Source organism: uncultured Roseibium sp., assembly GCF_947496995.1.
In the GTDB taxonomy this organism is placed as follows: Bacteria; Pseudomonadota; Alphaproteobacteria; order Rhizobiales; family Stappiaceae; genus Roseibium.
This window is the reverse complement of sequence record NZ_CANMFD010000003.1, coordinates 572,353-629,049: the sequence shown is the minus strand read 5'-3', so window position 1 is coordinate 629,049 and position 56,697 is coordinate 572,353. Positions and strand designations below refer to the sequence as shown.

Here is a 56,697-nt window from a genome sequence, read left to right as displayed (position 1 = left end):
GATTCCCTTTTCCATTGCTTCCTACTCCCGTTGAAAATGACTTTTTCGTTCTTGGGCCGAACGTTTCAGCCGGGAACAGCTGCTTCGGTGGGAAGCAACGCTGCACGCAGGAAGAGTATCAGGTGCGCCTGAAATCGAGTTGATCGGGATCAACCCTTGTCAATTTTTCCGAGTTTTGTCTGTGCCGCCTGTCTCCCGTTCCGGGGCCGGGCTTTCGCTCTGCAGCCGGTTTTCCGGTCACGCAGATATGGCAGTTTCCGGGTGGTCTTCCGAGGCGAGCTTGGCGCGTCGGAGAGCATCTCCAGAGAGACTCAGGAACAGGCTGGTGTTAGGATTGATTGCCGGGTATCGGCAGCTGCGCAAGGGACACGCTGCCGTCCGACTGACGGGCGATCGTCACCGTTCGGTCAGCTTCAATTCGATCCGGCGGTTCTTTGCCAGCACGTCGGGTGTTTCACCCTCTTCCAGCGGCTGGAATTCGCCGAAGCCGGCGGCAACGAGGCGTTTCGGGTCGACACCTTTTTCGATCAGGTAGCGGACCACGGAAATCGCGCGGGCTGCCGACAGCTCCCAGTTGTTGCGCAGGCGGCCGGTGCCCGACAGCGGGCGGGCGTCGGTATGACCGTCGACACGCAGCACCCAGTTGATCTCGTCCGGGATCTGCAGGCTGAGTTCCTGGATTGCGTCGGCGAGTTTGTCGAGTTCCTGCTCGCCTGCCGGATTGATATCTTCCTTGCCGCTGTCGAACAGCACTTCGGACTGGAACACGAAGCGGTCGCCGACGACGGAAATGTCGGAACGCTGGGACAGGATTTCGCGCAGGCGGCCGAAGAAGTCGGAGCGGTAGCGGGACAGTTCCTGGACGCGCTGGACGAGGGCGGCATTCAGACGACGGCCGAGGCTGGCAATCTTGGCCTGGCTTTCCGATTCCTTGGCTTCGGAGGCCTCGAGCGCGGCGTTGGCGGCGGCGATCTGGCGTCTCAGCGCCGCGATCTGCTGGTTGAGAAGTTCGACCTGTGCGAGCGCCTCCTGGCTGACCTGGCGTTCGTCGTCGAGAAGGTTTTCCAGTCTTGCCGCCCGCCCGCCGGCGGTGTCTGCCGCGCCGGAGCTGCTGTCGAGCAGGCCCAACAGGCGGGTCTGTTCGGCTTCGGCGTCGGAGAGGCTTGCCTGGAGGCCGAGGATCGTGTCTTCCAGTTCGCCGGAGTTGGCCCGTTCCAGCGCCAGCAGCTCGGTCAGTTCGCTGATCTGGATGTTGAGGCGGTTGAGCACCGTGTCGCGGCCGGAGAGCTGCTGCGACAGGAAGAACTGGGCGATCATGAAGATCGACAGCAGGAAGATGATGACGAGCAGAAGCGTCGCCATGGCATCGACGAAGCCGGGCCAGTAATCGGTCGACTGGGCCCGGCGGCGCGAGCGGAGACTTCCTGCCATCTGCCTACTCCTTCGCGCGCTCGAAGGCGGCGGAGATGGAAGAGAGCAACCCTTCGATGCGTTTTTGCTGCTCGCCCTGGGCCTCGGCCCAGTCGCGCATCATCTGCTGTTCGGAGCGCACATGCTTGACGAGGCCCTGGATGCCCTCCGCCAGATTGGCCATCGCCTGGTTGGCGTTCTTGCCACCGCCTTCCTCGACGCTTTTCTGCAGTGCGGAGATCGACGCCTGGATGTGTTCCACGCCCGGTGAATCCGGTGCGCTGAAGAGGCTGTCTTCCGGATCGATATCGGTGACCGTGGAAAGCCAGTCTTCCAGCTCGTTGTAGAAGCGGTTCTGCGCCTGCCCGGCCTGCAGGTCGAGAAAGCCGAGAACGAGAGAGCCGGTGAGGCCGAAGAGCGAGGAGGAAAACGCCGTTCCCATGCCGGACAGCGGGGCTTCGAGGCCGGCTTTCAGGTCCTCGAAGATGACGTTCGCATCGCCGGAGCCGACATCGAGCGACTGGATGGTCGCACCGACCGAACTGACGGTCTGCAGCAGGCCCCAGAAGGTGCCGAGCAGGCCGAGGAAAACCAGAAGGCCGGTAAGATAGCGCGAGATTTCGCGCGATTCCTCAAGGCGCATGCCGATGCTGTCGAGGATCGACCGGGCGGTCGTCGGGGTCAGCGCCATGTCACCGCCCTTGTTGCCCAGAAGGGCTGCCATCGGGGCCAGCAGGACCGGCGAACGTGTGTCGAGCGCCGGATCGCCGATGCGGAAGCTGTTGACCCAGGTGATTTCCGGAAACAGCCGGATCACCCGCCCGAACAGCAGCATCACGCCGAAGAGCCCGACCAGAACAATCAGGCCGTTGAGGCCCGGGTTGCTCACGAAGGCGGTTGAAATCTGCGGAAACAGGATGAAGGCGATAAAGGCCACGATCACCAGAAAGATGATCATGAAGGTCAGATACGCCCGCGGGCTGGACAGGCTGTAGGGGTCGAATTCTCGGGCCATATTGCGCTATCTGTCACCTGTTGAGGAGCTAACAGATTGATAGCGTGATTTTTAACAGGTTGGAAACCTCTTATCGGAAGGAAAGCGGGAATAAGGGTGGGAAAGGGCGTGTGAAGGCGGAGATTGCGGGGCGGGCAGAATGCTTGGAAATAGCGCGGCTTGCGCATTTCAGGTGGCGAAAGCGGGCATTTGCCCTGACTGAACGCACCTTGGATTCGGGCCCGTTGCTGGCGGAGGGAACGGCCGCCGGGCTTGCCGGGGTAGGCGGGGGCGGCTGGATTGGTCCGCACCTGTATTCAGGGCTCGGATGAGCGGAAATGGCGATTGAGGGACTGAAGGCCTATTGGTTGGGCTTCCACTCGCTCGCCATCTTTTGCGCTGTGGCAATCTCTTCAGCCGTCATGTTGCTGGCAACAATCTTGAGGTTTTCACGGCTGTTGTCATTGCCTTGCGCCACGGCCAAACTGAACCACATGTGGGCAAGCAAGTAGCTCTGATCCACGCCTTCACCAGTGGCATAGGCAGTGCCAAGGTTGGTCTGCGCGCTGGCAAGTCCCTGTTCGGCTGCGCTGAGATACCATTTTGCGGCTTCGGCGGAATCCTGTGGCACTCCGTCACCGCTGTCATAGGCCATGCCCAGATTGTATTGCGCGAGGGCAATGCCCTGCTCAGCTGCCCGGTGATACCATTTTGCCGCCTCAACCGAATCCTGCGGCACCCCTAACCCGTTGTCATAGGCAATCGCCAGATTGTATTGCGCTCTGGCGTCATTTTGCTCAGCTGCACTGCGAAACCATTTTGCGGCCTCGACATGATCCTGCGGCACCCCTTCTCCATTGTCATAGGCCATGCCCAGGTTGTATTGCGCTCGGGCATCATTGTGCTCAGCTGCCTTTCGATACCATTTTGCGGCCTCGACATGATCCTGCGGCACCCCTTCACCGTTGTCATAGGCAATGCCCAGATTGTATTGCGCTCTGACATGTCCCTGTTCGGCCGCCTTTCGATACCATTTTGCGGCCTCGACATGATCCTGCGGCACCCCTTCACCATTGTCATAGGCAATGCCCAGGTTGTATTGCGCTCTCACATCCCCCTGCTCCGCAGCCAGCCGAAAATGTTTCAGCGCCACCGGGTAGTCGCCTCTTTCATAAGCGGCCCAGCCATCCTCAAATAGTCCTGTCATAGCTAGGCCTTGTGAATTGTTGTTGTTGTTGCGGTGTTGGTTTGGTCAGAATGAACCTTGGCCGCCTGCCAATATCAAGAGCCACAAAGCCAGCATAATCTGCTTCATCAGAAACCTTCATGCCGACCGAACCAAGTACATCAATATCAGGGGTAGTCTTGCTGTCAAAATCCAGTTTATCGCGGCGGGCCGAGTGGGCAGGGTTTGCTGGGTAATGGTTTGTGGGGAACGCCGTAAGTCCGTCGTCAACACGGCTGGCGGGCCATGCCAGACATTCTGGTCGCCCCCAATCTCGAAAGCGGCAACATGATGGCCAAGCAACTCATCTACCTCGCCGGCGCGTCGTCAGCGAGGATCGCGCTCGGCTCCCGCGTCCCGATCATGCTGTCCAACCGCTCCGAGACCGTGGAAGCCCACATCGTCTCGGCGGCGCTGGCCAAGGTGTTTTATCATTGGCGCCGCGAGCGGCCGCCGGGGGGGCCGGGGTGGGGGGGAGAATGGTTGTTGGCTGCATCCTGAAAGGAGGTCAGCTCTGCGGGAAGAAGTTGCCGTTGCCTATTTGACAAATGACGGGCCCAAGTCACTTTCATTCCAGATATTGTTGAGTTCTTTCAGTTCTTTATGGGGAAATCCGCTTCTGCCATTTTGATACGAAGTGTGCTTTAGACACACATGCGTTTTCCAGAGTTCGGCCAAGAGCATCCCAGCAAGCCTTTGTCTTCTTATCCGAAGGGACAGCACAAGATTGCCTTCTTCAGTTTCGTCAAAACCAGCAATTTCTCCATTGATTTCATATATCGACAATATCGATGTATGCGGTTGTTTTTTATCAGGTTCTACTGCGATCACTGCTCCGCCCGGCTCGTCACATAGTGCTGCTCGGATAGGGGAGTTTTCAATAATGGCCCGCGCAATCTTAAGGACTTCTGAGGGGAAGTCTGTGATAACTTGGCTCACCCTAAAGATCAGCAAGTCTCCCTTATGGGCGACGATCAGATCGCTCCAACCGTGTTGACCCACGTCACAGAAAAACTGCGTCACATCGTCAAGTTGAAGCTCGAGGGTATTCATCACAGTCGAATACCACGTCTGCGTTGGTCGCACCATTTTGGTAAATATGGACTCATTGCAGGCGTTCACTGCAGATGACGCGAAGGTCGGCTCAGGGCCGGCAGCGGAACCGCAGTATCGAAAGTTGAATGTCTGCTTCCCCGCTTCGCTCCCACAAGCTGCCAGTCTGTTCCCGGCCCCATTTCGGTCATTCGTTTTCGATGCAGCGAAAGACTGCTTTCCGCCACCCTTCCGGGGCATTCGATCAAAGCGCAACGAACGCCTGCTTCCCGGAAATGTCTCTTTTCAAGCAAATGACAGACTTCGTCGGGCGAACCGTTCATCCCTTGAGAAGGCGCTTTATGACGGCTTGTGGTCGAGGCTGGCGCAATTATCTCTTCGGGCCGTACCAGCAGCCTCTCGAAAGACAACGGCAATCCCGGGGGGCAATCCCGTGCCTGCGCAAACGATCCTTCGAGACAGCGCTGCGCGCTTCCTCAGCATGCGAACATGGCGATTGCATTTGGCGATTACGGGGTGACAGGAAGGGGGGGCAGCCATTTCATACGCAGCAACCCGGCGCAGCGGGAACGCCTGTGCCGAATTCGCTTCCTCAGGATGAGGGAGACCATGGTCTTGAACTTTGAAAAGCCGTGATGTCCAGGCCCGGCGTCCGTGTCGGGCCTTCTCAGCCGGTCTTACTCCTGCGCGGGAGCCTCGGCCTTTTTCAGCAGGCGCAGAAGGTGCTTGTGAGCGTCTTCGTTGCCGACGATGACATCGCCGCTTTCCAGCATCTTGTTCTTGCCGTCGAAGTCGCTGACGAAGCCGCCGGCTTCGCGCACCAGAAGGATCCCGGCTGCAATGTCCCAGGAGTTCAGGTTGCGCTCCCAGAAGCCGTCCAGGCGTCCGGAGGCTGTCCAGGCAAGGTCGAGCGCGGCGGCGCCCATGCGGCGGACACCGGCGACTTCCGGCATGACGTAGCGCAGTTCGCGCAAGGAACGGCCGTGATCGCCCATGCCGATGAAGGGCAGGCCGGTGCCGAAGACCATGTCCGGCAGGTCTGTCCGGCCGGCGACACGCAGGCGGCGATCGTTCAGGAAGGCGCCCCGGCCGCGTTCGGCGGTGTAAAGCTCGTCCATTACCGGGTTGAAGACAACGGCGGCGACGATTTCGCCGGCCCGTTCCAGAGCGATGGAGATCGCGAAGATCGGAATGCCGTGCAGGAAGTTGGTGGTGCCGTCCAGAGGGTCGATGTGCCAGCGGTGCTGACCGTCGGTTCCTTCGATCTCGCCGCCTTCTTCCATGACCAGACCATAGGTCGGGCGGGCGCGCGTCAGCTCGCTGCGCATGATTTCCTCGGCGCGGCGGTCTGCGGCCGAGACGAAATCGCCCGGTCCCTTGCGGGAGACCTGGAGGTTTTCAACTTCGCCGAAGTCGCGGATCAGGGAACGGCCGGCCTTGAAGGCGGTTTGAACCATCACGTTGAGGAGAGCTGTGCGGGCCATGGATTTTCACTTGTTGTTGGGTGTTGCCCGGGCGGATCCGGGCAAACCTGTTTGAATGCGTGTCTGCCTTGGGCCGGGCGCGCGCCGCACCGGCATTGCAAAGGCCTGTCCGGGGGGCTGTCCGGGCGGATCAGTCCGCGCGGCGGACGTACTCCAGAGAGCCGGTGTCGACGATGATCTTCTCGCCGGCCGTGATGAACGGCGGCACCATCACGCGCACGCCGTTTTCCATCAGCGCGGGCTTGTAGGAGGAAGACTGCGTCTGTCCCTTGACGACGGCGTCGGCTTCCCGGATTTCCAGGGTGACGAACTGCGGCAGGGTGATGCCGATCGGGCGTTCTTCGTGCAGTTCGACCGTGACCATCATGCCGTCCTGGAGGAAGGCGGCGCGGTCGCCGACGAATTCGCTCTGAAGTTCCAGCTGTTCGTAGGTCTCGGTGTCCATGAAGATGAGCATGTCTTCCTGGGTGTAAAGGTACTGGAAGTCCTTCTGCTCCAGGCGGACGCGCTCGACCTTGTCTTCGGAGCGGAAACGCTCGTTGAGCTTGCGGCCATCGATCAGGTTCTTCATTTCGACCTGGGCAAAGGCGCCGCCTTTACCCGGCTTGACGTGCTGGACCTTTACAACGGCCCAAAGCGTATCCTGATGCTGAAGCACGTTACCGGGCTTGATTTCGTTTCCGTTGATTTTCATGGAACGACCGACTTTTTGATTTGTATGGATCTGGAGCGGGCAACGGCAAGTTATGGCTGACGCGCTTGAATTTTGCTCGCGCCTGTCCACCACAAAAGCGGGCCGGATTCAAGGAAAAAAGGCAAATCGCGTCTTGAAAGCGGCGGCGAGCGGCAAGATTACGGAGATTCGCGCGCAGGATCTTCGCTTGGCGCCATCAGGGTCGCCGAATACTGCTCGGCGAGTTTGCGCGCCTCCGCCAACGTCTCTTCATCGAGGCTCTCGACAATGCGGTCCAGCGACAGATCGGAGACACCGAGGGTGCGGGCGATCAGGTGCCAGCCGGCTGCCGCGGCAAAATCCTGCTCCCGGCCGCGGCCATTGGCATAAATTCTTGCAAGACGGTTCATGGCGACCGGATTGCCGGATGTGGCGGCCCGTTCGAACCAGTCGGCGGCTTCCTCCTCGTTGGGGTCGACGCCTTTTCCCTGGAACCGCAGGATGCCGTAATAGACCTGCGCGGAGGTGTGGCCGCGCCTTGCCGCCCTGCCGAGCCAGAAGGCGCCCTGACCCGGATCGTTCAGGCCGCTCTGGGCTTCCAGGTAGGACAGGCCGAGCGCATACTGGGCTTCCGGATCGTTGAGCTGGGCCGCTTCTTCCAGAAGCTCGCGCGCTTTCTGTTCGTTGAACGGCCGGCCTTCGCCTTCCTGGTAAAGCAGCGCGAGATTGTAGAGAGCGGAGGGGTTGCCCGCTTCGGCGGCCTGCTCGAAATAGTCGGCGGCTTTTGTCTTGTCGGTTTCAACGCCGGTGCCGAGCAGATAGAGCTGGGCCAGCTGCATGGCCGAGCCGGCATCGCCCTGTGCGGCGGCGAGGGCGTACCAGTCGGCGGCCTTGCCCTTGTCCTGCTGAATGCCAAGGCCTGCTTCATGCAGGACGCCGAGCAGCGCCTGGGCCGCCTTGTCGCCGAGTTCGGCAAGCGGGGTGGCAAGGCCGAGGGCGGTCAGAAACCAGCCGCGCTGGAAAGCCGAATAGGCGGTTTCAGCGGTGGCAGCCTCGCCTTCCTGCAAATGCGGCGGCCCTGCATCGACAATGCTCAGAAGGGTCTTTTCCGACGTGGTGACGTCGATCAGCACAGGCCGTGGTTCGCCGGATGCAGCGGGATCGACTTCAGCGGCGGCGCCGCTTTCCCCGCTGTCCTGCGCGAGCGCAGGCGCAGTGCTGAGCAGACCGATGACGAACAGGCCTGAAACGAGCAAACTGGCGGCAAGGAAAAGCGCGGCCCGGTTCAGCAAACCGGAAGGCTCCTTGCGGCGCTTGTCTCCAGCATGGTCTTCCCCTGCAACTGAGGATACCGGAAAGGTCTGCTCAAATCCGTCCAAAGGCTGGCTCCTCAGTCGTCCTTGGGAAATGGATGGGCGTCCAGGATCCCGTTGGCTTCGGTAACGAGCGATGTAATGTCGCCTCCCGAATTCCAGAGGGCGTCCTTGAGTGCGACAAAGTCGGCTGTGGTCGCAGCCACTTCCGCGAGGGTCTCGATCGTGTTTCCGGCCAGCGCTACGCAAGGCGTCGAGAAGAGCTCGGCCCACCAGGCCGCGCTGGAAAGCGTCTTTGCGTGGGCGTTCTCTTTCTCGGGAAGGTCGAGCTTGCCGAAGAAAATATAGTCTACTCCGGTTTCCGCCAATTCCATGGCCTCGTGCCGCAGTTTTGTTCCGCCGGTGCCGACGATCCGATCGGGGTGGAAGCTTTCGACGGCCAGCTTCACGTCTTCCAGCGACGTGTCGACATGAACCCCGTCGGCGCCGCTTCTGCCGGCAGCCTGGGTGTCGCGGTAGATGATTGCCGCTGCGCCCCCCTGCTGGATGACCGGGACGAGCACCTCCGCCGCGGTCTGGATCTCCTTCGTGCCGGCGCCCGGCATGTAGATCATCACGCAGGCGATGTCGCCGCCGGCAAAGGCCTGTTCGAGCTTTGCGGCCATTTCGCCGGTGTCGAACTCCGGTGGCGTAATGAGAAAGAGGCGGGGACGGTTCACTGGGGGCGGTCCTGGTCAAGCTGGTTCAAAGGCAACTGTCGGGTTCTTGTCCCTAAAGACGGCGAAAGAGGGACGCAAGGCCCCTCTCCCAGGAAAGTAAAAATATCTGCCGGGCCGATTGGTCCGTTTTCTAACCGATCTTGGGGTCCAGGCTGCCATTCTGATAGCGCGCGGCCATGTCGGCAAGCGTGATGATCTTCTTGATCCTGGAGGCCTGACCTGCGGTGTTGAAGGCTTCCAGACGCTCGACACAGAGCTTCTGCATCGCGTCGCGGGCCGGCTTCAGATATTTGCGCGGATCGAATTCGGCCGGGTTTTCGGTCAGGATCTTGCGGATCTGGCCGGTCATGGCCATGCGGTTGTCGGTGTCGATGTTCACCTTGCGCACGCCGTTCTTGATGCCGCGCTGGATTTCCTCGACCGGAACGCCCCATGTCTGTGGCATTTCCCCGCCATAGCGGTTGATGATATCCTGAAGGTCCTGGGGCACCGAAGACGAGCCATGCATCACCAGATGGGTATCGGGCAGGCGGCGGTGAATTTCCTCGATCACATGCATGGCAAGCACCTTGCCGTCCGGCTTGCGGGTGAACTTGTACGCGCCGTGGCTGGTTCCCATGGCGATCGCCAGGGCATCGACTTTGGTTTCCTTGACGAATTTGACCGCCTCTTCGGGATCGGTCAGCAGCTGATCCTGGCTGAGCTTGCCTTCCGCCCCGTGGCCGTCTTCCTTGTCGCCCATGCCGGTTTCAAGCGAGCCGAGCACGCCGAGTTCTCCCTCTACGGAAATGCCGCCGAGATGCGCCATTTCGGTGACGGTTTTGGTGACGCCGACATTGTAGTCCCAGTTCGCGGGGGTCTTGCCGTCCGCTTCCAGCGACCCGTCCATCATCACCGAGGTGAAACCGGCCTGAATGGCGGTCATGCAGGTCTGCGGCGCATTGCCGTGATCAAGGTGCACACACACCGGGATATGCGGATAGATCTCGACGACCGCATCCATCATGTGCTTGAGCATCACGTCATGGGCATAGGACCGGGCGCCTCGGGAGGCCTGGATGATGACCGGAGCATCCGTCTGATCGGCTGCGGCCATGATCGCCAGAGCCTGCTCCATGTTGTTGATGTTGAATGCCGGAACCCCGTAGTCGTGCTCAGCAGCGTGATCAAGAAGCTGACGAAGGGTAATACGTGCCATCAATTATCTCCCAGGGATCCGGTGCGTCTTGGTCACTATAAAGATAACCCGGACGCGTGTAACCGGTGTTGCGGTGCGTCAATGACTGCTGGTTCTAGCAAGATTTTCCGTCGTTGAAAGAGGGAAGCGAGGGCTTAAATCAATTAAAATCAAAGACATGCTTCGAAAGCGGATCAAATTAATTAATTCTGTTCGCGAATTAAATCCCGCCGAAAAAAAGCATCATCCGGGACCCTGGAGGCGATCAACGCCACGAGGACCAGTTCCGGCATCGTTATGTGCCCTGCGAAGAACTGGTTTTGCCGCGTGCCTGACAACCGTCAGAGCGGCCGGGGCGGAGGTGGTCCCGCCCCGGATGCGCATTCAGCTGTCCAGCGCCGTGACGCCGGGCAGGTCCTTGCCTTCCAGCCACTCCAGGAACGCCCCGCCGGCGGTGGACACATAGGAGAAATCATCCGCCGCACCGGCGTGGTTCAGCGCGGCGACGGTATCGCCACCGCCGGCGACGGAATTCAGCTTGCCTGCCCTGGTGTTGGCAGCGGCATGCTGTGCCGCTGCAACGGTAGCCTTGTCGAAGGGTTCGATTTCGAAGGCGCCGAGCGGGCCGTTCCAGACCAGCGTCTTGGCCGCGTCGATCCTGGTTGCGATGGTCGCGATGGAGGCGGCGCCCACATCCAGGATCATGGCGTCCGCCGGAATGGCGTCCAGCGCGACGGTCTCGTTGGCCGCGCCGGCCTTGAATTCCCTGGCGACGACGGCATCAACCGGCAGGATGATTTCACATCCGGCGGCTTCGGCGGCCGTCATGATTTTCCTGGCCGTGTCGGCGAGATCGTGCTCGCACAGAGACTTGCCGACATCGATGCCCTTGGCGGCGAGGAAGGTGTTGGCCATGCCGCCGCCGATCACCAGCATGTCGACGCGCGTGACAAGGTTTTCCAGGAGATCGATTTTCGAGGACACCTTCGCGCCGCCGACAACCGCAAGAACCGGACGGACCGGCGCGCCGAGCGCGGAGCCGAGGGCTTCCAGTTCGGCCTGCATGGTGCGGCCCGCATAGGCCGGCAGGAGCTTCGCGATGCCTTCGGTAGATCCATGTGCCCGGTGGGCGGCGGAAAAGGCATCGTTGACATAGATGTCGCCGTTGGCCGCAAGCGCCCTGGAAAAGTCCGGATTGTTCTTTTCCTCGCCCTTGTGGAAGCGGGTGTTCTCCAGCAGCAGTACATCGCCGTTGCCCATGGCCGCGATGGCCTGGGTGGCCGGTTCGCCGATGCAGTCATCGGCGAAGGCAACGGGTTTGCCGAAGAGAGCGGAAACGCTTGGCGCGACCGGAGCAAGCGACATGTCGGCGACGCGTTCGCCCTTCGGGCGGCCGAAATGGGCGAGCAGGATGACCTTGGCCCCCTTGCCGGACAGTTCCCGGATCGTCGGCAGAACGCGTTCGATGCGCGTTGTGTCCGTCACTTTGCCACCGTCCATCGGAACGTTCAGATCCACACGCACCAGAACACGTTTGCCGGTGATGTCGGTCAGGTCATCGAGAGTTTTGAAAGCCATGGGAACACCTGTTGTCAGGAACGGGACGAGTTGGTTGTGACAGCGATGCCGATGCCGAACAAGGTCAGCAGGACACCGAAGGAGCGCTCAATCCGGAGCTTGGCGCGCATGAACCGCAGCCGGACGGCGGGCAGCGTGAAGAACAGGGTGACCAGCACGAACCAGAGGAACACGCCGCCGGCCATGATCACGCCATAGCCGATCTGCGTCCAGAGGGGGGTGCCCGGGGCGGTGACCTGCAGGAATACGCTCAGCGCGAAGAGGGTGGCCTTTGGGTTGGTCACATTGGTGAGAACCCCCCAGCGTAGCGCCTTCAGCGGCGCCATGCCGGCAAGGGTGCCGTCGGCGGGCATTTCCGTGGAGGCGCTCCGGTACATGGTTACGCCCAGAAAGATCAGATAGGCGGCGCCGATGAGTTTCAGCGCGTTGAACAGGAAGATCGACTGGGAGACGATCAGGCCGATGCCGGCCAGCGCGTAGGTGACGTGAACGCCGAGGGCCAGGGCAATACCGAGCGCGGTCATGATGCCGGCGAGACGTCCGCCGATCAGGGCGTTGCGCAGGACCACGGCAAAATCCGGTCCCGGCACGACTGCAACGACGACGGTCAGGGAAATGACTGCGAGAAGTTCGAGCAAATCTGTCTCCTGAAATGGAGAAAAGAAAGGCGGATGCAGTCATACCGCATCCGCCCGGACTTTCAGGTGGGATGTCTTGTCATCCCGCCCATCGATTCAGATCAGCTTTGCCAGCGCAACGGCCGTGTCGGCCATGCGGTTGGAGAAGCCCCATTCGTTGTCGTACCAGGACAGGATGCGGACGAAAGTGCCGTCCATGACCTTGGTCTGGTCGCAATGGAAAATCGAGGAGTGGCTGTCATGGTTGAAGTCCACGGAGACCAGCTTGTCGTCCGTGTAGCCCAGAATGCCCTTCAGCTTGCCGTTGGCAGCGTCCCGGATGGCCGCATTGATCTCGTCGACGGAGGTCTCGCGCTTGGCGATGAAGTTGAGGTCGACGACCGAGACGTTCGGCGTCGGAACGCGGATGGCAACGCCGTCCAGCTTGCCGTTCAGCTCCGGCAGGACCAGGCCGACGGCCTTGGCGGCGCCGGTCGAGGTCGGGATCATGGACATGGCAGCAGCGCGGCCGCGGTAGAGATCCTTGTGCATGGTGTCCAGGGTCGGCTGGTCACCGGTATAGGAATGGATCGTGGTCATGAAGCCTTTTTCGATGCCGACGGTCTCATTGAGAACATAGGCAACGGGAGCCAGGCAGTTGGTGGTGCAGGAAGCGTTGGAGACCACAAGGTCGCCCGCCGTCAACGCATCGTGGTTGACGCCGTAGACGATGGTCTTGTCGGCGCCGGCCGCCGGGGCGGATACCAGCACGCGCTTGGCGCCGGCTTCCAGCAGCAGTGACGCCTTTTCCTTTACGGTAAAGATGCCGGTGCACTCCAGCGCAACGTCGACGTCGAGTTCGCCCAGGGGCAGGTCCTTCGGATCGCGGATCGCCGTGACCTTGATCGGCTTGCCGCCGTTGATGGAGATGGTGTCGCCGTTCACTGCGACTTCAGCCGGGAAACGGCCATGCACTGAATCGTAGCGCAGCAGATGTGCGTTGGTTTCGACCGGGCCGAGGTCGTTGATGGCAACGACTTCGATGTCGGTACGGCCGGATTCGATAATGCCGCGCAATACATTCCGGCCGATGCGGCCAAAACCATTGATTGCTACCTTGGTAACCATATTCCACTCCCGCAATCTTCGGCGCTCAGTTCAAGCTTCGACGCCAAAAGGAAACCCACAGATTGTGGTCACGACAAGACGTGTGGCCACGACAATGAGCACGCGCGTGCTCCGGTTCCGGCAGCATAAGAGGAATGCATGCTGCCGGTAATTGATCCTGGTTAAGCACCAAGTCTTTCTTTTGCTACGGCGACAACGGCGTCTTTGGTGATGCCGAAATGCTCGTAGAGTTCCTTGTAGGGGCCGCTTGCCCCGAAGCCCTTCATGCCGACAAAGGCGCCGTCATTGCCGATGAAGTGGTCCCAGCCCATGCGGATGCCCGCTTCGACGGCGATCTTCACCGGGCTGGTGCCGATGACATCGGCCTTGTAGTCGTCGGACTGCGCTTCGAAAAGCTCGAAGGACGGAACGGAGACGACACGGGTGGCAATGCCGGCCTTGCTCAGTTCGCCGTGCGCGTCCGCGGCGATTTCAACCTCGGAACCGGAGGCGAATATCGTTACCGCGGCATCGTCTTCGCTGTCGATCAGAACGTAAGCGCCTTTGGCGCAGAAATTGTCTTCCTCGAAGGATTTGCGCAGCGAAGGCAGGTTCTGGCGGGTGAGGGCCAGAACCGACGGGCCCGCCTTGTTCTCAAGCGACAACTGCCAGCATTCGAGTGTCTCGGTGATATCCGCCGGACGGAAGAATGTCAGGTTCGGGATCGCCCGCAATGCGGCGAAATGCTCCACCGGCTGGTGGGTCGGTCCGTCCTCGCCAAGACCGATGGAATCATGCGTCATGACGTGAATGACACGCTGTCCCATAAGGGCCGCGAGGCGGATCGACGGGCGGCAGTAGTCGGAGAAGATCAGGAAGCCGCCGGAATAGGGGATCAGCCCGCCGTGCAGCGCCATTCCGTTCATGGCCGCCGCCATGCCGTGCTCGCGAACGCCGTAGTGAATGTAGCGGCCGGAAAAATCGGTCGGCGTGATCGCTGCGGTTTGCGGGGTCTTGGTATTGTTGGAGCCCGTCAGATCCGCGGATCCGCCGATGGTTTCCGGCACGACTTCGTTGATGACGGTCAGAACGGCTTCAGAAGCCTTGCGCGTCGCCATGGTCGGCTGTTCGTCAGCGAGCTTCTTCTTGTAGTCCAGCACGGCCTTGGTGAAGGTGGCCGGAAGATCCCCGCGATTGCGGCGCTCGAATTCCGCACGGCTTTCGGCGTCGGCATCGGCGAAGCGCTTCTGCCAGTCCTTGTGCGCCTGGGCGGACCGGAGACCGGCGATGCGCCAGGCATCGAGAATGTCGCTTGGAACCTCGAAGGCCTGATGCGGCCAGTTCAGAGCCGCCCGGGTCCCCTCGATTTCCTCCGCGCCGAGTGGCGCGCCATGGACTTTCGCGGTGCCTGCCTTGGAGGGCGCACCGAAGCCGATGGTGGTCTTTGCGGCGATCAATGTCGGTCTGTCGCTGGCCTGGGCCTGGCGGATCACGGCGGCGATGGCCTCCGGGTCGTGACCGTCGACACTCAGCGTGTTCCAGCCGGAGGCGGCGAAGCGTGCCTGCTGATCGGTGCTGTCGGTGATTTCCACCTTGCCGTCGATGGAAATGCCGTTGTCGTCCCAGATGACGATGAGCTTGTTGAGCTTCAGGTGGCCGGCGAGCGACAGGGCTTCCTGGCTGATGCCTTCCATGAGGCAGCCGTCGCCTGCGAGCACATAAGTGTAGTGATCGACGAGGTCCTTGCCGAAACGCTCGACTTGCAGGCGTTCGGCGATGGCCATGCCGACGGCGTTGCCGAGACCCTGACCCAGAGGGCCGGTGGTCGTTTCGATTCCGGCGCCATGGCCGTATTCAGGGTGCCCGGCGGTCCGGGAGCCGATCTGGCGGAAGTTCTTCAGCTCGTCGAGCGTGAAGTCCTCGTAGCCAAGCAGATAGAGCAGGCTGTAGAGCAGCATCGACCCGTGACCGGCGGACAGAACGAAACGGTCGCGGTCGGCCCAGTTGGGAGCGGTCGGGTCGAATTTCAGGAACTGGGTGAACAATACCGTGGCAATGTCGGCTGCCCCCATGGGCAGTCCCGGGTGGCCGGATTTCGCCTTTTCCACGGCATCGATGGCAAGAAAGCGGATCGCATTTGCCATGCGCTGATGTTTATCAAGATCGGTCATCGTCTTCCCGTTGCTTGCTTTGGAGCCCCAGCTTCCAGAGCGGACCACCAGGTCAGGCGCAACTGCCCGCCGCGGCGTGAATGAGGTGCGTTGCTGAGAATTCGACTTTCGTCAACTTCGATCAGGCGCCAGACAAATATCAGGAACCTGCGGCGAGTCAACAAAGCAGCTTTAATGCCGCGTTCACCCTCGGCGGAAAGAAATTTCCCGTCGCGAGCGACATTGAGTTGAGGATTCTGCCGATGGTGGCATTGACTGAAAGAAGATGCGATGCCTAAGCTCGATATCCTGACAAAGATTTGCTTTTTCGCCGTCAAACCAGCGTTTGGAAGCTCCGGTGCGGGCACGTACAAATCGACTGGCAACTGACCCGGCGAATGTGCCAAATCTCAAGTGTGACGGTTTGGAAGGAACGGGCGGGCCGCCGCGAAGAGTATTGGGACGACGTAATACATGTCGGAAATCGACTGCATGGAAAAGACCAGCCTTGCCGACGCGGCAAAGCGCCTGGAGAAAGCCGTAAGCCATCTGGAAACGGCCGTTCAAAGGCGTATGGACGCAGACAGGTCTTTGAATGCCCTGCAGGACGATCTGCAACGGCTCGGAGAGGATCGCTCGCAACTCGCGACCTCCCTGGATGAAAGCCAGGCGAGGGCATCCCGGCTCGAAGAGGCCAACAAGGATGTCTCCCGGCGGCTTGTCTCCGCCATGGAAACCATACGCAGCGTACTCGATGCGCATGGGGGTTAGTCACTGATGGCGCAGATCACCGTCACGATCAACGGCAAGGCCTTTCGTATGGCCTGTGACGATGGTGAGGAAGACCGTCTGATGGGGCTGGCCAAGCGGTTCGACGGATGGATCACCGAACTACGGGGCGCTTTCGGCGAAATCGGCGACCAGCGGCTTACCGTCATGGCCGGGATCATGGCAACCGACCAGTTGTCCGAGCTTGAAAGGAAAATTGCCGGGCTTGAAGAGGATCTCGACGAAGCCAGGCGGCAGCAGGTGGATGCGCTGGACAACATGAGCCAGAACGAGCAGGAACTCTCCAGGTCGGTCAACACGGCCGCCGCGCGGATCGAAAGCCTCGCCGACAGCCTTTCCAAGAGCCTGCGATCGGGCGACGATTCCTGATTTCACACCGTATCGCCATGCGCCATCCAAGAATCTGCTTTTAATGAAAATTACGGCCCTCTGGTAATTGCAGTGGAGCGGGTCTATATGCGTTAGTCGCGGCTGCCCGATACGTCAGGAAAAATATCCCCGGGGCCTTAAGCATTCCCAAGGGAGCTGTCCCTGCTTCGGGCCGTGGTCTGTTGCACACGGCGCCCACCTACGTAGTAGGTTTCCCGGGATCGCACTTCCAACGGTCGGACGGCCGCACATTCTGCCTTTCCTCAGGTAGAAGGGCCAAAAACGAGAGCCCATGAAAGTTTCGTCTCCGCGTGCCGCTGAAAAAGATCTTCTCCGCAAGGAGGCGCTCGCCCGCCGCGCGGCGCTGGGCGGCATTACCCGCATCGAGAAAAGTCTGTCTTTGGCAGGCCATGCAGACGACCTGCCGCTGCCGGACGCAGCCGTGGTGGCGGGCTTCTGGCCCATCCGCGATGAAGTGGACCCGAGGCCGCTGATGGACAGCCTGCGCCAAAAAGGTCATCGGTTGTGCCTGCCGGTCGTTGCCGAGCCGCATCTTGTCTTCAGAACGCTGGAACGCGGTGCGGAGCTGGTGGATGCCGGTTTCGGCACGATGGGGCCGGGACCTGATGCGGCGGCCGTGCGCCCTCAGGTGCTGCTGATGCCGCTCGCCGGGTTCGACGCGGCGGGCAACCGGATCGGCTACGGCAAGGGGCATTACGACACGGCCATCGCCGCCTTGGAAAAGACGGAGCCTCTTCTGTGTATCGGCCTGGCCTTCGCCGTGCAGGAGGTTGACCGCGTGCCCGCGGAAGAGCATGACAAGCCGTTGACTGGAATTTTGACCGAACAGGGCTACAGGGCGTTCGGCTGACCGGCCGGAAGGGCCGCGGCTGATCGTTCAATGAGGATTTGATGCGTATTCTGTTTCTGGGCGATCTCGTCGGCCGTGTTGGCCGGACCGCCGTCATTGAGAAATTGCCGGACCTGGTGGAGGCAAACCAGCTCGATTTCGTGATCGTCAACGGAGAGAACTCCGCCTCCGGCTTCGGCATTACCGAAGCCATTCTTCAGGACGTTCTGGATGCCGGCGCCGACGTGGTCACGACGGGCAATCATGTCTGGGACCAGCGCGACACGCTCGTCTATATCGAGCGGCAGGACCGTCTGCTGCGGCCGGTCAACTACCCGCCCGGGACGCCGGGCCGGGGCGCGCATCTTTTTACCGCCCGCAACGGTGCGCAGGTCATGGTCGCGAATGTCATGGGCCGGGTCTACATGGATGCCCTGGACGATCCGTTCGCCGTCATCGACAAGGTGGTCGACAGCTGTCCGCTGGGTCAGGTCGCCGACGCCATCATCGTCGACATGCATGCGGAAGCGACCAGCGAAAAACAGGCCATGGCTCATTTTCTCGATGGCCGGGTGAGCCTCGTTGTCGGAACCCATACCCATGTCCCGACCGCCGACCACCAGATCCTTGAAAGCGGCACGGCCTACATGTCCGACGCGGGCATGTGCGGCGACTATGACAGCGTGCTGGGCATGGACAAGGAAGAGCCGGTCAACCGTTTCCAGCGCAAGATCCCGGGCGCCCGCTTCGCACCGGCTTCCGGCATCGCCACCATTTGCGGCGTGGCCATTGAAACCGACGACCGCACCGGGCTGGCCGAGAGAATTGCCCCTGTCAGGATCGGAGGGCGGCTGGAGCCGGTGCTCCCCGAGTTCTGGCCGTCAGGCAGTTGAACCTGAGGCGAGGAAATTCTCCGATCTGGATTTTCCCCGCCAACTTGCCTATAAGCGGCGCAGTTTTTCATTGAAATCATCCGCAGAGAACCGGAAAGAGCCATGGCAGGCCATTCAAAATTCAAGAATATCATGCACCGCAAGGGACGCCAGGATGCGGCCCGGTCTAAGATGTTCTCCAAACTCTCCAAGGAAATCACCGTCGCCGCCAAGATGGGCGACCCGGACCCGGACGCAAATCCGCGCCTGCGCCTTGCCGTGCAGAATGCCAAGGGGCAGTCCATGCCCAAGGACAATATCCAGCGCGCGATCAACAAGTCGCAGACCGGAGATGCCGACAATTACGAGGAAATCCGCTACGAGGGCTACGGCCCGGCAGGTGTTGCCGTCGTTGTGGAAGCCCTGACCGACAACCGCAACCGCACCGCCTCGAACGTTCGCTCCTATTTCACCAAATGCGGTGGTTCGCTGGGCGAAACCGGTTCGGTCTCCTTCATGTTCGACCGGGTCGGTGAAATTGTCTACAAGCCGGAAGCCGGTGAAGCAGACGCGGTGCTGGAAGCGGCGATCGAGGCCGGGGCGGAAGATGTCCAGTCCGATGAAAACGGTCACACGATCTATGCGGCCTTCGAGGACCTCAACGATGTCGCAGCGGCACTGGAAGCAGCGCTGGGCGAGGCAGAGTCCACCAACATCATCTGGAAACCGCAGAACCTGATACCGGTCGACAGCGACAAGGCGCAGACGCTTTTGAAACTCATCGACATGCTGGAAGACGACGATGACGTTCAGAACGTCTATTCGAATTTCGATGTCGACGAGGACACCATGGCGGCATTGGCCTCCTGAGCAGTCTTGCGTTTATCTGGATTGGAAACCCCGGCTCGGCCGGGGTTTTTGTTTGTAAGGGGACCCCCACCCCTAACCCCTCCCCACAAGGGGGAGGGGGACTGGCTCATCATTTTCGGGATATCTCTGCCCTATAAAGACGCTGTGGAACAAGGCCTCGACGACGGCACGGCACAATTCCCCTCCCCCTTGTGGGGAGGGGTTAGGGGTGGGGGTAACGGCCTTGCCGCAAGAACTGGAGACGCTGCGATGTTCAATATCTTTGAACTCACCCGAAAAGACCCGAAAACCCTGCAGGAGCGGGCGCTGAAGCTGGCAGAAGAAGCCGGGGAACTGGCGCAGGCGGTTCTTTCGGCCACCGGCGCGCCAGGCAGCGGATACAAGAACCACTCGCTTGCAGATGTGCGCGAGGAAGCCGTGGATGCGGCAATCGTCGCCCTCAGTGTTCTGGCGCAGGCGTCCTCCAGCCGTGAGGAGTTCGACGCCGAGCTGGAGCGCCTGATGGCGCAAAAATGCGCCAAATGGCAGGAGAAGCTAGCGGAATAGCGGGTCCAGGGCGGGCATGCTGGTGAGTGCCGCCAGCGCGATCAGCACGTAGGCCAGTTTCCGGTAGAGTTTCGGACTTGCCTTGCTGAAGCCTTTTGAACCCGCATAGATCGCCAGCGCATAGACCGGTGTCGCCACGATCAGCAGGTGAAAAACCTGCAGGGTGAAGAACCCGTTCAGGATATAGGCGATAAAGGTGCCGACGCTGGCAAGCGCGAAGAAGACGATCAGGTTGGCCCGAACGATCGCCGGTTCCCGGGCACTGGAGAGCCAGAAGGCGACCACGGGTGGTCCGGACACCTGTGAAATTCCGCCGAGAACCCCGCCGACCGCACCGACACCGAAGGACACCGGCCAGGTTGCCTTGCCGTGATAGCGCCAACCTGAAATCAGCAGCAGCAGCAGGCCGGTGACGATGGCGAAGATTGTCCAGCGCAGCACGAGGACATCTGTGTTGGCAAGGAGCCATGCTCCGGAATGGACAAACACCACCGCGCCGATCACCGCCGGCAGGACGGTCGACCAGTCACACATTCTCAGCGCACGGATGACGAGCGGCAGGGCCACGATCCCGTCTATGAACAGGAACGAGGCCGCCGCAGTGGAGGGCAGCATGACGCTGGTGGCTATCGGCATGAAGATCATCCCGGCGCCGAAACCGGCAAAGCCGCGCACGCAGCCGGCGATGAAAAGAACGGCGGCGAGGAACATCAGCAGGTTCGGCGGAAAAGAACTGAAAATATCAAACATGAAAACTCACGGTGCGCGCATCGGTGGAACGGCAGGCGGCAGAACGCCAGCGGGAAATGAAGAGAACCGATGGAGAAACCGTCGTCTTCCTGGCAAAAGAAGCGGAATCCGGTTCGAACTGGACAGCATTCCGGTCGTAAGCTGCGCTTTGTCTGGCGTCAACGCGGAAGTTTTGTTACCGATTTGTTCCATGACACACACGATTCGTTTGCTGGGCATCGACCCGGGGCTGCGGCGCACCGGCTGGGGCATCATAGAGGCGACCGGGAACCGGCTGTCTTTCATCAGCTCCGGCACAGTCACCTCGGACAACAAGAAGAGCCTGGCCGAGCGCCTCGTGGAACTTCACGAAGGGCTGAGCGACGTTGTGCGGCTGCACGATCCGGCCGAGGCCGCGGTCGAGCTCACCTTCGTCAACAAGGATGCGGGCGCGACGCTGAAACTGGGGCAGGCGCGCGGCATCGCCTTGCTGGTGCCTTCGCTTGCCGGCCTGCCGGTCGCCGAATACGCGCCCAATCTGGTGAAGAAGACCGTGGTTGGGACAGGCCATGCGGAAAAGGGTCAAATCCGGGCGATGGTGAAAGTTCTCATGCCGCGGGCTACATTCAATTCCGACGATGCGGCTGATGCCCTTGCGATTGCGATCTGTCATGCGCAACATCGGGCAAGCACGGCCGCGCGGGTTGCGGCGATGGGGGCGGCATGATCGGGAAACTCAGATGATCGGGAAACTCAAGGGAACGATCGACAGCTACGGCGAAGATCATGTCATTCTGGACGTGCACGGGGTCGGCTATCAGGTTCATTGTCCGTCCCGCATCCTGCAGGGCCTGCCAAGAGCGGGCGAAGCCGCGGTTCTTTTCATCGAGACGATCGTCCGCGAAGACATGATCCGGCTTTACGGGTTCGGTGTGGAAGCGGAGCGGGAATGGTTCCGCATGCTGATGACCGTGCAGGGCGTCGGCGCCAAGGTGGCGCTTGGTGTTCTGGGTATCCTCAAGGCGAACGAGGTGGCAAACGCCATCGCGCTGGGGGACAAGGCAACGATTTCGCGGGCGCCCGGCGTCGGAAAACGGGTGGCCGAACGTATTCTTGCCGAACTGAAGGACAAGGCTCCAGGCCTTGCCAGTGTCGACCAGGGGACGATCTCCGTCTCGCAGTCGGTTGCCGATAATGTCGCCGCGCGGCCTGTTGCCGAAGCCGTTTCCGCGCTGACCAACCTTGGATATGGCCAACCGCAGGCAAGCGCGGCCGTCGCCAAGGCGATGCAGTCGGCCGGAGAAGACGTCACGACGGAGCAGCTGATCCGTCTGGGCCTGAAGGAACTTGCCGGATGATAGTCGCTTTTTATGCCGTTCTTGCCGTGGGGTTCGTCGTTCTGGGCATCGGCGGGATCATGTTTCTCGATCACCGTTTCTCCCAGGCTGTCGGGGACAGATCGTTTGCCATGAAAGGGCGGAGGCTGGAGACGGACGATCCGTTCGTGCGGCGCCAGTTCAGAAGGTATCACGCGATCAGGGTGGCCTATTGCGCGGCTCTCCTGGTGCTGCTGTTTACGGTCGTAAGCAATGTCGGATGACACGCGCATCGTGACACCCGAGATCCGGGGCGACGAGATCGACGGCACAATGCGCCCGCAGGTGCTGGACGATTTTGTCGGCCAGGCGCAGGCGCGTGCGAACCTGAAGGTCTTTATCGGAGCAGCGAAAGCACGCGCCGAAGCGCTCGATCACGTGTTGTTCGTCGGTCCACCCGGACTGGGAAAGACGACGCTGGCGCAGATCATGGCGCGCGAACTTGGGGTGAACTTCCGGGCAACCTCGGGTCCGGTGATCGCCAAGGCCGGGGACCTGGCAGCGCTTCTGACCAACCTCGAAGAGCGCGATGTCCTGTTCATCGACGAGATCCACCGGCTCAGTCCGGCGGTCGAGGAAGTGCTCTATCCGGCGATGGAGGACTATCAGCTCGATTTGATCATTGGGGAAGGGCCCGCGGCCCGGTCCGTGAAGATCGATCTGGCGAAATTCACGCTTGTCGCGGCGACCACCCGGCTCGGACTTCTGACGACACCGCTCAGGGACCGGTTCGGGATACCCGTCCGTCTGCAATTCTATACGGTCCCGGAGCTGGAACATATCGTCAAGCGCGGGGCGTCGATCCTCGGGCTGGGCATTGCCGAAGACGGCGCTCATGAAATCGCGAAGCGTTCGCGCGGGACGCCGCGCATCGCCGGCCGGCTGCTGCGGCGGGTCCGCGATTTCGCGATTGTCGCGGGTATCGAACGGGTGGACAGGGCTCTTGCGGACAAGGCGCTGCTGCAGCTTGAGGTCGACGCGGCGGGACTGGACAGTCTGGACCGGCGCTACCTTACCCAGATCGCCGTCAATTTCGGTGGCGGACCGGTGGGCATCGAAACAATCGCCGCCGCACTCTCCGAACCCAGGGACGCGATCGAGGAAATCGTCGAGCCGTATCTGATCCAGAACGGCTTTTTGCAGAGGACGCCGCGCGGGCGGGTCCTGACACCGGCGTCGTTCTCGCATCTCGGGCTTGCGGTGCCGTCCAGGGCCGACACGCCGCAAATGGGTCTGTTTCTGGATCCGGAGTAAGACGCGAATCCGTTGTTTTTTGAGGTGGCTAAAACGCACCGCCAGCCATTCGGGCGCGCGGCAACCTGAAACCGCGTGCCTTCCATTAAAGATCCAGGCCTCGCAGGCCCGGACTTTTGCCTCGGAACCACAGGCATAGCAGCAGACAGACAGCCGCCCCAAAAAAAGCGAGGCCGCCCGATGGGGCGGCCTCATTCGATTGTGTTGCTTCAGATGGCGGTCAGGCCGCCTCCGCCGAGTTTTCCTTGATGCCCTTCAGGAAGGCCCTGACGCTTGAGCTCAGCTCATGGGCTTCCTTGTCGAGGCTTTGGGCTGCAGAGTAGACCATGTCCGCGGCCTGGTTGGTAACGCCGGCGGCGGAAGAAACGCCTCCGATGTTGTCGGTAACCTCTTGCGTACCGGCTGCAGCCAGCTGGATGTTGGCGGCAATCTCGTTGGTGGCCAGGCCTTGCTGTTCGACGGCGACCGAGATGTTGGTCGTGATCTCGTTGATCTTGCTAATGGTGCTTGTGATGGTGCCGATGGCTTCGACCGCGTGACTGGTTTCACCCTGAATGCTGGAAATCTGCGAGGAAATTTCCTCGGTGGCCTTGGAGGTCTGGGTCGCCAGTTCCTTCACTTCGGCCGCGACCACCGCAAAGCCCTTGCCTGCCTCTCCGGCCCGGGCAGCTTCAATGGTCGCATTCAGCGCCAGCAGATTGGTCTGTTCGGCAATGGCCTGGATCAGCGTGACGACTTCTCCGATCTTCGCGGCTGCTTCGGAAAGCCCCTGGATGCGTTCGTTCGTCGAAGATGCCTGCTGCGACGCCTGCGATGCGATCTCGCTGGAGGAGGACACCTGTCGGCTGATTTCGGCAACCGAGGCGGCAAGTTCTTCCGCTGCGGCAGCAACGGTTTCCGTGTTGGCAGATGCGGTTGCGGCTGCAGATGCAACGGCCTCGCTCTGGTTCGTGGTCTGTTGGGCGCCCGAGTTCAGGTTTGTGGAGGCGTGTTGCAGGCTTTCCACCGAATGCGTGATCGTGTTCAAAAGACCGGTGATCTGGACATCGAACTCCGAGGAAAGTGTCTGGATGTTGCTCGAGCGCTGCAAGTCCAGTTGCTGGCGTTCGTTTTGAGTGAGTTCGAGCTCGCGGCGCGCGTTTTCGTTGGCAACGAAGGTTTCCATGGCTTCCGCCATTTCACCGATCTCGTCCCCGCGGCGCATCCCCGTAATCTCGACATTGGTGTCGCCGTCCGCCAATACCTTCATGCTCAGGGTCAGCTCCTTCAGCGGAACAACGATGTTACGGATCGCGGCGATGGCGATGATGGTGGCGATCAGCCCACCGATGGCCAGCACACCGATCATCGCGCTGACCTTGGACCAGAAGGCGCTAGAGACATCGTCAACATAAACGCCGGTGGCTGTCACCCAACCCCAAGGCTCGAAGGCTTCCGACCAGGTGGACTTGGGGATGAGTGCGTCCTCGCCCTTGCGGTTCCACATGTAGGTCACGACGCCGCCGCCCTTGCGGCCGGCATCGATTATTTCGCGTACATGGTACTTGCCGGTCTTGTCCTGCGAATCCCAGGCGCTTTTTCCTTCGCTGGCCTTGTTGGCGCTGACGATGCGCATTCCTTCATAGTTCTGAATGAAAGCATAGTTGTTGCCGTCGAATTGTATCGCACGCACAACATTGCGCGCCCACTCCTGGGCTTCTTCCCTGCTCAGTTCCCCGGAAGTCTCCAGCGTATGAAAGTACTTCAGTACGGAGTTTGTGATCTCAACGACCGTCTGAGTTTTTGCAGTGCGTTCGCCGTAAAGGATCGTCCGCAACGACCATAGATCGTAAGAAATGATCGCTAGTGTGAATACGGCAAGGCTGATGACCGGAATCCAGATCTTGAAGCCAATACGAAATTTATCGAGGAGCATTTCCAAGGTCCTAATCAAGATGAATTTCCGGTATAATTGATTGATATTGTTAATTTAGTTTGAATACGTGAATTAATGGCTCCGGTTAGAAGTCTACTTGTTTTTTGCCTTGTTTCCCTCAGTCAAAAATAGCTCTCTGATGTAAGTTTCTGCATAATTTTCTTTGAATTCCGGTCAATACGCTCTGCAGGTTTTTGTGGTTCATCTGGTCGATCTGAGCGAAACTCCACTCATTCTTTTCGCACTTGCACAATAGTGTTGGAACTTCCAGATCACCGGCTTCTACTACTTCATGGGCAGAAATCTCTTCTTTGTAGAACTGCCTATCCAGGCAGGGGCCAAGCAGGGGCGATGTCTGCATCTGGAAACGCCGCATATTGACTTCCTGTTGCGATTGACTGGTCGGTATCCTTGAGGGCCAAAGAGTGTTTGGGGGGAAGCTTGTAATTTTTGTCATAGTCGAAGTCATCATTAAGCATTTGTTCGTCAATGTGGCCGTATCTTCCCGCGAACTTTCTGGGGGGATTTAATGCGCAAGCGGCTTTCATCTAAACTGGCTCTCATGTTTCTTGCCGGCGCACTGGTCATGTGCGTGGCAATTGTGGCTGTCACATCCCTGGTTTCGCGCGATGTCGCCAACGGGCAGGCGGATAACGGCCTGACCAGTGCGACAAGGGCGAAGCTGAAGGTGCTGGAACTGGCCCTGGACCAGGTTATCTACAGCGCCCGGTTCTTCGTCTCTCTCGATGAGGCCAAGGACAGTCTGATGAAGTCGATGGTCGGCTGGAAGAACCTCAAGGAGGGGCAGACCGATACCCTTCGGCGGATTTTCGTTACCGACAATCCGCATGCGCCGCACGAGCGTCATTTGCTCAGTGAACCGGCTGAATCGAATTACTACGTGAACAATCACAAGGCCGTTCATCCGGTCTATCAGGATGTGATCGACCAAGGCCTGTTTTCCGATGCCGCCCTGGCGAATCCGGAAGGGTTCATCACCTACACCTACGGCAAGGGTCACGAATTCGCCTATCACGTGGATGCTCCCGAGATCGTGGGCAATCCGGTCCAGACCGCTTTCGGCGCGTTGTTCGCGGCGGCCAAAAACGAGACGCTCGCCGCAGGGCAGATCTTTTCCTCCGGTTTCGTCACCGCGGACGACGGCACTGTTTCGCTGGTTCTTGCAGCTCCCATATTCTACCTCGACCGCTTTTTCGGGGCCCTCGCGTTCTCAGCGGACATGAGCCACCTGGCGAGCCTTCTGAACGAGCCGACTGGGCTCGGCGAGAGCGAACAGGTTTTCCTGGTCGATTCGACAGGCAAACTGGTTCAGCTCGACGCTGCCGGACGCGCAAGCGCAGCCTATTCACTGGCCGATATCAGTGCGGGTGACCGGCTGATCCGGCTGGGCGGCGAGGACTTCCGTTTTGCCGACACGGAAAGCAGGTTCGAAAACAAGACCTATGGCGTGGTCGAAGCTGTGCGGCAGACCGAGCTGTCGGCTGCTGCGAACCGCATCACCTACGGCGCGATTCTTTCCGGCTTCCTGTGTCTCGTTCCGATTGTTGGCCTCATCTGGTGGATCACCAGACGCATGTTCTCGCCGATGGAACGCCTGTCGGTTGCCGCGCGCAGGATTGCCGATGGCGATCTGGAGGTCATGGTGGAAGCGACCGAGCGTCAGGACGAGATTGGCCGCATGGCGCGCTGCATTGAAGTCTTCAAGGAAAACTCCGTCGAGCGGGAACGGCTCGCGGAAGAGCGCAAGGTCGGTCATATCGCCCGCGAGAACCGGGAAAAGAGAATCGATTCACTGATCGCGGCTTTCCGGGCTGAATCCCAAGCGGTGCTTGAACTGGTGGAAAGCAACATCGCCCGCGTGGAAGATGTGTCCGCTGCCCTCAGCCAAAGGTCGGCTTCGGCCACCGATCACGGGCAGACGGCAGTGTCGACATCGCAGAACGCCTCCTCCAATGTTCAGGCGGTAGCCTCGGCGACGGAAGAGCTCAACGCCTCCATTGCGGAAATCTCGCGCCAGGTCGAGACGACCGCGACCATCGTGGCGCAGACGACAACGGCCGCCCAGAGTTCCAACACCAAGATCTCCGGGCTGGCGGAAGCGGCCAAGAAGATCGGCCACGTGGTTTCGCTGATCTCGGAAATCGCCGAGCAGACCAACCTTCTGGCGCTGAACGCGACCATCGAAGCTGCCCGCGCGGGCGAAGCGGGCCGTGGATTTGCCGTCGTTGCCTCGGAAGTGAAATCCCTTGCCGGCCAGACCGCGAAGGCGACGGAAGAGATTTCCGCGCAGGTCTCCGCCATTCAGGCGTCGACAACGGAAGCGGTGGAAGAAATCGGCCGCGTTTCGGGTTCGGTGGAAGAGGTCAACTCCTATACGGTGACGATTTCCGAAGCGGTTCAGCAGCAGGGTGCCGCGACCGGTGAAATCTCCCGTAATGTTGCGGAAGCCGCCGAGGGCACGCGCAGCGTTGCCACAACGGTCGCGTTGCTGAACGAGGGTGTTGCGGAAAATTCCGAGGCGGTCGGCGACGTGCTGACGGCGACCATCGAGATGAAACAGCAGGCGGAACAGCTTCGTGCCTCCGTCGAGACTTTCCTTGCCGAGGTTGCCGCTGCCTGAGGGTGAAGCCTCGACCGGTTGTCCCGGTTGAGGCAACGATTTACGCCCCGGTTTGACGGAGGAACGGCATGGACCGGTTCACAGGTGGCTGCGTGTGCGGCAACGTCCGGCTCGTTGCGTCGGGACGGCCGTACCGGGTCGGTCTGTGTCATTGTCTCGAGTGCCGCAAGCATCATGGGGCTCTTTTTCATGCGTCCGCGATATTCCCTCAGGAAGCGGTGACAATCGAGGGCGAAACCGGCGACTATGCCGGGCGGTTTTTCTGTCCCCGATGCGGCTCTTCCGTCTATGCGCGCACGGCGGATGAAATTGAGGTGAACCTTGGATCCCTGGATGCTCCGGACCAGTTGATGCCGACCTATGAAAGCTGGACCATCCGCCGCGTGGGGTGGTTGCCGCCTTTTCCGCTCATGAGACGATACGAACGCGACCGAGATGCTGCGGGCCGCTTCGAGGAATAGGTCACCCGGTCAGGACAGGCTAGGCGTGGACGGAAGCCCGCGATAAGCTCCGGCCTTGATATTTGCAAAGAAAAGGACACAGCGGTGACGGATTGGCCGGATCTTGCCGGACGCCTGGAAGAGGGCGGTCACGTGCTGCCCGTACGTGTCTATTACGAGGACACGGATTTTACCGGCATTGTCTATCACGGGGCTTATGTGCAGTTTTTCGAACGCGCGCGCACCGATTTTCTTCGTCTGGTCGGGATTCATCATTCGGAACTGGCGGGGGGCACCCATGGCATCCCGCTTGCCTTTGCCGTGCGGTCCATGACGCTGGATTTTCAAAAGCCCGCTCGTATCGACGATGTTCTTCTGGTTCGCACCAATGTTTCCGACCTCAGGGGCGCCCGGGTGAAGCTTGATCAGGTCGTCTACCGGGGCGGGGAATTGCTGGTTTCTGCTGCGGTCACCGTCGCGGTGATCACCGCTCAGGGACGTGCGACCCGAATGCCGCCGATTCTGGCGGAAAAACTTCTTCGTCACGTACCGGGTGAATCGTCTGTGGGATGAACACCTTGGGCTGATTGCCGACCCCAGGACCGCCTGATGCCGCGAAAATGAACCAAATGAGGTTTATGCGTTAATCTTGCAGTAACCTTAATTGATTCCTTTAGAGAAGGACTTGCTTTGATTGGTTAAGTCCCAGTTTTGACAAAATCAAACGTCAGAGAGGCGGCAGATCAACAGGAGCCGGTCCGTTCATCCGGTCCATTTCTGTAGCTGCCGGAGATTTGCATGCACAACGGTATCAGACCGCCAAGAGGTCATTGAGATTATGGAAACACTCGTCCAATCGACATTGACAGCTCCTGACAGCGGTATTTCGTTTTTCTCGCTGTTCTGGCAGGCGCATATCGTCGTCAAGATCGTCATGCTCGGCCTCCTCGGGGCGTCGGTGTGGTGCTGGGCCATCATCGTCGACAAATTCATGCTGATCGGCCGCACCCGGCGGCAGATGAGCCGGTTCGAGACGGTGTTCTGGTCCGGGCAATCGCTCGAGGAGCTGTATGGCACGCTTCACAATCGGGTGAACCATTCCATGGCGGCGCTGTTCGTTGCGGCCATGCGCGAATGGAAGCGAAGCCATGAAGGCGCGCGCCCGGCCATTGCCAGCCTGCAGCAGCGGATCGACAGGGTGATGGATGTCACCATCCAGCGCGAAGCTGAACGGCTCGAAAGCCGGCTGCTCATTCTGGCGACCGTCGGCGCGGCTGCGCCCTTCATCGGTCTGTTCGGCACGGTCTGGGGCATCATGACGGCCTTTCAGGCGATCGCGGCTTCCGAAAGCACCAACCTTGCGGTTGTCGCGCCGGGGATCGCGGAAGCGCTGTTTGCGACCGCGCTCGGCCTGCTTGCGGCGATCCCGGCGGTTATCGCCTACAACAAATATTCCCACGATGTCGGCAAGGCCGTTTCCCGCATGGAAGGGTTCGCCGACGAGTTTTCAGCGATCCTGTCCCGCCAGATCGACGAGAGGGGCTGAACCATGGCCATGCAGGTCAGTTCAGGCCAGTCGGGCGGACGGCGCGGACGGCGCCGGCGTCGGAATGCGCCGATGAGTGAAATCAACGTGACGCCCTTCGTGGACGTCATGCTGGTTCTGCTGATCATTTTCATGGTGGCCGCGCCGTTGCTGACCGTGGGCGTGCCGATCGATCTTCCGGAAACCCGCGCCAAGGCGCTTGAAGGGGATACGGAGCCGATAACGATCTCGGTGAATTCCGCCGGAGAGATCTTCATTCAGGATACGCCGATCGCCCTGGACGAGGTGGTGCCGAAGCTCGAGGCCATCGCGTCCAACGGTTACGAGGAGCGCATCTACGTGCGCGGAGATCAGGATGCCGACTATGGCACGATGATGAAGCTCATGGGACGGATCAACGCAGCCGGGTTCAAACGCCTCGGCCTTGTCACTCTGGAAGAACGGGACTCGTAACGCGTCATGCGCGCAGGTCTCATCGCGTCTTTGGCCGGTCATGCGGCTATCCTGCTCTGGGGCATTGCAGCCTTTCCGGACGCGGAGAGTTATTCTGTGCCCGCAGTGGATTCCCTTCCGGTCGATCTGGTGCCGATCGAGGAATTCACGCGCCTGCGGATCGGTGAGAAAACCGCCGAGATCCGGGAAGTCGCAGCGGTGGCGCCCAGCAAGACACCTTCGGAAAAACCGACCGAACCCGACGAGAAGCCGGGCGAGAGCAACGTCCAGCAGCCGACACCGCCGACCCCGGCACCGACGCCCGCACCCGAGCCGACACCAGCACCCGAGGAGGTCGCGGAACCCGAGCCTGAGCCGGCACCGGCGCCCGCTCCGGAGCCCGAGCCCGCCCAGGCGGCCGAGCCGGTGCCTGCCGCTGAACCCGCTCCGGAACCCGAGCCGCAGCAGGAAGCTGCACCGGCCCCGCAGCCGATCGTCACAAGCGTGGCTCCGCGGTCGAAGCCGGCTGCGCCGAGAAGGACGCCCGAACCACCGGACGAGAATTTCGACAGCACACAGATCGCGGCTCTCTTGAACAAGGTCGAACCGGCGAAACAGTCCGGCGCGTCGTCGCAGCAGCCGGCCTCGCTCGGATCCAACAGGGGGCAGCAGGATGTGCGCATGAGCCAGTCGGAGCTCGACGCGCTCCGGGGCCAGGTGGCGCAATGCTGGAGCCCGCCGGTCGGTGCGGTCGGTGCGGAAGATCTCAAGGTCCGGGTCCGCTTCAACCTTTCGCGCGGCGGAGACGTCTCGGGCGGCCCGGAGGTGCTCAATTCAAGCAGCAATCCGGCCTTCGGGGCCGCCGCAAGCAGTGCCGTGCGCGCTATCATGCGCTGCCAGCCATATTCCCTGCCGGATGCGAAATACGACGCATGGCAGGAAGTCATCATAAACTTTGACCCGAGAGAGATGCTTGGGGGATAGTCCGGCCTGGCCGAACTGATTGTCGATAAGGGAGCTGTTGTGCTCATGCGTGGAATACTGAAAAAACTTTCTGTTCTCGCTGACCGGAAATCCGTCGGGCTTGCCGTCCTGATGGCTTTGGCGACCGTTATCGTGCCGCGACCGGCCTCGGCGCTCGTTGAAATCGATATAACCCAGGGCAACATCGAGCCGTTGCCGATCGCCCTGCCATCGTTTTCCGCCGACGGCGGCGACAGCAAGCTGGCCGCAGACATGACGTCGGTGATCGCAGCCGATCTGAAACGCTCCGGCCTGTTCAATCCGCTGGACCCGGCCAGCTTCATCCAGAAGAACATGAGCGTGAATTCCACGCCGCGCTTTGGCGACTGGCGGCAGATTTCAGCGCAGGCGCTGGTCACGGGGACGGTCATCAAGCAGGCGGACGGGCGGCTGCGTGCCGAATTTCGCCTCTGGGACGTGTTCGCGCAGGAGCAGATGCTTGGTCAGCAGTTCTACACGACGCCGGAAAACTGGCGACGCCTGGCGCATATCATTTCGGACGCGATCTACGAACGGCTGACCGGTGAGAAAGGTTATTTCGACACGCGCATTGTTTTCGTCGATGAAACCGGCCCCAAGGACAAACGCATCAAGCGTCTGGCGATCATGGACCAGGACGGCGCCAACGTGCGGTACCTGACGCGAGGCGATGATCTGGTACTTACACCGCGCTTCTCGCCGACCAGTCAGGAAGTCACCTACATGTCCTATGGCGGTGCGGATCCGAGCGTCTATCTTCTCAACATCGAGACCGGACAGCGCGAAATCGTCGGTAACTTCCCCGGCATGACCTTCGCGCCCCGATTCTCACCGGACGGCCAAAGCGTCGTCATGAGCCTGCAGCAGGGCGGCAATGCGAATATCTTCAAGATGGATCTCAGGTCCCGCCAGACGACGCGGCTGACCAATTCGGCCGCCATCGACACGAGCCCCTCCTTTTCGCCGGACGCACGGCAGATCGTCTTTGAATCCGACCGGGGCGGCTCGCAGCAGCTGTATGTCATGAATGCGGGCGGCGGCGAGGCAACGCGTATCTCGTTCGGACCCGGCCGGTATTCAACGCCTGTCTGGTCGCCGCGCGGCGACCTGATTGCCTTCACCAAACAGCACCAGGGGCGGTTCATGATCGGTGTCATGCGCCCGGACGGCAAGGGCGAGCGCATCCTGACCGAGGGCTATCACAACGAAGGGCCGGCCTGGTCTCCCAATGGTCGGGTGCTGGTGTTCTTCCGCGATACGCCTGGCGCCAACGGCGGGCCGCAGGTGTGGACGGTCGATCTGACCGGTTACAACGAGCAGCGGGTGGAAACCCCGGCCTTCGCGTCGGATCCGTCCTGGTCGCCGTTGATCGACTGAGAATTCGTGCGGCCTCTTTGCCTGATGTCACTGGGCGGCAGGCCGCACGGGAACTTCGATACAGCCTTGACAGACAGGTTGTGTTAGGAGGTTGTTAACCATGTTTGCAAAGACGGTTTTAACCAGGTTTGGCTAGAAAGCGTTTACCAAAGACCAGAAGATCCATGCGGTCAGGTTGGCGGGGCTGGGGATTAGGAGACAGGAATGTTCAAACGAGAAAACGCCGTTCAGGGCGCGCGATGGATTGCCATCTGTTTCGCGGTTCTGTTTGCGGCGGCATGTGCCCAGACAAAACCGGACGGGCTTGCAGGTAATGTGAAGCCCGGCACAGGCCAGGACTTCGTGGTGAATGTCGGCGACCGGGTGTTCTTCGAAGAAGACCAGTCGGTGATAAATGCACAGGCTCAGGCGACACTCGCCAACCAGGCAAAATGGCTGGGCCGCTATTCGCAGTACACGATTACCGTGGAAGGCCATGCCGACGAACGCGGTACGCGCCAGTACAACATTGCTCTGGGCGCGCGGCGTGCACAGGCCGCACGGGACTATCTCGTCTCCCAGGGCGTGAATGCGTCGCGCATCAAGACGATTTCCTACGGCAAGGAACGTCCGGTGGCCGTGTGTAACGACAACAGCTGCTGGTCCCAGAACCGGCGTGCGGTGACGGTTCTCAACAACGCCACCAACTGATCGGATCGAACTGCCGATCTGAATCTGAGGCCGGACCTTGTGTCCGGCCTCAGTCTGTTTACAGATCCTCAATTCGTCATCCCGGACGCAGCGTAGCGAAGATCCGGGATCGGTGAGCCGAGGGTCGTCTACAGAAATGCCTCGGCTCTAACCGGGCTTACGGCTCTCCGGTCCCGGCGCGCGCTTCGCTTGGCAGGGATGACGGCTGTAAAGCTATGACTTCGTTGTCAGGTTGGGCCGGATTCTTCCCGCTGAAAGCAGTCGCTGCCAAAATTTAGCCGAAGTCCGGGCGCTCTGTGCCCTTGAGTACAGAGCCGGGCATGATACATACCGGAAGGTATGAGACGTCATGCACACGGATCTGCGTCGGTATTGGCACATTTGTCCGATCCGTTGGTGCTCGGCAAATCCCAAACCGGAGGAGCGAATGCGGAATTTAAGGGGACTGGCAGGTCTCGTCATGGCGCTGGTTTTCATCGCCACTGCTACACCGTCCGAGGCCCAGCTGTTCGGACGCAAGAATGATGATTCATCTGTCCGGATTGGCCAGCTGGAAGAGCGTATCCGGGTGCTGACCGGGCAGATCGAGCAACTGTCCTATCAGATGCGGGAACTGCAGGACCAGATGCGCCGCATGCAGGAAGACAACGAATACCGCTTCCAGCAGCTGGAAGGCGGAACGCCGGGCAAACGGTCTGACGCCGCACCGGGGAGCACTGCACCCGGGCTCTCCCCGGACGGAACTCCGGAAACGGGTACCCTGATTGCACCGGGCGGCGGGTTCGCGACCCTCCCGTCCGACGGATCGGGCGACAGCGACTGGTCTCAGTCCGGCGGTTATGAAGGCCCGACCGGGCTGCCGTCCGACGGACCGATCGATCTGTCCGCTCTGGCTCAGGGGCTGGAAAACCTGCCTGGCGCGGGAGGGGACTTCGTTCCCGATCCGGGTCTGGCCACGAATGACGATCAGATCGCCAGCGTCATCGGCACCAGCGATCCCCGCGCGGATTACGATCAGGCCTATTCCCTTGCGGTCAATGGCGACTATGCCGCGGCCGAACAGGGATTCCGCACATTCCTGGAAAACTATCCCGAAGACGCACTGTCGGCCAATGCCCAGTACTGGCTGGGAGAAAGCCTGCTTGCACAGCAGAATTTCCGTGAAGCCGCGGATGCGTTTCTGAAGACCTACACGGATCATCCCGGCAATGAGAAGAGCCCGGACAGTCTCCTGAAGCTCGGCGTGTCGCTGCGCGGTCTGGGTGAGGCGGATGCTGCCTGCGCAACCTTCTCCGAACTCCTCAACAAATATCCGAATGCCGCCCCCGCCGTTCTGTCACAGGCCCGGGATGAGCGCCGCCGTGCACAATGTACCTGACGGGCCGGTCGAGCCGCCGGTAGAGCATTCAGAGCTCCCGGACGAAGACATTGATTTTCTTTTCAGCGGTCTGAAATCCTTTTCGAAGCTCGCTCTTGCTGTCTCGGGCGGAGCGGATTCCTCAAGTCTTCTTGTTCTTTTCAGCGAATGGATGAGACGCACGTCCTGGCAGGGCGATGCGGAAGTCATCTGTGTCGATCACGGGCTGCGCCCGGACAGCGCCGCAGAAGCGAATTTCGTCGCAAAGATGGCCGCCGATCAGGGCCTGCCGGCGAAAATCCTTCGTTGGGAAGGGGAAAAGCCCGCCAGCAATGTCCAGGAGGAAGCGCGCCAGGCGCGCTATCGGCTGATCGCCGGTCATATGCGGCAGTCAGGTGCCCAGGCCCTTGTGCTGGCACATCATCTGGACGATCAGGCCGAAACGTTTCTGGACCGGTTGACGCGCGGCAGCGGGCTTTCCGGACTGGGTGCCATGGCGGAGGACGAGGCGGATGGTCCACACGGACTGAGACTGCTGCGGCCGCTTCTGAGCGTACCGAAAAGCCGCCTGGAGGCGAGTCTGATACAGCGCGGTCGGTCATGGTGCTCCGATCCTTCCAACCAGGACCTGAAATACAAACGCAGCCGCCTGCGCGCGATCATGTCGCTGCTGGCCGAAGAAGGGCTTACCGCCAGCCGGATCGCACAGACGGCCGGACATCTGCGCCGGGCGCGCGAAGCCCTTGAGACAACGCTCCAGACCCTGGTGCAACAGCATGTCACGGAGCATCCGGCAGGTCCGCTCAGGATGAGCCGGGAAGCCTACCGTGCGACCGCGAAAGACCTGCGGCTGCGGCTGCTGGCAAGATTGGCATCTGGCGCGGTGGGAAGCCGTGTCCGGATCAGGTTCCGCAAACTGGAATCTCTGGATCTTGTGCTGGGCGGCGAAGACGATTGCCGGCATACGCTTGCAGGTGCAGTTTTTGACGCGGACGGCAGCACGATCCGGGTCTGGAAGGAAGTGGGCAGGACGGCTCCCGAAACGCTTGCTGTCACGGCTGTCCCGGGCATCTGGGACAATCGCTACCGGTATTGGCTGCCCTCGGAAGTGTCAGCGTCGGATTTCTTGGGCAAGCTGCATCTGGGTCCGCTCTGCCACGCACCGGTTCAGGCCAGGGATGTTGCCTGGCCGGGCGGCTGGCCGAAGGAGGCCTTCGACTGTTCGCCGGTCGTATGGACGGCGGAGGGCATTATCGGCGGATCTTCTCTCACGACACATCTGCCGATCGGTAATTCTGACGAGGCGATTGCGCTGAATCTGGAGAGAACACCATTCCTGCACAATTTGCAGGCTGAATATCTTTATGGTGGAGGCCAAGATGAGGAAATCTAGAGTTTTCCTCGGGTTCAACATCTGTTAGAGCTCCGAACTTAACAAATTAGTCAGTGCATCTGCGCAACTATGGCGCACCGCCTTGGCAGCGGGCCTTGGGCGACCTATCTTCGCTTGAAGGAAAATAACCGCGTGAGTTATGTCGCGTCGGGCGGTTAAGGGAACAAAATGAACGCACATTTTCGCAATTTCGCCCTTTGGGTGATCATCGCCTTGCTGTTGATCGCACTGTTTCAACTGTTTCAAAGTCCCGCGCAGAATGGCGCGACGAATGATATCGCTTATTCGGACTTCATGAAGCAGGTCGACAATGGTGAAGTCAGATCCGTCACCATCCAGGAACAGAAAATCTCCGGCAGCTACAACAGCGGCGGCGCGTTCCAGACCTATGCACCCGACGGGGCGCAATATGTCGACGAGCTGCGCAGCAAGGGCGTGTTGATCAATGCCCGCCCGCCGTCGGAAAGTTCTCCGTTGCTCGGAGCGCTGTTCTCCTGGCTTCCAATGCTGATCATTCTCGGCATCTGGATCTTCGTGATGCGTCAGATGCAAGGCTCCGGCGGCAAGGCTATGGGTTTCGGTAAATCCAAGGCCAAGCTTCTGACCGAGGCACATGGCCGGGTCACGTTCGAAGACGTTGCCGGTATCGATGAAGCCAAGGAAGATCTGCAGGAGATCGTGGAATTCCTGCGCGATCCGCAGAAGTTCCAGCGCCTCGGTGGCCGCATCCCGCGCGGTGTGCTGCTGGTCGGCCCTCCGGGCACCGGTAAGACCCTGACGGCCCGTGCCGTCGCAGGCGAAGCCAACGTGCCGTTCTTCACCATCTCGGGTTCCGACTTCGTGGAAATGTTCGTCGGTGTGGGTGCGTCCCGTGTTCGCGACATGTTCGAGCAGGCGAAGAAAAACTCGCCCTGCATCATCTTCATCGACGAGATCGACGCTGTCGGCCGTCATCGTGGCGCCGGTCTCGGCGGCGGCAATGACGAGCGCGAACAGACCTTGAACCAGTTGCTGGTCGAGATGGACGGTTTCGAGCCGAACGAAGGCGTGATCATCATCGCCGCGACCAACCGTCCGGACGTGCTCGATCCGGCACTTCTGCGTCCTGGCCGTTTCGATCGTCAGATCGTCGTGCCGAACCCGGACATCACCGGCCGCGAAAAGATCCTGAAAGTGCATATGCGCAAGGTGCCGCTGGCGCCGGATGTGGACATCAGGACGCTTGCACGCGGCACACCGGGCTTTTCCGGCGCGGATCTGATGAACCTCGTCAACGAGGCTGCCCTGCTTGCCGCCCGCCGTTCCAAGCGGTTGGTGACCATGGCCGAATTCGAGGACGCCAAGGACAAGGTTATGATGGGTGCGGAACGCCGCACGCTGGTCATGACCGAGGAAGAAAAGAAGCTGACGGCCTATCACGAGGCCGGCCATGCGCTGGTCGCGCTGCATCAGGAAGCCTCCGATCCGATCCACAAGGCCACCATCATCCCGCGCGGTCGTGCGCTGGGCATGGTCATGCGTCTGCCGGAAAAGGACCAGGTGTCTCTGACGCGGGCCAAGTGCAAGGCCGATCTCGCCGTTGCCATGGGTGGCCGCGTGGCCGAGGAGATGATCTTCGGTTACGAGAAGGTCACTTCCGGAGCCTCTGGCGACATCCAGATGGCCACCAAGCTGGCACGTGCCATGGCAACCCAGTTCGGCATGTCCGACAAGCTGGGACCGCTGCTTTACGGCGAGAACCAGGAAGAGGTGTTCCTCGGCCATTCGGTCGCCAAGAACCAGAGTGTCTCCGACGAGACCCAGAAGATCGTCGACGCGGAAATCAAGTCCTTCGTCAATCAGGGCTATGAGACCGCGAAGAAAATTCTGGGCGATTTCGAGGACGAGCTCCATACCATCGCCAAGGGTCTCCTGGAATATGAGACGCTCTCCGGCGATGAGATCAAGGGGCTTCTGGTCGGCAATCCGCCGGTTCGCGATACGGATGACGACCAGCCTGTCGGTCGTTCCTCCGCAGTGCCGAGCGCCGGCGCGAAACGCGGCGGTGACGAGCCGAGCGGCGGCATGGAACCGCAACCGCAGTCCTGATTGCTTGCGGGCAATCAACGCAATGACATCGAATGCCCGGCGCAAGCCGGGCATTTTCGTTCCGGGCTTTGCGGATTGTCAGTGAATGGTAACAATTGCTCACATATTTTGAAGCACAGGCGGTGCGAACTGCGCTAAATATGCGCTCGATCGACCTGCATTGGTGCGAAGTCGCACAAATAAGACAATTCAACGGACATGATTGATGCGTAAGTTTTTCGGGACCGACGGTATTCGCGGCCAGGCCAATACATATCCCATGACGGCTGAGATGGCTCTGAAGGTCGGGATGGCTGCCGGGCTGGTGTTCAAGAACGGCGGCCACCGCCACCGGGTGGTCATCGGCAAGGACACGCGTCTTTCCGGATATATGCTTGAGAACGCGCTGGTGGCCGGGTTTACGTCCGTCGGCATAGACGTTTTTCTGCTCGGGCCGATGCCCACGCCGGCGGTGGCCATGCTTACCCGTTCGCTCAGGTCGGATCTCGGCGTGATGATTTCCGCCTCGCACAATCCTTTTCAGGACAACGGCATCAAGTTCTTCGGACCCGACGGTTTCAAGCTCAGCGACGAGATCGAGAAGACCATCGAGAAGCTGATCGAAGTCGACCTGACGTCCCGTCTGCCGGCAGCAAGCGACCTTGGCCGGGCAAAGCGTATCGACGGCGCTCAGCAGCGCTATATCGAATTCGCCAAACGCACCCTGCCGCGAGAAATGAGCCTTGAGGGTCTGCGCGTGGTCATAGATTGCGCAAATGGGGCAGCCTACAAGGTGGCTCCCGAAGCCCTGTGGGAGCTTGGCGCGGACGTGATCACAATGGGTGTCTCGCCGGACGGATTCAACATCAACAAGGAATGCGGTTCCACGTCCACCGACGCGTTGTCCGAAAAGGTGCATGAAGTCAGGGCGGATATCGGTATCGCGCTCGACGGGGATGCGGACCGTGTCATCATCGTCGATGAGAACGGCGCTGTTGTCGACGGTGACCAGTTGATGGCCGTGGTTGCGCAATCCTGGCAGGCGAGCAACCGGCTGTCGGGGCAGGGTATCGTTGCGACAGTGATGTCGAACCTCGGTCTGGAACGGTATCTTGAAAGCCTTGGCCTCAGCCTTGCCCGTACACGGGTGGGAGACCGCTATGTGGTCGAACACATGCGTGCCAACGGCTTTAACGTCGGCGGAGAACAGTCGGGACATATCGTCCTGTCCGATTTCGCCACCACCGGCGACGGTCTGATCGCCGCTCTACAGGTGCTTGCCTGCGTGAAGGATCAGAACAAGCCGGTGTCGGAAGTCTGCCGCCGGTTCGAGCCGGTGCCCCAGGTTCTCAAGAACGTGCGATACAGTGGCGGTACGCCGCTGGAGAAGGATCTCGTCAAGTCCGCCATTGAAGATGGCGAGGCGCGTCTCGGAAAATCCGGCCGTCTGGTGATACGCGCCTCCGGCACAGAACCTCTTATCCGGGTGATGGCGGAAGGCGACGACGCGGAGCTTGTCAACCAGGTCGTCAACGATATCGCCGGTGTCGTGGCTTCCGCCGCGGCCTAAACTCCCGTAACGGAAACTGAAGCACCCTGATTGGAGAGCGGTTTTAATGTTTCGTAAATAAAACCGTCTTAATTAAGGTTGTGTTAAGGTAAAAAATCACGGTTAAAGAACAGAGTTAAGCTACCTTTAATGAATTCTCGTCACTATGCCCTTGAGTTTGATGTGTCCGATATCGGTTGAAGCGGACGCTCACTGGAAGAGGACGAGGACATGGACAATTTTTTTAAGCGTTTGTCTTTGACCGGCTTTGCTGTTGCACTTTCCACTGCGGGTTATGCTGCGGATTTGCCGGCCCCGGTCATTGAGCACATTCCGCAAATCCCGGTAGCCGCGGGCGGCTTATACCTGCGCGGCGATATCGGCTACAAGATCTACGGTGATCCAAGCGGTAGCTTCAACGATCCGGATATCGGGGACCTGCGCTTTGAACGCGAGTCGATAGACAACGCATGGATGATCGGCGTCGGCGTCGGTTACCAGTTCAACGACTACTTCCGTTCCGATGTCACGATTGACTATGAGACTGCTGCGAGCGTCAAGGGTTACGCAGTCTGCGGTAGCTGTTCCGGCGGATACTCGGAAGAAGGCACCGACATCGACATCTGGACCGTAATGCTGAACGGCTATGTCGATCTGGGAACCTGGAACAGGATCACGCCTTACGTCGGTGCGGGTATCGGTGCGTCCTACGTGACAACCAACAACACCTACTCGATCAATCCGGGCGGTTCCGGCCGTACCGACTACGACGGCAAGCACAGCGAGTGGAATTTCGCATGGGCACTTATGGCAGGTGCGTCCTATGCCGTAACCGACAACTGGTCTCTTGATGCCGGTTACCAGTATCGCGATCTGGGTGATGCGGCGACTGTGAAGCTGCATGATGCGGGTACCGGAGAGACCCGCGTCGAGTGGGAAGATCTGACCGCTCACGAAATTCGCCTTGGAGTCCGCTACACCTTCAACTCCATGAGGACTGCGGCTGCTCCGGTTTATTACGAGCCGCAAGGGCCGATCATGAGTAACTTCTGATCCTCTTCTACAGCGTATTTGCAAAGGCCGGTCCCTGGACCGGCCTTTGTTGTTTTTCGGCCGAATTGATTTGACCGGCTGTAAGGATCGTCTTATTCCCACAGGTGGGCCACCCCTCCCCAACGAGGGGCTACTATCTGTGAGGGTAGACGGATATGACAGATCTCATCGCAAAGCCGGACGTGCGTCCGGCCAATCCCAATTTTTCTTCAGGTCCCTGCGCCAAGCGTCCCGGATGGGCGCTTGAGAACCTCGGCGATGCGCCTTTGGGCAGGTCCCACCGCGCCAAGCCGGGCAAGGCGAAGCTTGCTGAAGCCATCGAGCTGACCCGCAAGGTGCTTCAGGTGCCGGACGACTACCGGATCGGCATCGTTCCGGCCTCCGACACCGGGGCCGTCGAAATGGCGCTCTGGTCGTTGCTTGGCGCACGCGGCGTCGACATGCTGGCCTGGGAGAGCTTCGGCTCCGGCTGGGTCACCGATGTGATCAAGCAGCTCAAGCTGGACAACGCTCGTGTGCTGGAAGCTCCCTATGGTGAGCTGCCGGATCTTTCCCAAGTCGATTTTTCAAACGATGTCGTCTTCACCTGGAACGGCACCACGTCCGGCGTACGCGTGCCGGATGGCGCCTGGATCCCGGCGGACCGGGAAGGCCTGACGATTTGCGACGCAACGTCCGCCGCCTTCGCGCAGGATCTCCCCTACGACAAGCTCGATGTGGTGACGTTCTCCTGGCAGAAGGTCCTGGGCGGAGAAGCTGCCCATGGTGTCCTGATCCTCAGCCCGCGCGCCGTCGAACGGCTGGAGAGCTACAGCCCCGCCTGGCCACTGCCGAAAATCTTCCGCCTGACCAAGGGCGGCAAGATGATCGAAGGCGTCTTCAAGGGCGAAACGATCAACACGCCCTCCATGCTCTGCGTCGAAGACTATCTCGATGCGCTGAAATGGGCGGACGGTCTCGGCGGACTTTCCGGGCTGCGTGCCCGGGCGGATGCCAACCTGAAGGTTCTTGCCGATTGGGTGGAGACATCGGACTGGGTGGATTTTCTCGCCGTCGACCCGGCGACTCGGTCCAACACATCCGTCTGTCTGAAAGTCACCGATCCGGGCGTTCAGGCGCTTGGCGCGGCGGAACAGGCCGCTTTCGCGAAGTCGATTGCCGGTGCGCTGGATGCGGAAGGTATCGCCTATGACATCGGCGCCTACCGTGACGCCCCGTCCGGATTGCGCATCTGGGCCGGAGCGACGATCGAGACAGCGGATCTGAAAGCCCTGACCTTGTGGCTCGACTGGGCCTTCCAAGCTGAAAAATCGAAACTGCCTCAGGCCGCCTGAGCATTTCCCTTCAATGACGACACCACCTGGCGGGTTCCCGCCAGGATTGTTACTCGTATTTCAGGAGATGCCCAGATGGCTCCCAAGGTATTGATTTCAGACAAGTTGTCCCCCGCTGCAGTGCAGATCTTCAAGGACCGCGGTATCGAGGCCGATTTCCTGCCCGATGTCGGCAAGGACAAAGAAAAGCTGCTGGAAATCATCGGCCAGTATGATGGCCTGGCTATCCGCTCCGCCACCAAGGTGACCGAAAAGATCATCGCCGCTGCCGGTAAGTTGAAGGTGATTGGCCGGGCCGGCATCGGCGTCGACAATGTCGATATTCCCAAGGCCACCGCCCGCGGCATCATCGTGATGAACACGCCCTTCGGCAACGCCATCACCACGGCGGAGCACGCGATTTCCATGATGATGTCGGTCACCCGACAGATTCCCGCAGCCGACGCCTCCACCCAGGCCGGAAAGTGGGAGAAGTCGCGGTTCATGGGCCGTGAGATCACCGGCAAGACGCTGGGGCTGATCGGCTGCGGAAATATCGGCTCCATCGTCGCGGACAGGGCAATCGGCCTGAAGATGAAGGTTATCGCCTTCGATCCCTTCCTGACGCCGGAGCGGGCGATGGCGCTCGGGGTCGAGAAGGTGGAGCTCGACGAACTGCTGAGTCGATCCGATGTCATCACGCTGCATACGCCTCTGACCGACAAGACCCGCAACATCATCAATGCGGATGCCATCGCGAAGATGCGCAAGGGATCTTACCTGATCAACTGCGCACGCGGCGGCCTGGCCGACGAGGCGGCCGTGAGGGCCGCGCTCGATGCAGGCAAGCTGGCCGGGGCCGCTTTCGACGTGTTTGTCGACGAGCCGGCGAAGGACAATGTGCTCTTTGGTGCACCGAACTTCGTCTCTACGCCGCATCTCGGCGCTTCCACGTCAGAAGCACAGGAAAATGTCGCGCTGCAGGTCGCCGAGCAGATGTGCGACTATCTTGTCGATGGGGCTGTCCGCAACGCGCTCAACATGCCGTCGATTTCGGCAGAGGAAGCTCCCAAACTGTCTCCATTCGTTCGCCTTGCCGAACAGCTCGGTTCCTTCGCCGGACAGCTGACGGAAACCGGGATTGAAGGCGTGCGGCTGGAATATGCCGGTGCGGTGGCGGAAATGAATGTCCAGGCGCTGACGGCGGCCGCGATCACCGGACTGCTGACGCCACTTCTCCAGACGGTCAACATGGTCTCCGCACCGATCCTGGCAAAGGAACGCGGCATCAAGGTCGAGGAAACCCGCCGGGAAAAACAGGGCGCCTACGAGACTTATATCCGGCTCACCGTGTTCACAGAGCGCCAGGAAAGATCCGTTGCGGGCACCGTCTTCGGAGACGGCAAGCCTCGGATCATCCAGGTGAAGGGCATCAACATGGAAGCTGAACTCGGCCACCACATGCTCTACATCACCAATGAGGACAAACCCGGCTTCATCGGCCAACTGGGTATGGAACTGGGGTCCAGCGGCGTCAACATCGCCACCTTCAACCTCGGACGGTCGGCTCCGGGCGAGGACGCGATCTGTCTCGTTGAAGTGGACGGACCTGTTCCGAACGAGGTCATGGCCCGTCTGGAAGCCGTGTCTCACGTCAAACAGGTGAAGTCGCTGACGTTCTGACGGCAACGAGATCCATAGTCGGATTTTCGGTATCACCCATGTATCCAAGGGCAGGCCCCCGGAGAGACAATCGTCTCTGCGGGGGCTATTCCGTTTGTCTCACGCGGGAGCCTTGCGCTTCAGGATGCGGCCGTCCAGAACGACGAGGCCGGTGAGCAGCACGGCAAAGCCGGCAAGCTGAATCGTATCGAGCTTTTCACCCAGAATGAGCCATCCGAGGAACAGGGCGCTTGCCGGGACAAGCAGCGTGACAAGAGACGCATTGGTGGCGCCGGCTTCCGCCAGAAGCTGGAAATAGATCAGATAGGCTATGGCCGTTGCGATCAGGCCGAGGGCGGCGACGTTCATCCAGACGACAGGGCCGACATCGACCGGTGACCAGCCGGAGCTCGTGAGCAGTGCAACGGGCAGCATGATTGCGCTGGAGCCCATGAGCTGTCCGGTCGCGGAGACCTGCGGCGGCAGGGATTTGAACCGCCGCGCAAATGTCGCGGCGCAGGCATAGGACACAGCCGCCCCCAGGCAGCAGAGTTGGGCCCAGACCGGGTCCGTCGCAAGGCCGGAGAGACTGCCTGACAGCATGACCGCGACGCCTGCGATGCCCAGCACCACGCCGGCAATCCGGTGCGCTTGAAGCGTCTCCTGTTTTACCAGAACCCCTGCCACGAGCACGGTGAAGATGGGGGTGGTAGCATTGAGGATCGATGCCAGTCCCGCGCCGATCACGGTCTGTCCGAGGAACAGGAGCGAGAAGGGGATGGCGTTGTTCAGCAGTCCCATGACGAGGAAGGGGACTGCGAGGCGAAGTTCCAGCCGTGCCAGAAGGTTCCGGTGCCAGAGGTAGACAAGCAGGGCGGCACAGGCGATGGAGACCCTGAAGAAGACCAGCACGAACGGCGGGATCTCGGCCACGGCCACCTTGGCGAACAGGAAGGACCCACCCCAGATGACGCCGAGAACACTCAGCAGGATCCAGTTTCGCAAAGTCATCTGACGATCTCGCAAGCCAATGAATGAGCACCCGGCCTATCACGCCGATGCCTGCCGACCCACCCGAAAAGCGATCTGCCGCGCAGTGCCTCAAAAATGCCAAGGAGAGTATTATGAATGCGGGCCGGAAAAGATTTGGCCGTAGCGTCATAATTTCGGTTCCGAGACTCGCGTGAGCCTGGAATCCTGTCTATAGTCCGCGCCGTTTGCCCCGGTCCGTTTGCCGGGGCTCGTCGTGTTGGCACCCGGGTTACGCCCGGGCTTCGGAAAGCTGCTTCAGGAGAGCAAAGATTAGATGGCGAATGTGGTTGTTGTCGGTTCCCAATGGGGTGACGAAGGCAAAGGCAAGATTGTCGACTGGCTGTCGGAACAGGCCGATGTCATCGTGAGGTTCCAGGGCGGGCACAACGCCGGGCATACGCTGGTCATCGACGGCGTAAGCTACAAGCTTTCCCTTCTGCCGTCCGGCGTGGCGCGGGAAGGCAAGCTGTCGATCATCGGCAATGGCGTCGTCCTTGATCCTCATGCACTTGCGGAGGAAGTCGAACGCCTCGGGCAGCAGGGCGTCGTCGTCACTCCCGAAAGCCTGCGCGTTGCCGAAAATGTCACCCTGATCCTGTCGCTGCATCGCGAGCTGGACGCCCTGCGCGAGAATTCCAACACCGGTACGCGGATCGGCACGACCAAACGCGGCATCGGCCCTGCCTATGAAGACAAGGTCGGACGCAGGGCCATCCGCTTGATGGACCTGAAGAACCTGACCACGCTGCCGGCGAAGATCGACCGTCTGCTCACCCATCACAACGCATTGCGCCGCGGTCTTGGCCAGGACGAGATTTCCGCTCAGGCGATCTATGACGAACTGGCCAGTGTCGCGGACAAGGTTCTGCCCTACATGGACAAGGTCTGGTATCTGCTGGACAATCTGCGCCGTCAGGGCAAGCGGATCCTGTTCGAAGGTGCGCAAGGCGCGCTGCTGGATATCGACCACGGCACCTATCCCTTCGTGACCTCTTCCAACACGGTTGCCGGACAGGCCGCTACGGGGTGCGGTCTAGGTCCCAATTCGATCGGCTATGTGCTCGGCATCACCAAGGCCTATACGACGCGCGTCGGCGAGGGACCGTTTCCGACCGAGCAGCAGAATGAAGTCGGCGAGTTTCTCGGTACCCGCGGTCATGAATTCGGCACGGTTACCGGCCGCCGCCGGCGCTGTGGCTGGTTTGACGCGGTTCTGGTGCGCCAGACCGTCAGCACCTCCGGCATCAGCGGTATCGCACTGACCAAGCTGGACGTCCTCGACGGTCTCGATGAAATCAAGATCTGCATCGGCTACGAGCTGGATGGGGAACGGATCGACTATCTGCCGGCCTCACAGGGTGCGCAGGAGCGGGTGGTTCCGATCTATGAAAGCCTGCCGGGCTGGAAAGAGTCGACCGAAGGGGCTCGGACCTGGGCCGATCTGCCGGCCCAGGCGATCAAATATGTGCGCCATGTCGAGGAACTGATCGGTGCGCCGGTCGCGATCCTGTCGACCAGCCCGGAGCGGGATGACACAATTCTTGTGCAGAATCCTTTCCAGGATTGAGATCTCCGGCGGTAACGGCCCATTATTGAGGGAGGGTTGGGACATTCCACGTTCGCGACTATGTGGACAGGATGCTCCAACCCTTTAAAATTGATCAGCTTTCCGCTTTCATGTGGAGTATCCATGACGGCAGGTTGATCCGGAGCGTTGCGAATCACCAAGTGCTCCACCAAGTAGTCTCAAGTGCGCGTTCGCGCATTGAGCCTGTAGATACGTGTTAGGAAGAAGGTACTGTAGGGTTCGTATGCGAGCGGGATATTTGAAGAAATAGCATCGGTCTTCAAAAACTTGCTATAAGCCTGACAATGATCTGAGAAATTCGGCGCCTGGACATTCGGAAGTCCGAAAAACAGCGCGCTGGAAATTCAGGCCCGCACATATGAGATCCCGGCAGTTCGCCGGTAGGCAGGAAGATGGCTGATTACTATTCAATTCTGAAGAAAACGATCGCGTCCTTGCCGGAAAGCAATGGCGCGGCCCGCAGAAGCGTATACAGCCGGGCGCGTACCGCCATTGTCAATCAGTTGAAAGCCTACGAACCGCCGCTTTCTCCTTCCGAAATCACGGCGGAACAGCTGCGCCTGGAAGAATCGATCCGCAAGGTCGAGGCGGAAGCCGCGCGTGAAAGTCTCGGTCTCGGGCCGGCAGTCCCCAAGCCGGAAGCTCCGGCTGCACAGCCCGCTGCCACGGTGGCGCCACCTGTTGGCCAGGCGGAACCGGCAACCTCCGAGGCCGCCGCGCAAGTCACACCGGTCGAGCATGCTCCCGCCCCGGCTTCTCCCGAGGCGGAGATGCCTTCTCCGCTGAAAGAGACCCTTTCGGAAGCCGAGTCTCTTGGAACTGCGGCCAACCAGGCCGTTCAGAATGCGAAGGACGCAGTCGATCCGGCGCAGGATCAGCAGAGCCTTCAGAGTGCTTCCTCCGAGCGGAAGGAACCGGCATTCGATGACCGGCCCGTAGCGGACGAGGGACTTTTCGAACCGGCCGGCAATGACGAACAGTCCGCTTATGACGGAGCGGATGAGACACCGTCCAAAGGCCGGGAAAAAACGAACGGCCGCACTCGGCGGGACCGGCCAAGCGCCTCGGATGCATTGCGGGAAGGTGGGGGCAGCCGCACCGTTCCTTTCGCGATTGCCGGTGTTCTGGTTCTGCTGCTTGCAGGAGCGGGCGCGTATTTTCTCCTGCCTTCCGGCGACAAGGTTGCCGATGGCGGGGCAGGGACGGTCACCATTCCGGCCGAAACAGCATCCGCGCCGCAGCCCGCCCCTGAAGAGCAGGTTGCCGCTTCCGAGGAAGCTCCGGTCGATGCAGACACCTCCAAAAACACGGACCGGCTGTTGAACGACGGCGAAGCGGAAGTGGTCGCGCCGGATGCGCGAACCGTCACCACCACGACAATCACGCCGCAGGAACCACCTGCCTCGGAAGCTGACGGAACCTCGGTTGCGGCCAGTGCGGAGAGCGAACCGGCTGCTGGGGCGCCGCTTGCGACCGAAACACCCTTGAACCCGATCGATACGCCCGCGATTGTCGATGAGCCCGCCGCGGTCCCGCAGGACAATCTGGCAGTCGTCGCCCCTGAAGAAGCAACCCCGTCCGAAACAGCCGTAGCCCTTGAGCCCGGGGTTCAGAGATCCATCCTTTATGAAGAGGGCGAGGAGGCCGGCGGTGCGGGTACGGCGGCGCAAGGTGCCGTGGTCTGGAGCGTTGAAGAAGAGACGGATCTCGACGGCAAGGCTCAGGCGGTCCTGAGTGCATCGGTGGAAATTCCCGAGCGGGATGTGAAGGTCGATATCCGCATCAAGCCGAATGACGACACGTCTCTTCCGGCAAGTCACCTTGTGGAAATAAAATACGAATTTCCGGAGACTTTCGCCGCGGGTGATGTCGTGAACGTTCCAGGTCTCGTGATGAAGCCCACGGAAGAAGCGCGCGGCGATGCGTTGATCGGCGCATCCGTCAAGGTGTCTCCCGGCTTCTTCTGGATTGCGCTTTCCAGCCTGCCGAACGAACAGCAGCGCAATCTGGCTCTGTTGCGGGAACGTGGATGGATCGATATTCCGATGCTCTACGAAAACGGCAAGCGCGGCATCCTGACCCTTGAAAAGGGCAGCGACGGCGAAGAAGCTGTCGAAAAGGCTGTCACTGCCTGGCAGGCTGGCTGATCGATATACAGCCCGTATAATCTTCAAAAGCTGAGACGTGGCGGCTTGCCTTTTTCAATTGAAGAAGGCATGTTCCGTCTTGGTCCGAGGGGTGCTCCGGTGACCGGAGCTGAGATGGTGTTGAGCCGAACCCTTAGAACCTGATCCGGGTCATGCCGGCGAAGGGACGGAATCCTTAGCCTTATCCCGGATCTCCAATGTCAATTTCGGCGTGTCCGAAGACGGGAGATCCTATGCGTTGTTGCCTGCCATTGCGGCGGCTTCTGTGTCCGCAGAAACCGCTCGCCAATATGATCACCCCGCAGCCGCCGCCTATGGCCGGAGGGGTATCATGAAGCCATTTCTGGCCGTATTGCTGAAGTTTCTTACCGGTGTTGTCGTCACCTTCGGCATCTGGGCGGTGATCGTTGCCGTGCTGCAGCCGCCGTCGTTCATGCTGCCGGCACCCGGCGATGTCCTGCTGGCCTTTCCCGAGCATGCCGGCTTTCTGCTGCATCATGCGAGCATCACTGCCTATGAGACCGTGCTCGGCTTTACGCTCGGGGTCATTTCGGGAGGCCTGCTGGCCATTTCCGTCTGGCTGTTTCCGCTGGCCGGCCGCGTGATCATGCCGCCCGTTCTCGTCACCCAGGCATTGCCTGTGTTCGCCATCGCCCCGGTTCTGGTGCTTTGGCTCGGGTTCGGCATGTCCTCCAAGATCGTCATGGCCATCCTGGTGATCTTCTTCACGGTCACTTCAACGGTTTACGACGGCCTGAGGCGGCTCGACACCGGGCTTGTCGATCTTGCCCGGCTCTACAGGGTGCCCCGGCACCGCGAGCTTTGGATTTTCCGGATCCCCGCCGCCTTGCCGGCCTTTGCGTCCGGGCTTCGCGTCGCGGCCGTTTTCGCTCCCATGGGAGCGGTCATCGGTGAATGGGCAGGCGCCAAGGGTGGGCTGGCTTTCATCATGCTGCAGGCGAATGCCCGCGGGAATGCGGACATGCTGTTCGCCGCGGTCATTCTTCTCGCCCTGATGGTGCTGGCCATGCGCTATGCCGTCGAACAACTCACCCGAATTCTGGTTCCCTGGCAGGTCGAAGACTGACCGCCTCAATCTGGAGGATTGAATGAAAAAAACGCTCCTTTCCCTGACGCTCGCCGCCGGACTGCTCACAAGCGCGCCGGTGCAGGCAGCCGAGAAACTGACCGTTCTTCTGGACTGGTTCACCAATCCGGACCATGCGCCGGTGATCACCGCGCAAACGAAGGGTTTTTTCGAAGCTGAAGGCCTTGACGTGGAACTGATCGAACCGGCGGATCCGGCCATGCCGCCGAAACTGGTGGCGGCGGGGCAGGGAGATATCGCCGTCTCCTATCAGCCGACGCTGCACGCGCATATCGAGGAAGGCCTGCCGCTGTCCTGGATCGGAACGCTCGTCGCGACGCCCCTGAACAGCCTGATCGTGCTGAAAGACGGGCCGATCAAGGAGCTGAAAGACCTGAAGGGCATGACCGTCGGTTTTTCAGTGTCCGGGTTCGAGGACGCCATGCTCGGCCAGATGCTGAAATCCGTCGACCTGACGATGGATGATATCGAGCTCATCAACGTCAACTTCGCCCTGTCCCCGGCGCTGATGTCCGGTCAGGTCGATGCGGTGATCGGCGGATACCGCAATTTCGAGCTGACCCAGATCGAAATCGAGGGCAGGGAAGGCAAGGCGTTCTTCCCTGAAGAAAACGGGGTTCCGGCCTTTGACGAGCTGATCTATGTGGTCAACAAGGACAAGACGGGTGATCCGCGTTTTGCGAAATTCCTGGCGGCCGTCGAGGCAGCGACCATCTATCTGACCAACCATCCGGACGACGCGTGGGATGCCTTCATCGAAGCCTATCCGCATCTCAATGACGAACTCAACAAGCGCGCCTGGGCAGACACGCTGCCGCGCTTTGCCAAACGCCCTGCGGCTCTTGACGCCGGACGTTACCAGCGGTTCGCGGAATTCATGGCCGAAGCGGGTCTGATCAGCAAGGTGGTTCCGGTCGAGACCTATGCGGTTGAGATCAGATAGTTTTTTGCTCTGCGTCTTCAAAACAAAACGCCGGGGCATTTGCCCCGGCGTTTTGTTTTCCCGTTCTCGAATCGCGCTCAGGCGGCCGGTTGTTCCATCGACCGGGCGCTGTTGCGCACCGCTTTCTGGACCTTCTCGAAGGCACGGACCTCGATCTGGCGGACACGCTCGCGGCTGACGCCAAACTCGCCGGACAGGTCCTCAAGCGTCATCGGGTCCTCCGACAGGCGGCGGGCTTCGAATATACGGCGCTCGCGGTCGTTCAGAACGTCCATGGCGTCGCTCAGCAACTTGCGGCGCATGTCCAGTTCTTCCTGGTTCGCCAGCAGGGTTTCCTGGCTCTCGCTTTCGTCCACGAGCCAATCCTGCCACTCACCGGCGTCGGCTTCGGCGCGCACCGGTGCGTTCAGGCTGGCATCGCCGCCGAGACGGCGGTTCATGGAGATCACTTCCTCCTCGGACACGCCGAGGCGGGTGGCGATTTCAGCTACCTGATCCGGTTTCAGATCGCCCTCGTCCAGCGCCTGGATCTTGCCCTTGAGCCGGCGCAGGTTGAAGAAAAGACGTTTCTGGTTCGCGGTCGTGCCCATTTTGACCAGCGACCAGGAGCGCAGGATGTATTCCTGGATCGCGGCCTTGATCCACCACATGGCATAGGTGGCGAGACGGAAGCCCTTGTCGGGTTCGAAGCGCTTGACCGCCTGCATGAGGCCGACGTTGCCTTCGGAAACGACTTCGCCGATCGGCAGCCCGTAGCCACGGTACCCCATGGCGATCTTGGCAACGAGACGCAGGTGGGAATTGACGAGACGCTCGGCCGCTGCCGGGTCCTCATGCTCCTTGTAGCGCTTGGCGAGCATGTACTCTTCCTGCGGCTGAAGCATCGGGAATTTGCGGATCTCATCCAGATAACGGCTGAGCCCGCCTTCACCGGCGGTAAGCATCGGTACATTCTGGGCCATGGAAGCACCCCCTTTCGTCAGTTGCGCCCGTTTTTCCCGGCAGCTCCGCAGATCCACGCAAGCAAGCCATTGAGGGAAAAAGATGGACGCAGGTTCGTGTCCTTTCAGGCACACAAGAACCCTTAATATAGGTTGGAATTAGCCGATTGCATGGCAGCAAAACGAAAACGCTTGCTAAAATCCTCGCAAACCCGACAAAAGTTTTTCGAAATCATCCGGGTAAGCGCTTTCGAAACGCAAAGTTTTGCCGTTTACCGGGTGTTCGAAGGCCAGCAGCCCGGCGTGCAGCGCCTGCCTGCGAAATCCGTCGATGAGACCCTTGAGGGGTTCGTCCAGGCGGTTGGATTTTGTCTTGTATCCCGAGCCATAATCATTGTCGCCGATCAGCGGATGGCCGATATGGGCCATGTGAACGCGGATCTGATGCGTGCGGCCGGTTTCCAGTCGGCATTCCATAAGGGAGGCGAGGGGTGGCTGGTCGGCACGCGCGAAGCGTTCCTTGACCTGCCAATGGGTGATGGCGTTGCGGCCGCCGGTCTTCATCACCGCGATTTTCTGCCGGTTGGTGTGCGAACGGGCTAGATTGGCGTCGATTGTGCCTTTCAGATTGAATGGCGCACCCCAGACAAGGGCGGAATAAGCCCGCTCAAGGGGGCCGCTGCGGCCGTGGTCGGCAAACTGGGCCGCAAGCCCCTGGTGCGCCTGGTCGCTCTTGGCAACGACGAGCAGGCCCGATGTGTCCTTGTCGATGCGGTGAACAATGCCGGGACGCCGGATGCCGCCGATGCCCGACAGGCTGTCTCCGCAATGATGGATCAGCGCATTGACGAGCGTGCCGGTCCAGTTGCCTGCTCCCGGATGGACCACCAGTCCGGCGGGCTTGTCGATGACGATCAGGTGTTCGTCTTCAAAAACCACCGAAATCGGAATGTCCTCGCCCTTGGGCTCGGGGTCTTCCGGTTCCGGCAATTTGAGCGTAAGCGTGTCGCCTTCATTGACCCGGTATTTCGGCTCAACTACTTTCGCGCCGCCGACGGTAACGTCTCCTGATTTGATCAGGGCCTGTATTCTGTTCCGGCTGAGGGCGTCCAGACTGGCCGCCAGTACCGCATCCAGCCGCTTACCGGCATCGGCTGCATCAACCGTCACGCTGAAATCCGCGTCCAGACCGGCCGGATCTTCATGGGAAATATCTGTCATGTCACAACCTGATTATCGGGGCGAAGGGCCGGATGAGGCACCGCTCGATCCGGCTGCCCTCCGCATCCAGGCCAAACTGAAGCGCCTGTTGCTCGGATCGTCCCTGGTGATGGTCGCCGGGTTTGTCGCTGTCTTTGCAGCAATCGTTTACAAGATCAACACTTATGAAGCCGATCCGTCCGAGACGGGCTTTGCCGAAACACTCTCCGTGGCACCTGGAACGGAGGTTCTTCAGGCAACGATGTCGGAGGGAATGTTGCTCCTCCTGGTAAGTGAAGAGGGCAAAAAGGCACTGCTGCGCTTCGATCCGGTATCGGGAAAACAACTTGGCCGTACCGAGTTCGTGGCAAGGTGAGCAACCGGGAAACGGCTCCGGCCGGGAAAACGCAAAAAAGAGGTTGCGCCGTTCGCCGCGCCGCCTTATACGCACCTCCTCGGCTTGAGGTAGCATCCTCAAAAAAGTCAGGGCATCCCGTGTGAGTTCACTCGCTGGCAGGATGCTTGAGTACCGCGCGCCCATCGTCTAGCGGTCTAGGACGCCGCCCTTTCACGGCGGAAACACGGGTTCGAGTCCCGTTGGGCGTACCACACTGCAGTCTCGGATATGAGAGCAGTGTTCCCGGCCGCAGCGACTGCGGACACATCATCGAAATGAAGACCGTCCAAGAGTGCCGCGTACGTAATCGTTCTGCGCAAATGGTTTGAGGCATATGGCTCCGGCCTGACGCGGGCCATGCCCTCTCAACGGCTTATGCTGCAGCACCCGTATGCGGGCGCTCCCGACGCACTCAGCCCGAGCAGCAGTGCTTCATAATCATATGTCAGGTCTGACATTCCGTCGGAGCACGCTTCGGTGTAACGGACGATGACCGTCAGGGAATAGGCACCGTCAGCGCTGCCCAGGTAGTGTCCCCAAAGGTCTGACCGTCCTATGCCGGGCGCAAGGCGCAAGTAGTCAAGCTCGATTGGGCTTTCCTGGTCCGGCGAAAGGAACGTGCTGGCGTTTTCGTCGATTGCGACGTTCCAGAACGGTTCCGTTCCAGCGCATTGCAACGCTTCGGGGCGCTCCAGCAGCACGTTTGTGGGTTTCAGGTAACGTGCATTCACCCATCCGACGGTGCCGTTATGTTCGATTTCACGCCAGGTGGCGTCGCCGATGGCCACCGAAATTCCCGTTACCATGACATCAGAGGCGTCGTGCGGAATTGTTCCAATGACCGCAGAGCTGCCGACATCCAGTGTCTGATCGATATCTTCCCGGATATTGAGGACACCGTCCGCGTTTATCCCCGATACGGAATGAGGTTGCGACAACGCAGGCGGGGCGATTAGATTTGTCGACAAGATGGCCGCCAAGAAGAGCTTGCGGAATCCTTTCCCCCGAAAAGATTTCCGGAATTGCCGATGGCTTTCATGGTGCGTGTCTTGACCTTCCGATCCCGGATTCCCAATCGAAGATGCAGGGCGCCCGCCATTCCCATGCCTGCTATTGCTGGTCATGTGCCGGTTGCGCCGGCGTCCTGCCGCCCGGTCTGGATCAGATCCACTTCCGCTTCGGCGGCTATATTCACGAAATCCGGATTGGGGCAGTAGTCGGTCACGAAGGTGTCGACCTGGGACAGATGGGCAACACGGACAGGGGCCGTGCGCTCGAACTTGGTGCTGTCGGCAGCCAGGATGACATGGCGGGCATTGTCCATGATCGTCTTGGTGACCTTCACTTCGCGATAGTCATAGTCGAGCAGGGAGCCGTCGGGGTCGATGGCCGAAGCGCCGATGACGGCGAAATCCACCTTGAACTGGCGCATGAAATCCACGGCAGCCTCGCCGACGATGCCGCCGTCGGAATGCCTTAGGACACCGCCGGCGATCACCACCTCTATCTGGGTATAACCCCGCATCAGGCTGGCGACGTTGATGTTGTTTGTAATGACCATCAGGCCGCGGTGCTGCAGCAGGGCCTGGGCGACGGCCTCCGTGGTGGTGCCGATGTTGATGAAAATGGACGCATTGTCGGGAATAAGACCGGCGACACTCTCGCCAATATCGGCCTTTTCCTTGCTGGATATGATCCGGCGCGCTTCGTAGCCGACGTTCTCGATGCCTGAGGACAGAAGTGCGCCGCCGTGGGTTCTGGCAAGCAGGCGCCGATCGCACAGCTCGTTCAGGTCCTTGCGGATAGTTTGCGGGCTGACATCGAAACGTCGTGCCAGATCGTCGACGCTGACGCGGCCCAATTGCCGGGCCAGTTCCAGAATCGCATTGTGGCGTTCGATCAACATCTATCTCTGGCTCATCAGGCTGTCATCGTGTCCGCAGGCTGCTTCTTATCTTACGTCTCTGGTTCCAGAGCGCCGATCAAGCCACGTCTTTCTTGTTCTGTTTCGAGGCTTTGGCTTTCCCGCCGGCTTCCGAGCTTCGTCTTTGCCCGCTCTGCACGGAAGCGGCCGGCGCTGCCTGCTCTTTCGGTTCAGGCGTATCCTTGCTGCGCTGGGACGCGACGATGCGGCTGACAAGCGCCTGAGCGGCTGAAGCTATCTCAGCGGTTTTCGCTGATGCGGGGCTTTCGACCGGATTTGCGGTGGGGGAGGGCTGAGATCCGTCCGCGTCCGGCCTGCCGCCGTTGACGCTGGCATTGGACGTGGCGGTGACCGTGTAGGGCTGCGCCGGTTTCACGAGGCTGCCGGCCTGAGGCGCGCCTGCCTGCGGTTTGACGGTTATCTGATCGCTTCCGGCCGGTTTGGGCGCCGGGGCAACCGAAACGGACTGCGCGGCGGAAAGTCTGGCGGCGAGTGCCCGGAAGTCCTTGCGCAGATCGACAAGCGCGGGAACCGCAGCGAGATCTTTCTGAAGCTTGACCATCTGTCCGGACATGCGCGCAAGGGCTCTTTCCTTGGCTTTCAGTTCGGCCTGCTGACGCATGTTCTCGCCAGTGACCTTTTCAATCTGCGCACTCAGGCGCTTCTGCTGTTCGGTCTCGCTGATATTTGCAGATTCAAGCAGCATCGACAGGCGGGTCACCTCGGCTTGTGCGGCAACATACTGCGATTCCGTATCGACAAGCTGGCCCTCAAGTTCGGCAAGGCGGGATTTGGCAGCCTTGTCGCGCGAGGCTTCGACCTCACCGGCAACAGTGGGTTCGTATCTCGCCAGCTTCGCCTTCAAGGTGGCGACCTCTGCCTCCAGACCGGTGATGGTGGTCAGAGCCATGGTGTCGGCCGCCGGCAGCCAGCCGGAGTCGTCTTTTTCGGTACGGGTCTTTTCTTCCTGTGTTTCGGCCCAGCTCTCTGCCAGCGCTTTTTCGGCGTCGGACAGTTCGGTCTTGAGCCGTTTCACTTCTTCCGTGAGCAGGTCGACCGCCTGCTGATCGCCTTCCATTGCGGCGATCTTCGTCTCAAGCTCTGCAATCCGGGAGGCATGGGCCTTCTGCTCAGCTTCGATTTCCAGCTTCAAGCTGGAGGCTTCGAGCTGGAATTTCGCAGCTTTTTCCCGTTCGGCGTCGAGCTGGCGTTCGACACGGCGAAACTCGACCGCGTGTCGCGCTCTTTCCTGATCCTGCGCCGCCCTGACTTCGGCGTAGCTGGAGGGGTTCACGGCGCGCAGGGCTTCTTCGGTCAGACGGGCGGCCCGGCGATAAAAGGCAGGCAGGATTGCGAGGCCGATCAGACCGGCCGTGCAAAACCCGAGTGCCACATACATCGCTGCTTCGATCAAGTCAGGCTCCTGCTTGCGTTTTCAAACGCCACCCTTCCATCATTAGACGACACGAGGCCTGTCGCCAAGTATACTCAAATCAAAGTGTTAAACGTGGTGTATATGGCCAGCCGCGTCTGTGACCCAGAGCACCTTTGTCCTTTTATATATTCGGGAATGGACTCTAGAACGGATTCCAAGTCGGCTGTTCGGTAAATTTCAAATATCCCATATTCACACCGAGACGCGCGCCGACACCGGCCCGCACCGGAACCAGAACGATCTCGTCTCTCAAAAGCACCGTCATGCCGACGCCGCCGACTAGGTAAGCGGAACCGTTGACCCCGGCAAACCGGGCAAAGACCGAATTCACCGAGGGGAGATTGTAGACCAGCATCATGACGCGGGCGCCGTCCGCGCCGAAATCCCAGC

Annotated in this window: 56 protein-coding genes, 1 tRNA gene and 1 riboswitch (2 of these 58 cut by a window edge); of the genes, 32 read left to right on the top strand and 25 right to left on the bottom strand. The window is 60.4% G+C overall.

All coding sequences use genetic code 11. The features are described from left to right. From Q1B40_RS15705 to Q1B40_RS15690, 4 genes are all read right to left on the bottom strand, one after another. Window positions 1–15, bottom strand: the 5' portion of a protein-coding gene (locus tag Q1B40_RS15705) for an MIP/aquaporin family protein (RefSeq protein ID WP_299816405.1). It extends 831 nt beyond the left edge of the window; only the first 15 of its 846 coding nucleotides appear in the window; its start codon is at window positions 13–15; its stop codon lies beyond the left edge, outside the window. Between the two features lie 381 nt (window positions 16–396). Then, on the bottom strand, window positions 397–1,431 hold the full coding sequence (locus Q1B40_RS15700) for a peptidoglycan -binding protein (RefSeq protein ID WP_299816403.1): 1,035 nt from the start codon (window positions 1,429–1,431) through the stop codon (window positions 397–399). A 4-nt stretch (window positions 1,432–1,435) separates the two neighbouring features. Beyond that, window positions 1,436–2,425, bottom strand: coding sequence for a flagellar motor protein MotA (locus tag Q1B40_RS15695; protein ID WP_068409737.1), 990 nt, complete (start codon window positions 2,423–2,425; stop codon window positions 1,436–1,438). A 340-nt stretch (window positions 2,426–2,765) separates the two neighbouring features. Then, a complete protein-coding gene (locus Q1B40_RS15690; protein WP_299816400.1) occupies window positions 2,766–3,611 on the bottom strand; it encodes an SEL1-like repeat protein in 846 nt (281 codons plus the stop codon). Between the two features lie 264 nt (window positions 3,612–3,875). Here Q1B40_RS15690 and Q1B40_RS15685 point away from each other — a divergent pair, with 264 nt between their 5' ends. After that, entirely contained in the window at window positions 3,876–4,130 is a 255-nt protein-coding gene (locus tag Q1B40_RS15685; RefSeq protein ID WP_299816398.1) for a phosphate acyltransferase, read from the top strand. 36 nt (window positions 4,131–4,166) lie between these two features. Here Q1B40_RS15685 and Q1B40_RS15680 read toward each other — a convergent pair whose 3' ends face one another. From Q1B40_RS15680 to Q1B40_RS15630, 11 genes are all read right to left on the bottom strand, one after another. Further along, window positions 4,167–4,682 carry a hypothetical protein gene (locus Q1B40_RS15680; protein ID WP_299816396.1) on the bottom strand — a complete coding sequence of 172 codons (516 nt, stop codon included), beginning with the start codon at window positions 4,680–4,682 and terminating at the stop codon, window positions 4,167–4,169. Between the two features lie 677 nt (window positions 4,683–5,359). Then, entirely contained in the window at window positions 5,360–6,166 is an 807-nt protein-coding gene (locus Q1B40_RS15675; protein ID WP_299816394.1) for an inositol monophosphatase family protein, read from the bottom strand. 130 nt (window positions 6,167–6,296) lie between these two features. Beyond that, the gene (efp, locus tag Q1B40_RS15670) at window positions 6,297–6,860 is read right to left on the bottom strand and encodes an elongation factor P (RefSeq protein ID WP_299816392.1); all 564 of its coding nucleotides are present in this window, start codon (window positions 6,858–6,860) and stop codon (window positions 6,297–6,299) included. A 158-nt stretch (window positions 6,861–7,018) separates the two neighbouring features. Beyond that, entirely contained in the window at window positions 7,019–8,218 is a 1,200-nt protein-coding gene (locus Q1B40_RS15665) for a tetratricopeptide repeat protein (RefSeq protein ID WP_299816390.1), read from the bottom strand. Between the two features lie 11 nt (window positions 8,219–8,229). Beyond that, window positions 8,230–8,871, bottom strand: coding sequence for a thiamine phosphate synthase (locus Q1B40_RS15660; protein ID WP_299816388.1), 642 nt, complete (start codon window positions 8,869–8,871; stop codon window positions 8,230–8,232). A gap of 130 nt (window positions 8,872–9,001) precedes the next feature. Continuing rightward, the gene (gene fba / locus Q1B40_RS15655; RefSeq protein WP_299816386.1) at window positions 9,002–10,069 is read right to left on the bottom strand and encodes a class II fructose-bisphosphate aldolase; all 1,068 of its coding nucleotides are present in this window, start codon (window positions 10,067–10,069) and stop codon (window positions 9,002–9,004) included. Between the two features lie 363 nt (window positions 10,070–10,432). Beyond that, window positions 10,433–11,626: a phosphoglycerate kinase gene (pgk, locus tag Q1B40_RS15650; RefSeq protein ID WP_299816384.1), complete on the bottom strand. Its 1,194-nt coding sequence runs from the start codon at window positions 11,624–11,626 to the stop codon at window positions 10,433–10,435. Window positions 11,627–11,640: 14 nt separating this feature from the next. After that, window positions 11,641–12,264, bottom strand: a complete 624-nt coding sequence (locus tag Q1B40_RS15645) for a LysE family transporter (RefSeq protein ID WP_299816383.1) — start codon at window positions 12,262–12,264, stop codon at window positions 11,641–11,643. Window positions 12,265–12,360: 96 nt separating this feature from the next. Next, the gene (gap, locus tag Q1B40_RS15640; RefSeq protein WP_299816382.1) at window positions 12,361–13,371 is read right to left on the bottom strand and encodes a type I glyceraldehyde-3-phosphate dehydrogenase; all 1,011 of its coding nucleotides are present in this window, start codon (window positions 13,369–13,371) and stop codon (window positions 12,361–12,363) included. Between the two features lie 161 nt (window positions 13,372–13,532). Continuing rightward, window positions 13,533–15,521, bottom strand: coding sequence for a transketolase (gene tkt / locus Q1B40_RS15635; RefSeq protein ID WP_299816381.1), 1,989 nt, complete (start codon window positions 15,519–15,521; stop codon window positions 13,533–13,535). Further along, a complete protein-coding gene (locus tag Q1B40_RS15630) occupies window positions 15,518–15,838 on the bottom strand; it encodes a hypothetical protein (RefSeq protein WP_299816380.1) in 321 nt (106 codons plus the stop codon). Before Q1B40_RS15630 ends, tkt begins: the two co-directional genes overlap by 4 nt. A 136-nt stretch (window positions 15,839–15,974) precedes the next feature. Here Q1B40_RS15630 and Q1B40_RS15625 point away from each other — a divergent pair, with 136 nt between their 5' ends. From Q1B40_RS15625 to Q1B40_RS15600, 6 genes are all read left to right on the top strand, one after another. Beyond that, window positions 15,975–16,271: a DUF4164 domain-containing protein gene (locus tag Q1B40_RS15625; RefSeq protein WP_299816379.1), complete on the top strand. Its 297-nt coding sequence runs from the start codon at window positions 15,975–15,977 to the stop codon at window positions 16,269–16,271. A 6-nt stretch (window positions 16,272–16,277) separates the two neighbouring features. Further along, window positions 16,278–16,658, top strand: coding sequence for a cell division protein ZapA (locus Q1B40_RS15620; protein WP_299816378.1), 381 nt, complete (start codon window positions 16,278–16,280; stop codon window positions 16,656–16,658). A gap of 292 nt (window positions 16,659–16,950) precedes the next feature. Next, window positions 16,951–17,529 carry a 5-formyltetrahydrofolate cyclo-ligase gene (locus tag Q1B40_RS15615; protein WP_299816377.1) on the top strand — a complete coding sequence of 193 codons (579 nt, stop codon included), beginning with the start codon at window positions 16,951–16,953 and terminating at the stop codon, window positions 17,527–17,529. A 41-nt stretch (window positions 17,530–17,570) separates the two neighbouring features. Next, the gene (locus tag Q1B40_RS15610) at window positions 17,571–18,401 is read left to right on the top strand and encodes a TIGR00282 family metallophosphoesterase (protein WP_299816376.1); all 831 of its coding nucleotides are present in this window, start codon (window positions 17,571–17,573) and stop codon (window positions 18,399–18,401) included. 102 nt (window positions 18,402–18,503) lie between these two features. Then, window positions 18,504–19,250, top strand: a complete 747-nt coding sequence (locus tag Q1B40_RS15605; RefSeq protein ID WP_299816374.1) for a YebC/PmpR family DNA-binding transcriptional regulator — start codon at window positions 18,504–18,506, stop codon at window positions 19,248–19,250. A 249-nt stretch (window positions 19,251–19,499) separates the two neighbouring features. After that, window positions 19,500–19,796: a MazG-like family protein gene (locus Q1B40_RS15600; RefSeq protein WP_299816372.1), complete on the top strand. Its 297-nt coding sequence runs from the start codon at window positions 19,500–19,502 to the stop codon at window positions 19,794–19,796. Here Q1B40_RS15600 and Q1B40_RS15595 read toward each other — a convergent pair. Continuing rightward, complete coding sequence (locus Q1B40_RS15595; protein WP_299816557.1) at window positions 19,785–20,507, bottom strand: sulfite exporter TauE/SafE family protein; 723 nt, start codon at window positions 20,505–20,507, stop codon at window positions 19,785–19,787. The two genes, Q1B40_RS15600 and Q1B40_RS15595, sit on opposite strands and share 12 nt — an antisense overlap. Window positions 20,508–20,736: 229 nt before the next feature. Here Q1B40_RS15595 and ruvC point away from each other — a divergent pair, with 229 nt between their 5' ends. From ruvC to ruvB, 4 genes are read left to right on the top strand one after another with little or no spacing between them, the layout of a single operon-like run. After that, window positions 20,737–21,252, top strand: coding sequence for a crossover junction endodeoxyribonuclease RuvC (gene ruvC, locus Q1B40_RS15590; protein ID WP_299816370.1), 516 nt, complete (start codon window positions 20,737–20,739; stop codon window positions 21,250–21,252). A gap of 13 nt (window positions 21,253–21,265) precedes the next feature. Further along, window positions 21,266–21,883 carry a Holliday junction branch migration protein RuvA gene (ruvA, locus tag Q1B40_RS15585; RefSeq protein WP_299816368.1) on the top strand — a complete coding sequence of 206 codons (618 nt, stop codon included), beginning with the start codon at window positions 21,266–21,268 and terminating at the stop codon, window positions 21,881–21,883. Further along, window positions 21,880–22,125, top strand: coding sequence for an endonuclease (locus tag Q1B40_RS15580; protein WP_299816366.1), 246 nt, complete (start codon window positions 21,880–21,882; stop codon window positions 22,123–22,125). The genes ruvA and Q1B40_RS15580 overlap by 4 nt, the downstream gene beginning before the upstream one ends. After that, a complete protein-coding gene (ruvB, locus tag Q1B40_RS15575; RefSeq protein ID WP_299816364.1) occupies window positions 22,115–23,155 on the top strand; it encodes a Holliday junction branch migration DNA helicase RuvB in 1,041 nt (346 codons plus the stop codon). Before Q1B40_RS15580 ends, ruvB begins: the two co-directional genes overlap by 11 nt. Window positions 23,156–23,375: 220 nt before the next feature. Here the strand turns inward: ruvB and Q1B40_RS15570 are convergent, their stop codons facing one another. Further along, a complete protein-coding gene (locus Q1B40_RS15570; protein WP_299816362.1) occupies window positions 23,376–25,070 on the bottom strand; it encodes a methyl-accepting chemotaxis protein in 1,695 nt (564 codons plus the stop codon). A 118-nt stretch (window positions 25,071–25,188) separates the two neighbouring features. Continuing rightward, window positions 25,189–25,446, bottom strand: a complete 258-nt coding sequence (locus Q1B40_RS15565; RefSeq protein ID WP_299816360.1) for a hypothetical protein — start codon at window positions 25,444–25,446, stop codon at window positions 25,189–25,191. Between the two features lie 153 nt (window positions 25,447–25,599). Between Q1B40_RS15565 and Q1B40_RS15560 the strand changes: the two genes are divergently transcribed. The 15 genes from Q1B40_RS15560 (at window position 25,600) to serA (ending at window position 43,613) form a co-directional block, all read left to right on the top strand. Beyond that, window positions 25,600–27,711 carry a methyl-accepting chemotaxis protein gene (locus tag Q1B40_RS15560; protein ID WP_299816357.1) on the top strand — a complete coding sequence of 704 codons (2,112 nt, stop codon included), beginning with the start codon at window positions 25,600–25,602 and terminating at the stop codon, window positions 27,709–27,711. A gap of 68 nt (window positions 27,712–27,779) precedes the next feature. After that, on the top strand, window positions 27,780–28,172 hold the full coding sequence (locus Q1B40_RS15555) for a GFA family protein (protein WP_299816354.1): 393 nt from the start codon (window positions 27,780–27,782) through the stop codon (window positions 28,170–28,172). A gap of 84 nt (window positions 28,173–28,256) precedes the next feature. Then, window positions 28,257–28,724 (top strand): tol-pal system-associated acyl-CoA thioesterase, encoded by a 468-nt coding sequence (gene ybgC / locus Q1B40_RS15550; RefSeq protein ID WP_299816352.1) that lies wholly within the window; start codon window positions 28,257–28,259, stop codon window positions 28,722–28,724. A gap of 265 nt (window positions 28,725–28,989) precedes the next feature. Beyond that, on the top strand, window positions 28,990–29,697 hold the full coding sequence (gene tolQ, locus Q1B40_RS15545; RefSeq protein ID WP_299816350.1) for a protein TolQ: 708 nt from the start codon (window positions 28,990–28,992) through the stop codon (window positions 29,695–29,697). A 3-nt stretch (window positions 29,698–29,700) separates the two neighbouring features. Further along, window positions 29,701–30,150, top strand: coding sequence for a protein TolR (tolR, locus tag Q1B40_RS15540; protein ID WP_103223075.1), 450 nt, complete (start codon window positions 29,701–29,703; stop codon window positions 30,148–30,150). Between the two features lie 6 nt (window positions 30,151–30,156). Beyond that, a complete protein-coding gene (locus Q1B40_RS15535; protein WP_299816343.1) occupies window positions 30,157–31,113 on the top strand; it encodes a TonB C-terminal domain-containing protein in 957 nt (318 codons plus the stop codon). Between the two features lie 45 nt (window positions 31,114–31,158). Then, window positions 31,159–32,508: a Tol-Pal system beta propeller repeat protein TolB gene (gene tolB / locus Q1B40_RS15530; protein ID WP_299816341.1), complete on the top strand. Its 1,350-nt coding sequence runs from the start codon at window positions 31,159–31,161 to the stop codon at window positions 32,506–32,508. A gap of 204 nt (window positions 32,509–32,712) precedes the next feature. After that, window positions 32,713–33,198, top strand: coding sequence for a peptidoglycan-associated lipoprotein Pal (gene pal / locus Q1B40_RS15525; RefSeq protein WP_299816339.1), 486 nt, complete (start codon window positions 32,713–32,715; stop codon window positions 33,196–33,198). A gap of 427 nt (window positions 33,199–33,625) precedes the next feature. Beyond that, window positions 33,626–34,576: a tol-pal system protein YbgF gene (gene ybgF / locus Q1B40_RS15520; RefSeq protein WP_299816337.1), complete on the top strand. Its 951-nt coding sequence runs from the start codon at window positions 33,626–33,628 to the stop codon at window positions 34,574–34,576. Next, window positions 34,560–35,948, top strand: a complete 1,389-nt coding sequence (tilS, locus tag Q1B40_RS15515; protein WP_299816335.1) for a tRNA lysidine(34) synthetase TilS — start codon at window positions 34,560–34,562, stop codon at window positions 35,946–35,948. The genes ybgF and tilS overlap by 17 nt, the downstream gene beginning before the upstream one ends. A gap of 168 nt (window positions 35,949–36,116) precedes the next feature. Then, window positions 36,117–38,036 (top strand): ATP-dependent zinc metalloprotease FtsH, encoded by a 1,920-nt coding sequence (ftsH, locus tag Q1B40_RS15510; RefSeq protein ID WP_299816333.1) that lies wholly within the window; start codon window positions 36,117–36,119, stop codon window positions 38,034–38,036. Window positions 38,037–38,238: 202 nt separating this feature from the next. Continuing rightward, the gene (gene glmM / locus Q1B40_RS15505) at window positions 38,239–39,585 is read left to right on the top strand and encodes a phosphoglucosamine mutase (RefSeq protein ID WP_299816331.1); all 1,347 of its coding nucleotides are present in this window, start codon (window positions 38,239–38,241) and stop codon (window positions 39,583–39,585) included. 210 nt (window positions 39,586–39,795) lie between these two features. Beyond that, a complete protein-coding gene (locus Q1B40_RS15500) occupies window positions 39,796–40,617 on the top strand; it encodes an outer membrane protein (RefSeq protein WP_299816329.1) in 822 nt (273 codons plus the stop codon). Window positions 40,618–40,772: 155 nt separating this feature from the next. Further along, a complete protein-coding gene (locus tag Q1B40_RS15495) occupies window positions 40,773–41,951 on the top strand; it encodes a phosphoserine transaminase (protein ID WP_299816327.1) in 1,179 nt (392 codons plus the stop codon). Window positions 41,952–42,026: 75 nt separating this feature from the next. Further along, window positions 42,027–43,613 carry a phosphoglycerate dehydrogenase gene (gene serA / locus Q1B40_RS15490; RefSeq protein WP_299816325.1) on the top strand — a complete coding sequence of 529 codons (1,587 nt, stop codon included), beginning with the start codon at window positions 42,027–42,029 and terminating at the stop codon, window positions 43,611–43,613. Between the two features lie 99 nt (window positions 43,614–43,712). Here the strand turns inward: serA and Q1B40_RS15485 are convergent, their stop codons facing one another. Further along, complete coding sequence (locus Q1B40_RS15485) at window positions 43,713–44,603, bottom strand: DMT family transporter (RefSeq protein WP_299816323.1); 891 nt, start codon at window positions 44,601–44,603, stop codon at window positions 43,713–43,715. Between the two features lie 295 nt (window positions 44,604–44,898). Here Q1B40_RS15485 and Q1B40_RS15480 point away from each other — a divergent pair, with 295 nt between their 5' ends. The 4 genes from Q1B40_RS15480 (at window position 44,899) to Q1B40_RS15465 (ending at window position 50,410) form a co-directional block, all read left to right on the top strand. After that, window positions 44,899–46,191, top strand: coding sequence for an adenylosuccinate synthase (locus Q1B40_RS15480; protein ID WP_299816321.1), 1,293 nt, complete (start codon window positions 44,899–44,901; stop codon window positions 46,189–46,191). A gap of 413 nt (window positions 46,192–46,604) precedes the next feature. Next, on the top strand, window positions 46,605–48,359 hold the full coding sequence (locus Q1B40_RS15475) for a hypothetical protein (RefSeq protein WP_299816319.1): 1,755 nt from the start codon (window positions 46,605–46,607) through the stop codon (window positions 48,357–48,359). Window positions 48,360–48,436: 77 nt separating this feature from the next. Then, window positions 48,437–48,543, top strand: a riboswitch (TPP riboswitch). 147 nt (window positions 48,544–48,690) lie between these two features. Further along, window positions 48,691–49,446, top strand: coding sequence for an ABC transporter permease (locus Q1B40_RS15470; protein WP_299816317.1), 756 nt, complete (start codon window positions 48,691–48,693; stop codon window positions 49,444–49,446). A 22-nt stretch (window positions 49,447–49,468) separates the two neighbouring features. Further along, window positions 49,469–50,410, top strand: coding sequence for an ABC transporter substrate-binding protein (locus tag Q1B40_RS15465; RefSeq protein WP_299816315.1), 942 nt, complete (start codon window positions 49,469–49,471; stop codon window positions 50,408–50,410). Window positions 50,411–50,487: 77 nt separating this feature from the next. Here the strand turns inward: Q1B40_RS15465 and rpoH are convergent, their stop codons facing one another. Then, window positions 50,488–51,372, bottom strand: coding sequence for an RNA polymerase sigma factor RpoH (gene rpoH, locus Q1B40_RS15460; protein ID WP_299816313.1), 885 nt, complete (start codon window positions 51,370–51,372; stop codon window positions 50,488–50,490). A 174-nt stretch (window positions 51,373–51,546) separates the two neighbouring features. Continuing rightward, a complete protein-coding gene (locus tag Q1B40_RS15455; RefSeq protein WP_299816311.1) occupies window positions 51,547–52,572 on the bottom strand; it encodes an RluA family pseudouridine synthase in 1,026 nt (341 codons plus the stop codon). Here Q1B40_RS15455 and Q1B40_RS15450 point away from each other — a divergent pair. Then, on the top strand, window positions 52,571–52,927 hold the full coding sequence (locus tag Q1B40_RS15450) for a hypothetical protein (RefSeq protein WP_299816309.1): 357 nt from the start codon (window positions 52,571–52,573) through the stop codon (window positions 52,925–52,927). The genes Q1B40_RS15455 and Q1B40_RS15450 overlap by 2 nt on opposite strands. A gap of 157 nt (window positions 52,928–53,084) precedes the next feature. Next, window positions 53,085–53,160, top strand: a tRNA-Glu gene (locus Q1B40_RS15445). A 153-nt stretch (window positions 53,161–53,313) separates the two neighbouring features. Here the strand turns inward: Q1B40_RS15445 and Q1B40_RS15440 are convergent. From Q1B40_RS15440 to Q1B40_RS15425, 4 genes are all read right to left on the bottom strand, one after another. Then, entirely contained in the window at window positions 53,314–53,916 is a 603-nt protein-coding gene (locus Q1B40_RS15440; protein ID WP_299816307.1) for a hypothetical protein, read from the bottom strand. A 152-nt stretch (window positions 53,917–54,068) separates the two neighbouring features. Then, a complete protein-coding gene (locus tag Q1B40_RS15435; protein WP_299816305.1) occupies window positions 54,069–54,854 on the bottom strand; it encodes a DeoR/GlpR family DNA-binding transcription regulator in 786 nt (261 codons plus the stop codon). 76 nt (window positions 54,855–54,930) lie between these two features. Further along, on the bottom strand, window positions 54,931–56,286 hold the full coding sequence (locus Q1B40_RS15430; RefSeq protein WP_299816303.1) for a hypothetical protein: 1,356 nt from the start codon (window positions 56,284–56,286) through the stop codon (window positions 54,931–54,933). A gap of 163 nt (window positions 56,287–56,449) precedes the next feature. Further along, window positions 56,450–56,697 carry the 3' portion of a DUF1134 domain-containing protein gene (locus Q1B40_RS15425; protein ID WP_299816301.1) on the bottom strand. It continues 358 nt past the right edge of the window, so the window shows 248 of its 606 coding nt (coding positions 359–606); the start codon falls outside the window, past its right edge; its stop codon occupies window positions 56,450–56,452.

Coding starts and splice junctions, on each gene's coding strand:
- Q1B40_RS15485 (WP_299816323.1), bottom strand. CDS start 44,603: ATGACTTTGCGAAACTGGATCCTGCTGAGTGTTCTCGGCGTCATCTGG.
- Q1B40_RS15595 (WP_299816557.1), bottom strand. CDS start 20,507: ATGTTCCTCGCCGCCGTTCTTTTCATCGCCGGCTGCGTGCGCGGCTTT.
- Q1B40_RS15535 (WP_299816343.1), top strand. CDS start 30,157: ATGCGCGCAGGTCTCATCGCGTCTTTGGCCGGTCATGCGGCTATCCTG.
- Q1B40_RS15435 (WP_299816305.1), bottom strand. CDS start 54,854: ATGTTGATCGAACGCCACAATGCGATTCTGGAACTGGCCCGGCAATTG.
- Q1B40_RS15450 (WP_299816309.1), top strand. CDS start 52,571: ATGTCACAACCTGATTATCGGGGCGAAGGGCCGGATGAGGCACCGCTC.
- Q1B40_RS15565 (WP_299816360.1), bottom strand. CDS start 25,446: ATGCGGCGTTTCCAGATGCAGACATCGCCCCTGCTTGGCCCCTGCCTG.
- rpoH (WP_299816313.1), bottom strand. CDS start 51,372: ATGGCCCAGAATGTACCGATGCTTACCGCCGGTGAAGGCGGGCTCAGC.
- fba (WP_299816386.1), bottom strand. CDS start 10,069: ATGGCACGTATTACCCTTCGTCAGCTTCTTGATCACGCTGCTGAGCAC.
- gap (WP_299816382.1), bottom strand. CDS start 13,371: ATGGTTACCAAGGTAGCAATCAATGGTTTTGGCCGCATCGGCCGGAAT.
- Q1B40_RS15475 (WP_299816319.1), top strand. CDS start 46,605: ATGGCTGATTACTATTCAATTCTGAAGAAAACGATCGCGTCCTTGCCG.
- Q1B40_RS15695 (WP_068409737.1), bottom strand. CDS start 2,425: ATGGCCCGAGAATTCGACCCCTACAGCCTGTCCAGCCCGCGGGCGTAT.
- Q1B40_RS15470 (WP_299816317.1), top strand. CDS start 48,691: ATGAAGCCATTTCTGGCCGTATTGCTGAAGTTTCTTACCGGTGTTGTC.
- pgk (WP_299816384.1), bottom strand. CDS start 11,626: ATGGCTTTCAAAACTCTCGATGACCTGACCGACATCACCGGCAAACGT.
- ruvA (WP_299816368.1), top strand. CDS start 21,266: ATGATCGGGAAACTCAAGGGAACGATCGACAGCTACGGCGAAGATCAT.
- Q1B40_RS15675 (WP_299816394.1), bottom strand. CDS start 6,166: ATGGCCCGCACAGCTCTCCTCAACGTGATGGTTCAAACCGCCTTCAAG.
- Q1B40_RS15500 (WP_299816329.1), top strand. CDS start 39,796: ATGGACAATTTTTTTAAGCGTTTGTCTTTGACCGGCTTTGCTGTTGCA.
- serA (WP_299816325.1), top strand. CDS start 42,027: ATGGCTCCCAAGGTATTGATTTCAGACAAGTTGTCCCCCGCTGCAGTG.
- efp (WP_299816392.1), bottom strand. CDS start 6,860: ATGAAAATCAACGGAAACGAAATCAAGCCCGGTAACGTGCTTCAGCAT.
- tolR (WP_103223075.1), top strand. CDS start 29,701: ATGGCCATGCAGGTCAGTTCAGGCCAGTCGGGCGGACGGCGCGGACGG.
- tolB (WP_299816341.1), top strand. CDS start 31,159: ATGCGTGGAATACTGAAAAAACTTTCTGTTCTCGCTGACCGGAAATCC.
- Q1B40_RS15700 (WP_299816403.1), bottom strand. CDS start 1,431: ATGGCAGGAAGTCTCCGCTCGCGCCGCCGGGCCCAGTCGACCGATTAC.
- Q1B40_RS15465 (WP_299816315.1), top strand. CDS start 49,469: ATGAAAAAAACGCTCCTTTCCCTGACGCTCGCCGCCGGACTGCTCACA.
- pal (WP_299816339.1), top strand. CDS start 32,713: ATGTTCAAACGAGAAAACGCCGTTCAGGGCGCGCGATGGATTGCCATC.
- tkt (WP_299816381.1), bottom strand. CDS start 15,521: ATGACCGATCTTGATAAACATCAGCGCATGGCAAATGCGATCCGCTTT.
- Q1B40_RS15560 (WP_299816357.1), top strand. CDS start 25,600: ATGCGCAAGCGGCTTTCATCTAAACTGGCTCTCATGTTTCTTGCCGGC.
- ftsH (WP_299816333.1), top strand. CDS start 36,117: ATGAACGCACATTTTCGCAATTTCGCCCTTTGGGTGATCATCGCCTTG.
- ruvC (WP_299816370.1), top strand. CDS start 20,737: ATGACACACACGATTCGTTTGCTGGGCATCGACCCGGGGCTGCGGCGC.
- Q1B40_RS15680 (WP_299816396.1), bottom strand. CDS start 4,682: ATGAATACCCTCGAGCTTCAACTTGACGATGTGACGCAGTTTTTCTGT.
- Q1B40_RS15605 (WP_299816374.1), top strand. CDS start 18,504: ATGGCAGGCCATTCAAAATTCAAGAATATCATGCACCGCAAGGGACGC.
- Q1B40_RS15690 (WP_299816400.1), bottom strand. CDS start 3,611: ATGACAGGACTATTTGAGGATGGCTGGGCCGCTTATGAAAGAGGCGAC.
- Q1B40_RS15580 (WP_299816366.1), top strand. CDS start 21,880: ATGATAGTCGCTTTTTATGCCGTTCTTGCCGTGGGGTTCGTCGTTCTG.
- Q1B40_RS15685 (WP_299816398.1), top strand. CDS start 3,876: ATGCCAGACATTCTGGTCGCCCCCAATCTCGAAAGCGGCAACATGATG.
- Q1B40_RS15610 (WP_299816376.1), top strand. CDS start 17,571: ATGCGTATTCTGTTTCTGGGCGATCTCGTCGGCCGTGTTGGCCGGACC.
- Q1B40_RS15480 (WP_299816321.1), top strand. CDS start 44,899: ATGGCGAATGTGGTTGTTGTCGGTTCCCAATGGGGTGACGAAGGCAAA.
- Q1B40_RS15620 (WP_299816378.1), top strand. CDS start 16,278: ATGGCGCAGATCACCGTCACGATCAACGGCAAGGCCTTTCGTATGGCC.
- Q1B40_RS15625 (WP_299816379.1), top strand. CDS start 15,975: ATGTCGGAAATCGACTGCATGGAAAAGACCAGCCTTGCCGACGCGGCA.
- Q1B40_RS15570 (WP_299816362.1), bottom strand. CDS start 25,070: ATGCTCCTCGATAAATTTCGTATTGGCTTCAAGATCTGGATTCCGGTC.
- ybgF (WP_299816337.1), top strand. CDS start 33,626: ATGCGGAATTTAAGGGGACTGGCAGGTCTCGTCATGGCGCTGGTTTTC.
- Q1B40_RS15455 (WP_299816311.1), bottom strand. CDS start 52,572: ATGACAGATATTTCCCATGAAGATCCGGCCGGTCTGGACGCGGATTTC.
- Q1B40_RS15555 (WP_299816354.1), top strand. CDS start 27,780: ATGGACCGGTTCACAGGTGGCTGCGTGTGCGGCAACGTCCGGCTCGTT.
- Q1B40_RS15600 (WP_299816372.1), top strand. CDS start 19,500: ATGTTCAATATCTTTGAACTCACCCGAAAAGACCCGAAAACCCTGCAG.
- ruvB (WP_299816364.1), top strand. CDS start 22,115: ATGTCGGATGACACGCGCATCGTGACACCCGAGATCCGGGGCGACGAG.
- Q1B40_RS15495 (WP_299816327.1), top strand. CDS start 40,773: ATGACAGATCTCATCGCAAAGCCGGACGTGCGTCCGGCCAATCCCAAT.
- Q1B40_RS15615 (WP_299816377.1), top strand. CDS start 16,951: ATGAAAGTTTCGTCTCCGCGTGCCGCTGAAAAAGATCTTCTCCGCAAG.
- tolQ (WP_299816350.1), top strand. CDS start 28,990: ATGGAAACACTCGTCCAATCGACATTGACAGCTCCTGACAGCGGTATT.